Consider the following 57,671-nt stretch of genomic DNA (forward strand, 5'->3'; position numbering starts at 1 on the left):
ACGAGTGCCGCGAGATGCTGCATGAGCGCGAGGTCGATATTGGCCTCTACCCCGCCGCCAAAGAGGAGAAAGGGATATCTCGCCTCTCCTATCACAGCCATTGTCTAACTGCCGTGGTGCCTCATAATCACGAGCTAGCCAATTTACCTACCGTCAGTGTGCAGCAGTTGGCGGACTACCCTCTTATCTACTCACGCTCGAATGCTTATACCCAGTATCTCGTCGATAAAGCATTTACCGGTTGCGATGTAGAACCCAAACACCATATCCATATGGACTCACGCTATGACACCTGCGAAGCCGTTGTGTATGGCTTGGGGATCGGCTTTGCGCTTGAGAACGATGTTCGCCCCGATCCACGATATCGCATGGTGCGCGTCGCAGAATCAGATGAGGAGGTGGTCGAGCATGTGGTTTGGTTGAAGTCACGCAGTGCGATGCCGGGTATTCGAAATTTTGTTGATGTGGCCATTCAAACGCGCAGCAGCGCCCTCTCTGGATAATCCGCACTCAGTTACAGTTGCCTATACTGGTTATTGCACGCAGGAAATGATCCTTTTATCGTGAAAGATGGTTTTATGCTGCAGAGATGGAACAGACTGCGCGATAATAGGGTCCTAATAGCGCCTCTGCCACGGATAAAAAGAGCGACCACATGCCTATGAAATTACTCACAAAAACACTAATTAGTCTTGCTATCGCATCTATTATCAGTGGTTGTGATACCCAGAAAACCGACGTCGAGTATCTCGAATCTGCAAAAAACTATGCCTCTCAAGGGGATGAAAAAGCGTTTATCATCGACCTTAAAAGCGCACTCCAAGCCAACCCTTCCAACCAAGAAGCGCGGCTCTTGCTCGGCAACTACTATCTAAACCGGCAGCAAGGCGCATTGGCAGAGAAAGAGTTTAAGCGCGCTATTGATGCTGGCGCTGCTGCACAACTGCTCGCAGCAGAGCTTGCGCAGGCGCAGCTATACCAATATCAGTTTGAAGAGATACTCGACATCGACACCGAGTCTTTGGACAAGGATGAACAAACCCTGGTGTACTTTTATCAAGGATTGGCTGCCATCTCTCTGCATCAGTCTAGTGAAGCGAAGGCGAACTTCGCAGCCGCAGCCAACGGCTCAGGTACATACAGCAAACTGGCAAGCGCTTATGGCGCTGCGTTAGAACGCAACTTTGATCAAGCAACCGAGCAGCTGCAACGCTTATTGGCACAGGAGCCAAATAACGCTGAGGCGCTGATTCTCTCTAGCCGCCTGCTTTCTGCACAGCAGAAGCATATTGAAGCGGGCGATACACTGGCACGAGTGCTAGAGCTGCAACCTAACCGTCGCCACCTAAATCTGATTGCCGCGCAAGCCTACCTAGACGGAAAAGCCTTTGAGCAAGCCGAGCAGCATGTCGATACCGTGCTCAAATTTACACCCAACCACCTGCTGTCTAACCTGCTGAAGGCGAAGCTGCGCCTACAAGCCAAAGACTGGGAAGCGGCCAGTGCCGCCGCAGGTATCGTGCTCAACGGCAACAGTAATACGCCCGAGGCTCGCTTAGTAGCCGGCATCGCAGCTTTCAACTTGCAGAAATGGGAGCAAGCCCATACCCACCTACGGACCTTAAAAGACACGCTTAAGCCCGGCGACAGTGCACTGCAAATGTTGCATTACACAGCCTCCAAACTTGGCTTAGAAACCACTGCTGACGAAGTTATCAACAGCATAGGTTCCATTGACAAAGACAATAAAGCTCTCGTTTCCTTGTTCGGCAACAGTTTTTTACGTGCCGGTAGCAGCGATGAAGCTCTCAAGCTGTTTGAAGCCTACGCCGATGCCGACCCGGATAATACCAATATCCAAACCGGTATTGGTGCGTTGAAATTGGCCTCAGGTGATACAACCGGACTTGATGAGATTCAAGCGGTTCTCAAGAAAGATCCAGCCGCGTACCGCGCTCGCGTTGCGCTTATTCGCTACCACCTACAGCAACAGCAAACAGCGCAAGCACTCAAGGTGGCTAAGGACTACCTTCCGTTGAAGCCAAACGATCTGAATGGCTATCTGCTCGTGGCTGACATCCTGCGTCGTACGGGTGACCCAAGCCGAGCCAAAGAGGTGTTGAATAAAGCGTTAAGTATTGAGACACCAACGGGCAAAACGAGCGAGGTATTGGGCATGCTGACCAGCATCGCCCTGCAGGAGAACAACCTGAGCAATGCGGAGCGTTATCTTAACGAGATTCTCGAGATTGAGCCCGATAACCGCTCCGCGTTAATCGGTATGTATCGTCTGCAGAAACGCTTAGGAGATACTTCGCGCTTTGAGAGTCGCCTCACTCAGCTTCTCGAAAGCCAGAGCACGCCAGCGTTGCAGCTTATCGCCGCTCAAATCGCAGCTGATCAAGCTGAATATACACGCAGCCTAGCACTCTTGGAGCAAATTCCAGACGATGCGCCCCAACATGAAGATGCGCTGGCAGTACAGGGGCAAATTCATCTTGCCCAGCAACAGTTTTCGCAAGCTGCCAGCGTCTACGAACAGTGGCAAAACGAATACCCCAGCAGCGAGCAGGCTTTATTTGGTGAGGTCTATTCACTGGCACTCAGCGGCCAAACCGATGCTGCATTGTTTAAAGCACGCCAAAGCTTAGAGAAAAAACCGAATCAACAGCTGGCGATCGCGGAGATTCTGATCCTGTTAGAAAACGACCGCCAAGAGCAAGCTCGACAACAAACGACGCGTTTTTTACAAACTTACCAAGCAACACCGGGCTTCTACTGGGCATTGGGAAAACACTATGCCAGTACAAAAGACTATTCAGAGTCAGCAAAGCAGTTTGCTCAAATGCACCAACTCGCGCAAAGCAGCCAATCTCTGATGTTATATGCTGAGTCTTTGACTCAAGCCAAGCAGGTACAGCAAGCCGACAAGCTTATTGCAGACTGGTTAGCCGAACATCCTAACGACAAAGATGTGCTGTTATATGCCACCAACCGCGATATCGTAAACAACGATATTGACCACTCAAAATCGATCCAGCGTTACCGAGCAATATTGAAGCAAGACCCGAGCAACTATATCGTCATGAACAACCTTGCTTGGCTGTTAGGCGAACAAGGGCAGGTGCAACAAGCGCTTAAGTATGCTCGTGCAGCACAAGCTGAAAAGCCTGGTTCTGCTAACGTTCTCGATACCTTGGGCCACCTGTTACTGAAAGCGGGCGATCATGCGCAAGCGGTAGACACGTTAGCCAAGGCTTATCAACTGGCACCTCAGAACCCATCGTTAGGCTATCGTTACGCACTGGCTTTGAGCGAATCAGAGCAACCCGGCAAAGCCAAAGAGGTATTAGAGCCTTTATTAGATAAGCAGTTTCCAGAACTTGCTCAGGCCAAAACACTGATGAAAAACCTTTAAACTCAGTGGGCCCCGCCTATTCAGGCTGGGGCCTACTGAAGCGAATAGCAAACACAAACACCCCAACCCAATGTAAAGAAAGCTGACGCAGCCCCAGAAAAGTGTCAGAAAAGTTTACAAACCGTTTTTACAGCTCACCAAAAAAAATAAAAATTCAATAAAAAACAAATACTTAAAAAAAATGGCACAGATACTGTATATAAGAAAATACAGCAACCAATTTTGTGAGCAGGTATACAACATGAAAACTCTAACGACTACTTTTGCCGCGACAGCGCTGGCGCTAGGACTAAGCTCAGCAGCTAACGCCAATATGATGTATCTGGACCTGTCATCTTTTGGTGGCAACGATGCAGATACTGCACGTTTTATCGGTGCTCCAGATGCTAACACTCAGACAGGTTCTTTCTCTGAGTTTGGCTTCAGCCAAATGCTGGCAACATCTATCTATGACTTCTCTGATGGCAGCCTGTTAGGGGATTTCTACGACACTAACATCGCATCTGAACTGAATGCAGCAGGCGTTCCAACGTCAGGTACAGCAATTGACGGCGTAACACCTGTTAACCTTGCGATGCCAAACTGCCCAGCAGGTCAGTGTGATATCGACGCTCTAAGCCCACTGGTTCCGCCACTGGCTTCTGATAACGAAGGCTTCCTGCAGTCTTGGGACTTGCAAGTTGAGTACCACTTCGACGGTACGCTGACACCAGCGGGTCCTGTTTACACAGGCGGTTATGTAAACGTTTACTTCAATGACCTAGTACTAGGCGATGGCGATAGCAGCGGCCTAGCGTTCTCTGCAGACCTTACAGGTTCTAACATCCAAGCAGCGAACCTAGACCTGTTCTTTGATATCACGTTCGCAGCGGATGACTTCCTGAACATTTGGAACGGTTCTGCTTGGGTAGACGCAGCCGATGCAATTGCTAGCGGTAACAACCCAACATTGACACTAGATACAAACGTAAACCCACCGATCCCAGGTGCAGACGAGCTACTATTGGTAGACGGTAACCTTATCCGTCAGTCAACTCTAGACGGCTCTATCACTGGTAAAGTACCAGCACCAGGTTCAATCGCACTGTTCGGTCTTGGTTTGCTAGGTCTTGGTCTAGCTGGCCGCCGCAAAAAAGCAGCGTAATAGCTTAATTTAGTTCCCCAAAAAAAGCCTCTGTAGTTTCGGCTACAGAGGCTTTTTTGTGTGTGCGGTAATATTTGTAAAAGATACTGACACATATCACTGCAATGCTGTTAGTTATACGCAACACTCGTTAAGATGTTCATATGCTATAGTCCAATACTACCTAAAACAGGAATGTTTGATGTACAACTACGAAGCCTCGATTTCGCGTAATATCGGCTGGGTCACTCACGAAGAGCAGCAAACGCTACGTAGCAAAAAAGTAGCAATAGCAGGTTTAGGTGGCGTTGGTGGGGCGCATTTACTCACGTTGTCACGCTTAGGTATTGCTAACTTTAGCATCTCAGATTTTGATGAATTTGAAGTTCACAACTTCAACCGCCAAGCCGGCGCCTTTGTCAGCACGCTAAACGAACCCAAGCTCGATGTCATGCAGCGGATGGCACTGGATGTAAACCCTGAAGCCAAGATAGAAACGTTCCCTGAAGGCATTAATGAAACCAACATCGACGCTTTTCTCGACGGGGTCGACCTTTATGTTGATAGTTTAGATTTCTTTGCCTTAGATGCACGGAAACTCGTCTTCAAAAAGTGCAAAGAGAAGGGCATCCCCGCTATCACAGCTGCACCACTGGGCATGGGCTGCTCGTTTCTGGCCTTCTTGCCAGGTCATATGAGCTTCGAGGATTACTTCAAGTTAGAAGGCTACACCACCGAAGAGCAGCTAGTCCGTTTTTTGATCGGCTTGTCACCCGCGATGCTCCAAGTGAAGTACCTAGTGGATAAATCAGCTGCCGATTTTAAAGCGCAGAAAGGCCCATCTACCCCGATGTCTGTTGATATGTGCGCAGGTATCGCTGGGACCAATGCGCTAAAAATTCTTCTAGGGCGCGGCGAGGTTATTACAGCGCCCCACGGTCTCCACTTCGATGCGTATCGCAACAAACTTAGCAAGACGTGGCGACCGGGTGGTAACAACCATCCTCTACAGCAAGTCGCATTTAAAGTGGCAAAAAAGCTTCTACTATAAATGGTATACCAACGCTGGCAGCCGTGGTTAAGGCGCTGGAACAGCCGCTAGGCGGACTCCCCAATTAAGGAGGTTGAGTTATGAGCAGTTTACTCGCAGATAGTTTTCAAACTTATTTTTCTGTGGACCTTGCCACATCAGAAGAGTTAAAGAAGCAGGTTTATCAAGTTCGATACCGCGTCTATTGCGAGGAGTTTCAGTACGAACCAACCTCTGATGATGACGACGGCGAAGAGCGTGATGATTTCGATGACTACTCGCTACACTGCATCATCCGCCATAAGCCAAGTGGCTACCCCGCAGGCTGCGTAAGACTGGTACCCGGTGCCACCGATGGGCACGACGCACTGCTACCGCTAGAGCGTTTCTGCCCAGATAGCCTAGATAATGCCCTGCTCAATGAGTTACAGCTGCCCCGCAGCCAAATGTGCGAAGTCTCACGCCTTGCTGTTGATGGCTCATTCAGACGCCGTCATAACGAGCACCGTGACCGCTTCGGTAGCGCAGCCGCATTGACGTTTGGTGAGGAAGAGCAGCGCGTCTTCCCATTGATAGCGGTCTCTGCATTCTTAGCCGCAACATCAATGAGCATTATCACAAACAAGACCCACGCCTTCGCTATGATGGAGCCCTTTTTGCCTAAGTTACTCAAACGCTCAGGTATTAACTTCACACGGGCGGGTGAAGATGTGGATTATCATGGCATTCGTGCGCCTTATTACATCACCGCGCAAGAAGCGATAGATAACATGAAGCCAGAACTGCGCTCCTTGTACGACGATATTCACGCCATTCTGGTAGAGGAGTTCCAGCAGGCTCGGTAATGACCCAGCCTGCTGTTTAATGGCTAACGCGCGTTTGTGGACTCAAAAATTTTGTCCGCATTCGCTTCAACAAAGCCTTGATAGACCACCCCTTCAGCATCCGCATAGCGTTTGGCGAACTCGTAAAAACAGGTAGGTATCCGCTGCTCATTGCCACCAGCAAACGTAAATACCTCTTGATCAGCCATGGTTGAGCCTTGCTCCAGCAGAGCCTGCGGAGAGCCTTTCACCTCACCACCCACGCTATTTACAGCGTAACCTGCTGCCTTCACACGCGTAAGCACTGCTTCAATACTGTCCACCGACGTTAAGGCATTTACACTCACCGTGAAGTGGTTAACACGCACGCCAATCGCTAGTAACCAAGCGCCATACTCTGATTCAGCCATCACCGCTTGGTAGTCTTCCCAACTGGGCATCTCCCAATGACGTCCAGACCAAAATACAGACGGTGCCAGCGTCTGTACTTGAATCTGTGCGGTGTAGCGCTGAATAATCGCCTGTACGTCATCGCTAAGTTCCTCCACTAAAAGCTCCGAGCAGAAGATCTTCGGTTGCTCAGGGTCGGGATGGATAAAACTATGCGCGCGTAAAGACTTCGATACAAAGCGGTAGCTATCTTGGCGCTCATAGCCCAACGACAAGATGATCGGTTCTAGGTTATCCAAACAGATGGGGGTACCCGCAAAGGTACGAAAAGCCACATGATCGTTGATCACAGTGCCATCGCTCTCTTTAAAGAGATCGTGAATCACCTGCGCTTGGGGTGTGATTTGGGTGTAGTCTTTCCAAAGCTGTGCGAAAAACTCGGTAACAGATAGTGCGGTTGACATGAGTAATTGCTCCCATTTTTTTGCTCAGTGTGCGTGAGTTAAATTTAGGGAGCAAACAATAATATTTACCTATTTAGGTAAATTTTTCTTAACTTACTTAAAGGGTCATTGGTGCACAATCACGCTTGATATAGCGTGACCACCGCGGCACCGCCTAACCCTAAGTTATGCTGCAGCGCCACTCGAGCACCAGCGACTTGCCGTGCCCCCGCATCACCACGTAGATGCCACACCAGCTCAGCACACTGAGCTAAGCCCGTCGCACCGATAGGATGCCCTTTAGACATGAGCCCCCCTGAAGGGTTAACCACAAAACGGCCACCGTAGGTATGATCACCGGCACGAACGAAGCGCTCCGCCTCCCCTGCTTCGCATAGCCCCAAGCCCTCATAAGTGATCACTTCATTGGGGGTAAAGCAGTCGTGTAACTCAACAACATCCACATCCGCCAGATCAACACCGGCTTCATTCAACGCTTGGTTGGCGGCTAGCTTTGTCATTTGAGCACCGATCAAGTCGATCGGATTATCCCAGCTATCAGCTGTATCGGTCGTCATGCTCTGCCCAGCAATACAGACCGGCTTTCGAATACCATGTCGCTTGGCAAACGCATCACTGCAAATAATCGCCGCGGCAGCGCCACACGTTGGTGGGCACGCCATAAGACGTGTCATATAGCCATCGTAGATGGTTGGCGAGCTAAGCACCTCCTCTACCGTCAGTGGCTTATTAAAAAGAGAGCGAGGGTTGTTCAGCGCATGAGCTCTGGTTTTTACAGCAACCTCAGCAAACAAGGAGGCGGGAGCTGAGTAACGCTCCATATAGGCACGTCCTGCTGCGCCAAACATTTGCAGCGCTAAAGGCCCTGCTGGTGTATGCGGAGCGATCTCCTTTAAACGCCCCAGCATCGGATCGAAAGGAGATTCACGGTCCTCCCAATGAGACGCCAACGCTCCGGGCTGCATCTCCTCAAAGCCAAATGCAAGTACACACTCCGCAGCCCCACTTGCCACCGCTTGGCGCGCAAGAAACAGCGCCGTGGAGCCAGAGGAGCAATTGTTGTTCACATTGATAATCGGAATACCTGTCATGCCAACGGAATAGAGGGCATTTTGTCCACAGGTGCTATCACCATAGATATACGCACCAAAAGCTTGCTGAACCGCGCCGTATGGGATCCCAGCGTCTTGTAACGCAGCCTCAACAGCTTCTTTCACCATCACACGATAAGGTTGATGTTGGCCAGGTTTATAGAAGCGTGTCATACCAACGCCTGCAACATATGCAACTGTCATCACTCTCTCCTAGCGCTGCGGTGGATTAATTAAGCTGCGGGCGATCATCTCTTTCATGATTTCAGAGGTGCCGGCATAAATGGTTTGGACACGCGCGTCCACATAGAAACGCGAGATAGGATATTCCAGCGTATAACCGTAGCCACCGAATAGCTGTAAGCATTGATCAGCAACCTTACACTGCATCTCGGTTGCCGTGAGCTTCAGAATAGAAGCCTCTTCGGTGGTCATCTGACCATCGTTATAGCGTTGTATGCACTGACCAAGATACGCTTTGCATAGCTCGAGCTGAGCTTTAAGTTCGGCGAGCTTAAAGCGCGTATTCTGAAAGTCTGCAATCCGCTGGCCAAACGCTTGGCGCTGCTGCACATAATCTAATGTCAAATCTAATGCGCCCTGTGCAGAGCCCACGGCCTGTACCGCAACACCAATGCGCTCACGCGGTAGCTCCTGCATCAAATAGGCAAAACCTTGGTTCTCCTCACCCAGTAAAGCACTAGCGGGTACGCGCAGGTCATCGAAAAAGAGTTCAGCCGTGTCACTAGCGTGCTGGCCAATCTTTTTAATACCGGCACCACGGGAAAAGCCGACCAGCGTACTATCGACCAGAAAGAGCGAGACCCCTTTCGCACCGGCATTAAGGTCTGTTTTTGCACACACGATCACCAGATCGGCATGACAGCCGTTGGTAATAAAAATTTTTGCTCCATTGATGACCCACTCTTCGCCATCGCGCACCGCTCGCGTACGCAGTGCGGCAAGGTCGGAGCCTGTGCTTGGCTCCGTCATTGCAATCGCTGCAACTTTATCGCCACGAATAAGCGCGGGCAGCCACTGCTCCTTTTGAGCACGGCTACCGTACGTCGCAATGTACGGAATCACGATATTGGCATGTATGTTGTAGCTGCTGGCCAGCCCGCCAAAGCCTTGTCGTGCGATCTCATCCACAACCAGTTGCGCTACCTCAAAGCTCGCACCTGCTGCGCCATACTCCTCTGGCATATCAACACCTAAGAGCCCTGCCGACCCCAATGTTTGCCATAACGCTTTCGGCAAAGCCCCAGTGCGCTCCCAGTCGTCGTAAAAAGGCGCGACCTCAGCCTCTAAAGCACGTTTAACCATGTCCCGATAGATTGTTAGCTCTTCATTCATGCTCACCTCCTAACGCGGTTCCATGCGGATAGCCGCATCAAGACGGATCACTTCGCCATTGAGATAGCGGTTTTCGATAATATGCTGACATAGCGCCGCAAACTCAGCCGGATCACCAAACCGCTGCGGGGATTGCACCATCGTGATCAGCGGCTCGCGCACGCTCTCGGGTAAAGACTGCATCATGGGTGTATCGAATAGCCCCGGAGCAATCGTCATCACGCGGATGTTGCTTGCGGCTAGGTCACGCGCTAACGGTAGCGTCATGCCGACAATACCCGCTTTACTCGCGCTATAGGCCGCTTGGCCGGTTTGCCCATCAAATGCTGCCACAGACGCGGTGTTGATGATGACGCCACGATCATCATCTGCACGCTCATTAGTAGCCATCTTCTCAGCAGCAACACACAGAACATTGAACACGCCCACCAGATTGATATCGATCGCTTTGCGAAAGGGTGCGAGGGGTGCAGCATGACCATCTCGGTCTAACGCTTTCCCCGCTGCCACGATACCCGCGCAGTTAACACAGATATCCAGCTGGCCAAATTGATCAACACCCGTTTCGATACTGCTGCGCACATTTGCCTCACAGGTGACATCAGTGGGTGCAAAAAAGACCTGCTGTGGAAAACGTGCCGCTAATGCATCACCGGCAGCCTTATTTAGATCAAGCACAATAACTCGCGCGCCCAGGTTTAACAGATGCTCACAGGTTGCCAGCCCTAACCCCGATGCTCCACCGCTCACAACGGCAACTTTTCCTTCTACTTTCATCTCATATGCCCACTGATCGAAAAGCTTGAGTATTCCGCTGCTCGCGTATTGGGGCTATGATCGTTCCTGACGTTCTATTTAACCAAAACGTCCATATTCGTTTCGTACCCACAATAAAATTCAACCCGTACGCAATATGAAGAAGAAACCGGTTTCCAATCACTACATCGAAGCGGCGATACGTGGTGCTGTGGCTCAAGGGGTCTCAGTGGAGCAGTTGCTCTCACAAGCGGAGATCCCCCTGCAAGCTTATCGCCAACCGCAGGAGCGCATCTGTGAAGAGCAACTAGCCGGATTGATAAAGGCCGTTTGGCGTGAAACCGGCGACGAGTTTATGGGGCTTACCGCCTCACCTTGTAAGAATGGCGTGTTCGCACTGATGGCAGAGTCGGTGCTCCATACACGAACACTTGGCGGGATGCTGCAACAAAGTGCGCGCTTTTACAGCTGTGTCCATTCCGACCTCGATCTTGCACTCACACAACGCGACGACCTTGCTGATTTCAAGCTCACCCTGAAAACAAAGGACCTCGATGCCGATCATTTCTTCCAAGAGTTTTTGCTGCTCATGTGGCAGCGCTTTAGCTGCTGGCTAGTCAACGAACAGCTAGCGTTCCAGTCCACCTACTTTAACTATCCTCAGCCTTCGCATGTCGCAGAGTACCCACCCATGTTTCCAGGAGCGCTCGTGTTTAACAGCACCGCCTCTGGCTTTACTCTGCCCGCGCGCCTACTGGCAGCTCCTATTGTACGTAAGCCCCATGAGCTTGCTGGCTTCCTGCGTTCATCGCCACTCGAAGTGCTGCGCCGAGTTGGTCAAGATACCTCTATTGCTACGCGTGTTAAGCGCCACCTAGTGCAGTGCGGAGTCGCGCAGCTGCCCACGCTAGAAAGCGTGGCGCAGTCACTCAATATGACCTCTCGAACGTTGCGCAGAAAACTCAAGGAGGAGGATGTCAGCTTTCAGCGCTTAAAAGACCAGTTACGCCGAGATACCGCCATCCGACTGCTGCTAGACGAGTCGCTCAGCATTGCCGATATCAGCCTACTCACCGGCTTTACCGAACAAGCAGCGTTCTGCCGCGCATTCAAAAGCTGGACCGGCGTTCCTCCAAGTAGTTATCACACAGCGCAAACCCGCTGACCGTTTCGGTTAAATGGTATGGACAGTTAGATCATTGCGTGCAGCCCACGACTCCAAGAGACTCAATAGCATCGCAAAAGAATAATAAAAGTGAGGACACGCCATGTCTGTCGAGATGCTACCTGAAGTTAGCTGTTCCACCGCCAATACCATTGGCAGCGGTCTAGACCGCGCCGTAAGGCGCTACGCCACCCGCGAAGCGATTGTTTTTAATGAGCGCAGGTGGAGCTACCAAGCACTGAGTGATGCCGTTAACCGTGTTGCAAATGCGCTACTCGATCTTGGTCTGAGCAAGGGTGATCGCGTTGCCGCTTACGGCAAAAACTCCGATGCCTACCTCATCCTCTGGTTAGCCTGTGCACGCTCAGGCCTTGTGCATGTGCCGATTAACTTTGCCCTCGTCAGCGAAGAGCTGAGCTATCTTTTATCCCAGTCAGGCGCACGAGCCCTATTTTGCGACGATGCTCTACTCGCCAACGCAGAAGCGATTCTAGACACCACCGATGTGAAGCTTTGCGGCACTTTGCGCAGCAGCGCAACTCAAGCGCTTGATATACTCGCTTACGCACAGAGCGAACAACCCACAACACCTCCTAAGGTCACAGTGCAAGACACTGACCTTGTTCAGATTCTCTATACCTCGGGCACCACTTCTCACCCCAAAGGCGCGATGCATACACACCGCTCCTTTATGACTGAATACATGAGCTGCATCCAGTTGCTGGAATTAAAAACATCCGACCGCTCGCTTGCGGCGCTGCCGCTCTATCATTCAGCACAAATGCACGTATTCACGATGCCCGCTCTGATGATCGGCGCATTAAGCTACATAATGGAAGCGCCGGTTGCGCAGCATGTTTTTGAGGCGATCAGCCAAGAGAAGATCAATTCACTATTTGCGCCACCCACAGTATGGATCGGTTTGCTACGCGACAGCGGCTTCGATGCACATGACCTGAGCACCTTAAAGAACATCTATTATGGTGCCTCGATTATGCCAGAGCCCATTGTGGTGGAACTCGGCGAGCGCCTACCCGGGTCGCGACTCTTTAACTGCTACGGCCAGAGCGAGATGGCGCCGTTAGCGACCGTCTTGAGTCCAGATGATATTAATGGGCGGCTGGCATCGGTCGGTAAACCGGCTATGTCCGTGGAGACGCGTATCGTCAACCCCGTCACAATGGAGGATTGCCAACCCGGAGAGCGAGGTGAAATTATCCACCGCTCGCCCCATTTAATGGTGGGCTACTGGAACAAACCCGATGAAACAGCAGAAGCGTTTAGCGGCGGCTGGTTCCACTCAGGTGATCTTGGCTACGTCGATGACGACGGCTTTATCTACATTGTTGATCGCATTAAAGACGTGGTGAACACCGGCGGTGTCTTAGTTGCAAGCCGTGATGTAGAGGAAGCACTCTACCTACATCCGGCTGTTGCTGAGGTCGCGGTAATTGGTACGCCCCATGATAAGTGGATCGAGGCGATCACCGCCGTTGTGATTCTCAAAGAGGGAGCTGAGGCGGATGAAGCGGCCCTCATTGCCCACTGCCACAATCACTTAGCGCCCTTCAAGGTGCCTAAAGCGATCGCTTTCCAAGCTCAACTGCCGAAAAACACTGCGGGTAAGCTGCTTAAACGCGCGCTACGCGACCAATACGCAGAACAGTTTTCATAAGTCCGTCATCACAAAGGCGATACTCAGTTAAGGGTTAGCTGGGTATCGCTAAGGTTTCAGTTAGCCAGCTTTCAAACATGGCAGCGATCTCCAACTGGCGGCAGTGGGTCGGTATCACCAGCCAGTAACCCGGCACCAGCGACGGATTAATCTCACTTAGTGCGCGATCACCTAATGGCATCACCATCTCACCTGCAGCTACCCCCTGCTGCGCGACATTGTCGCTAACAAGCGCAACACCTAGCCCCTGCTTTGTCGCTTCCACCTGACTGGCGATACTATCAACGATCAAGAACTGCCGTTCGCGTAACAGGTCAATGCCCAATGTTCTTGCATAACGCTGCCAAAGCTCAATCGACAGGGGCGTGCAGATAATACGCTGGTGCTGCAGGTCTTCCGGCTTCGATAGCACAGAGCGGGCTTTCAAAGCCGGGGCACAGACAAGGTACTTGTCATCGCGCTGTAAAAGGCGCTTGTGCTCGGCGGGCCATTCACCAAAGCCCCACTGGATCGCAAGATCAATCGAACGCCAGTCGCTATCGCTCATCGCAACCTGAGTACCAATAAACAGCTCAACATCGGACAACCTTGACTCAAATGTTTCCAACAGCGGTAACACCCGATGCACCGCAAACCAAGGCGATATATTGATGCGAAAGTGCGTTTTCTGTGTACACTTTGCCAACGTGACACCTTGATCCAGCAAAGCTAACCCGCGCTCAACATACTCCGCTAACAGCTCGCCCGCTGGAGTTAGCACCACACCTGATGCATGACGAGAGAACAGCGCTACTCCAAGTTGCTGCTCTAGCGCTTTCATTTGAATACTAATCGCCTGTGGGGTCACACATAGCTTATCTGCAGCGCGTTTAAAGCTTCCAACCTGAGCGACAACCGCAAAGTAAGACAGCGCTTTGAGCGGTAAAGATTGATGGTGCTCACTCAACAATAGCTCCTCCTGATAAATAGGATAAAGACCTATATACATTAACTTAATTAATAGTAGGCTAAGCGTCCTTTTGAGACATAAATTAAAGGAGTAATCTATGCGTCTCTGCGCTTCATTGCTATTGCTGGCAGCCAGCTCAAGTGCGTTTGCTACTGGCAGTTTGGAAAACCCGCAACCTAACGCCGTTGAATCAGGCATTGGGGTCATCTCTGGCTGGGACTGCTCCGCACAACAGGTAGAAGTATTTATCGATGGCCGCTCAATTGGTAACGCCGGCACCGGCACCTTACGTGGCGACACGACCAACATTTGCGGCCATGCAGAAACTGGATTCTCTTTGCTGCTCAACTACAGCGCCCTGACCGAGGGCGCCCACACGATTGAAGTTTATACGGACGGCCAACTGCTAACACGCCGAGACTTTCGGTCGGTCAAGTCGGGTGGGAGTGAGTATCTAGCTGGAAAAACGAAAGCTGTCACGGTTGAAAACTTCCCTAGCGCTGGAACAACCTCAATGCTGGAGTGGAGCCAATCTAAGCAATCGTTTGTCGTCACAGGAAAGGTGGATCAAAACCTTACGGGGACTTACACGCTAGCTCGCATGACCATTCATTTACAAAACGATCTGGTACTGGACTCTGAGGGCGGTGAGTTCAGTGTGTCTGGTACGATGAACGTCACTCAAAGCCAAGTTGACTACAGTTTAGTCATGGTCGTTAACGGTGAAAGCACGCCTATAGCCGACTCATATTCGTACCGAGATTATGGTTACTATCTCTACGATAGTAACCATCGAAAAAATATGGCTATCGTGGAAAGAGGCTCAAAATTTGTGGCTTCAAGTTTAAGCTACACAGCTGACTTGGGCTGGTTCAACATGATCGAGTATTGGGAAAAAACCAACTCCGTAACATCTAGTGGTTCAGTTGTTACAAGGTCCGATTTCACTAAACCAGAAATTTTTCAAGAAAAAACCAACTAGCACCTCACCTCTCAGTTAGGCAGCGACGCCCTCGTTGTTGCCTAACACTGTCCAACAACCAAACGTAGATCGCGCTCTCGTTTCTTGCCGCCCCTACCTCTTCTTAAAGTAAAGCAGCCTAACTAGAGTCAAAAAAAGGTTCTCGCTCTTTAAAACAGGAAAAAACGCTTTTTGCCTTTGCTGAAATATTCCTAGATAGCGCGTACCCATACACTCACGCACACATTGAAATGTATTCACTTAGAGACGAATGTCAGCATTCTTTACAAACACTAGGCGAACACCCATACCCAATGGGGCAGATAATTGACCTGAATCTTAATAAGCGTTCACTTAAGCAGTAAAAGTGCTTGAAACTAAACCGGAAGTGAACCAAACCGAACCGCTTAGTTTGATTTAACCGGATTCCTATTTTTGAACGTCAGCTAATTTTACAAGGCTCGCTTTTTGTCCACACAGTGCAGAAAATTCATACTAAGACCGCACACAAAACATCAGAAAACCTTAATAAATGTCTGCAATAAATTACAAAACCACTAGAAAGGTTAAAAATAAGACACTAAAAAGCGACATAATAAATTTTTTTAAACTTTTTTATAACCAAAATAAAAAGTTGGCACACCACATGCTAAATACTTCGTGCTTACAAATTGAAACCCTTTGCACTGGCGCAAACGGAACACGGAGATTATGAAAATGGCATTCGCTAAAAAAGCTTTGGCAGCAGCAGTTCTTACAGTAGCAGCAACATCTGCATCAGCAGCACTTGAGCTGGTTCAAACTCAAACAGGTAGCCACGGTTACGCAGCAACTATCTGGACTCAGACACTTTCATTCGATCTATTCAACCCAGCTAACTTCGACGGCCGTTCTTTGCAACGTGTTGAGCTTGAACTAACTGGTTCGTCTCGTACAACTTACTCTTTCACTCCAACAAGCAGCAGCATCATTGCAGCAGATGGTAAGTTCGGTGCTTTGATCAATGCTGACGTTACTATTGGTTCTAACGACTTGGACATCTTGATTCGTCCAGGTAAAACAGATGCAATTACTGCACCTGTTGCACAAGGCACTACATACGATTTTGGCCTGCAAGAAGGTTCTGGTGCTGACAGCAAGCAAGCAACTGATGCTGCAAACTTGGCTGCATTTACTGGCTCAAGCACTTTCGACGTTAACCTAGCGTCTTACGCAGACATCAGCTTTAACGCTGTTGGCGGTAACTACACATCTGAGCAAACAGCTGAAGCTCTAGCTCAGTTCACAGTTAAATACTACGTAGAAGAGCTACCACCAGCTGCTTCCGTTCCTGCTCCAGCATCTTTGGCGCTATTCGGCCTAGGCTTGCTAGCGATGTCTCGTAAGCGTAAAGCTGCGTAAGGCTGATATTCTGCCCTCCTAATGGAGGGCAGTTTTCACAGTGTGGTGCTTCAAGTTGTTACCAACATAGCAACACCTTGGAAGCAGTACACTAGGGATTCGATAGCAATGCGCAAATATCGATTAGGTTGAACATGGAGATTAAGATGACTTTCGCAAAGCAACTGATAACGGCCACTGCGTTCAGTTTAGTGGCAGGAACAGCATCCGCTGCACTCGTACAAGCTGGCCCAACGCAGATCCAAACCGTTGAGCGTACCGCTACAACTTGGGATCGAACTTTTACTTTTAATCTATACAACGCCGCTGACTTTGGCGGACGTGAGCTACAGAAAGTTGAGCTAACACTAGAAGGCTTGTCTTTCACAACATTTGAGATAACACCTACTAGCTTCGTATTGAGCGCAGAGGGTGAGTTCGGTGCAAATATCTACTCAACGGTCAGTGTTGGAGGCCCAACTCTCGATATCGATGTATCGCCGAAAAAAGAAGCGAATGCATATAACTTAGTAGCTGGCCAAACTCATTCCTTTGGCGATTTAGAAGGTCAGGATTTCGACTCTGCAGAGGTAACCGAAGCAAGTCAGGTCGCTAATTTTGCAGGCAATGGTACCTTTACAGTTGATTTAGACGCTACTGCGCGTATCAGCTTGCAAGTTATTGGTGGCAACTATCGCTCAGAGCAAGCATCTTTTGCTTCTGCAACATACACTGTGAAATACTTCATTGAAGAAGCCGCTAACGACCCTGCACAGGTTCCTGCACCGGGTTCTCTAGCACTGCTAGGTGCTGGCTTACTCGCATTTTCTGCGCGCAAGAAAAAAGCGAAGTAACCAACAGCGAAAGTCTTCCTGCAAAAGCCCGCTTAATTGCGGGTTTTTGTCGTTGTTGTGTCGTTGTTGATCTGCTGAAAGCGCCAAACACGAGATATAAAAAACCAGCCGAGCGGCTGGTTTTTTATATTAGGAGCACAAACAGTTAGCGGCTTTTTTGCCAGAACACTTCGCAGGCACCATCCTCGTTTGCAAGGCTGCGCGCATACACGAACAGGTAGTCAGACAAACGGTTTAGAAAGCGCATCGCCTCGGGATTAATCGCTTCGCTTTCTTGCAAAGCAACAAATAAGCGCTCAGCACGGCGGCAGATCGCTCGCGCCATATGACAATGCGCAGCGGCGATGTTCCCACCAGGAAGAATAAACTCTTTCAACGGTGGCAACTGCTCATTGAGCTGATCTAACTCGCACTCCAACGCCTCAACCATCGCCGCTTGGATAACAACATACTCGCTGTCGGCTACGGCAAGCTCACCACCAATATCAAATAAGCGATTCTGAATCTCACGCACGAACGGGTGTACAACCTTCCGTTCGTAACGCAAGTGCGCATCTAAAACGCCCAATGCGCTGTTAAGCTCATCAACAGCGCCGAGCACTTCTACCCGAAGACTCGCTTTAGAAACCCGGTTGCCATTCGCAAGCGAAGTTTCCCCTTTATCTCCACCGCGCGTGTAAATACGCGTTAGCCTGTTCGACACTCTCATCACCTCTGAAAGTTAGTTGGGTCGGTATACGATCGAAACCAGCCCACCAAAGCCTTGCGTGTTATAGCCCGCAACCTGCTCGTAGTCGTTATCGAAGAGGTTGAGCACCTTACCCTCTACCACCCATGCAGCTGCTAGCTGATACCGTAGTGTCGCATTGACGATACCGTAACCTGCGATATCTGCGCCAAAGTCACGTTTATCGCTCTGTGCAATGAACTCAAAGCCATAACCCAGACGTCCTAAATCGTGATAGATACGGCTCGTCAGTGAGCGCTGAGCTCGTCGCAGCAAGCGTGCGCCCGTATCGCGATTCTTGGCGCTTTGTAGTGCTACGGACGTTTGCCAGCTCACCGCCCCCCAAGTAGCTTCGTGCGTTAACTCAACGCCTTGCGTACGAGCCCGCGCTACGTTGCGGCCCTGATAAACAAACGGCTCAACCTCAACGAACTCAACGAGATTGTCGATATCATTATGGAAGGCAGTTGCTGTCACTGCTTGATCGGAACTAATACGGTATTTAATACCTAGTTCGATGTTACGTGCATCTTCCGCTTTCAGATCTGGGTTACCGCCGTAGCCATAAAGATCTGGCGCACTGGGCGCCCGAAATGCTGTTGCTGCACTGGCAAAAACATTCAGGTGTTCATTAAACGCATATCCGTAACTCGCTTCCCAAGTCGCTTTTGTACCAAAGTTTTCATGATCCGTATAACGACCTGCGAAAAGCAGAGAGTGAGCACCGAACGCGATACTATCCTGCAGAAAGATGGCCTTAGTCGTAATTGACTCATCAAAACCACTGCCAAACGAAAGAGACTGTATGTTCTCTTCTTGAAGGGAAACGCCCGCTGTTAAAAGATGCGCATCAAGCTCGAAATCATTTTCCCAATCCAGTTGAAAACGCTCTGTCTCAACAAAGTCTGGAGATTGATTCTGTATTAGCTCATCAAAGAAGTACCCTGCCTGTACACGCGTCACCCAACGCTCTGACACTTCATTCTCAGCACTCACACTGATCAAGTGCTGTGTAAAATCCTGATCCACTGGCTTTAATGCAACTTCAGGAAAGTTACTGTAATCCTGTGCAGAGTATTCAGTATTACCACGGCGTGATTGCACACTCAGGTTAACGTCAGTCTCGTTAAATGTATGACGTGCACCTAAGTGAAAGGACAAGTTATCGTGTCCGCTATCATGATCGGCGTCACGGTACGTCGGAAAGCCACCCGTTTCAGTTTTAACAGCACCCCATGAAACCTGTGTTCCTTGCTCAAGGGCTGTGTAACCGTTAACCGATACTTCTTGAAGACTATCGGTTCCCACTGTTACTGCACCTGAAAAAGCCGGTCCACTTTGGCGCGTAAAGATATGAATAACACCACCAATCGCCTCTGAGCCATACAACGCAGAGCGAGGCCCTTTGACCACCTCGATCTTCTCGATAATATCAGGGTGGATAACGCTCAAATTTGCTGAGCCCAATGTGCCTGGGTTAACTTTGACCCCATCAACAAGCACCAATGTATGATCGCTTTCAGTACCGCGTGTAAAAATAGAAGTAATCTGGCCAGCACCACCGCTGCGTACCACTTCCACACCAGCAACGTGGCTGATCACTTCGGCTAAGTCTCGCGCCTGCATTTTTTCGATCTGTTCTCGTGTGATTACCGATACATTAGCAAGCGTTTGATCTACCCTTTCCGCTTGTCGAGTTGCTGTTACCGCCACCGCATCTAGCGTTGTAATGTCTGCTACCGCAGTCGATGCCACGAACGTAGCACCCAGAAAAGTCAGTGTTTTCATTTGATCACCTTGAAACGCGCCCACCGCGCAGGGGTTAAAGAACATCAGGCCGGTATCCGGGCTCATGACGCGTGCTAGCACAGCTTTTTTACCTTCCCGGCGTCAGCCAGTGGCCACTAAAAAGCATTAACATCAATTACCGTTGCGGGGGCAGCGCTGGATTTGCGAAAGCGCACCAGCTTCCCGTTTACCCCAAAAAGGGCACCTGAAGAGAGTGTGCGGGGAGTGTACAGGGTGTCGCGAGGTTGTTCAATTTGAACCCCTGGCTGATCGCCAGGGGGAGTCAGTGACCGCTTATCTGTCGTAGTGTTCAGCGAAACTACGAATATCATGTGCGAGTACTTCCACCTTATCAGCGGCTTTTTCAAGCTCTTCTAGTACTGCAGTGCTCATCGCTGATTCAACGATCAGCTCGAGCGCACCGAAGTTTTCTTCACCGATCTGCGCCACAACGTCAGCTGACAGTTTGCTTTTAAACGAAGCAACAACTTGTTTTGAATGCTGATTTTGGTTCTGAGACATATAACAGCTCCTTATTAACTATTCGGCAACAAAATATGTTCGTCTTGTTCGTGGATATCGCTGGCAGTGCCGACGATCAGTGGGTCCGGTTCCAGCAGTATGTCGGCATTTTTATTGGGGTATGGCAGCGAATGAAGTACGTGACGCATCGCATTAATACGGGCGCGCTTTTTATCGTCAGACTTGATCACAGTCCAAGGCGCATCTGCCGTATCGGTGTAAAAGAACATCGCCTCCTTCGCTTCGGTGTATGCGTCCCACTTGTCGAGAGAAGCAAGATCGATCGGTGATAGCTTCCATTGCTTAAGAGGATCAACTTTACGCGCTTGGAAGCGGCGGAACTGCTCATCACGGCTCACTGAAAACCAGAACTTGAATAGGCGAATACCACTGCGAACCAACATACGCTCAAAGTCCGGCGTTTGGCGCATAAACTCAAGGTACTCAGCAGGTGAACAGAAGTTCATAACACGCTCTACGCCCGCTCGGTTGTACCATGAGCGGTCAAACATAACGATTTCACCTTGAGTTGGCAGGTGCTGAATGTAGCGCTGATAATACCACTGCCCTTTTTCCACCTCGGTTGGCTTTTCCAACGCCACTACCTTAGCTTCCCGCGGGTTCATATGTTCCATAAAGCGCTTAATCGTGCCACCTTTGCCTGCCGCATCGCGGCCCTCAAACAAGATCACGATTCGCTCACCTGAATCGCGTACCCAGCTTTGCATCTTGAGTAGCTCAATTTGAAGCTCTTTTTTCATCGCTTCGTAATCTTTGCGAGACAGCTTCTCTTTATAGGGATATTCCTCAGGAAGACCGGTTGGCAACCCCATCATCGATGATGCGGTATCGTTCGTGCTAGCTTCATTCACCTCCATGGGTACCGCACTTGCCTGGTTCATGTTTGCCTCCTTTTAACAGTTGTTGTTTTCTATCTTCCTCCTCTTGTGAACTGCACACCTTGACCCACGTCAGACGCGCTCTCTAAACATTTAACCTGTTGATATAAGTACTGGTTTACCGGCACTTCTAGGCCTAAATCATCTGCTTTTCGACATAAGAAACCGGTCATATATTCGATTTCGGTCTGACGCTTATGATGGATATCTTGATGCATCGATGAGTAGTTCTGAGCTGTTGCTTGCGCCACAGCACAAGCACGTGCGAACAGGCCTTCACGGAAAAGCGGCTGTGCTAAAGCCGCCGCTATTTTCTCAACCTCTTCGCAAACAGCTGCCATTTTTTGACGCAGCTCCGCACGCCGAACTAGATCTCCGTTTCGGCAATCATGTAACGCGGTCAACGGGTTAATGGCCGCGTTAATCGCAACCTTGCACCACAGCTGTTGAAGAATATTATCAACGACCGCGACATCTGGAATATCTTCAAAGAGGCGCTCATCCGAAGTACCCGAGAAACGCCCTATCAATGTTTCACCCACACCCGCCCACACCACGCGCGCTGCTGCCTCTTTAAAAGCTCCATCGGTGGTAGTTACAGCGTAGACAGTCTGCTGCTTACACAGTTGCGCAACCTCCTCGTGCTGTCCCATTCCGTTTTGTAACAAGACAACATGCGCCCCCTCTTCGAGGCATGACTGAATCTGCTGTATGGCAGCAACAGACTGGTAAGACTTCGTTGTCACCAGCAGATGGGATATTGTCTCAGCTTGGCTCGGCGCTACGTAGCGTAGCTGAGTTAGCGTCTTTTTGGCCTTCGCACTGATGATGTGCAACCCGTTTGCACGTAACTGTTCACGTGCACTGTGATCTCTGACGATGACCGTCACCTGATGGCCCGCCTGAGACAGCTTAAACGCCCATAGCAGCCCGATAGCTCCACCACCTAAAATATGCCAGTTCATGAAAAACCTTCTGTAATTGTACACTTTGCCTATGGCTCACCGCTTAAAAGCCTCTTGACCTTGCGGTAAACTATCGGAAAAACAGGAGATTATCGACTATGCCATCATTCGACATCGTTTCGGAGCTAGATAAGCACGAAGTGACAAATGCGGTTGATCAAGCCAACCGAGAATTACAGACTCGCTACGACTTTAAGGGTGTAAGCGCCTCTTTTACGCAAAACGAAGACAGTGTTTCACTGGAAGCAGAAGTTGACTTTCAACTGCGCCAGATGATCGAAGTCCTGCGTGCAAAAATGATCGCACGTAATATCGATATCAAATGCATCGAAGAGAAGGACCCTGAACTATCAGGCGTAAAAGCGCGACAAGAGCTTATTCTCAAGCAGGGCTTAGATCAGCCTATGTGCAAAAAAATCACCAAGACGATTAAAGAGAGTAAGCTAAAAGTCCAGACACAGATTCAGGGCGAGAAAGTTCGCGTCACGGGTAAGAAGCGTGATGACCTCCAGCAGACCATTGCGTTACTCAAAGACGCTGATATTGAACTACCTTTGCAGTTCAACAACTTTAGAGACTAATGGTTGAGCAATAAAAAGGGCGACCTTAAATCGCCCTTTTTTGTATCTAGTTTACTTTGCTTTTTTGAGAAGCTTCTTCAACTTCTTCAGCTTACCTTCGTGCTTAGCAATTTTTGCTTCGCGTGCTTTGATGTTCTTTTTGATCGATTTCGCTGTTAGCTTCTTCTTAGCCATTGTTAACTCCATATAACGTTTCTATTGGATTCAGTCACCGCCCTTTTCAGACTGCTCTTTTAGGAACTGTCTAATAAAACGACGAATCTCACGCGCTGCGCTCGTATCCAGCTCATCACAAAGCTCAACAAATTCATCACGTTCAGCTTTGTTTATACGAATAACCAGTTGGCTATCTTTCGGCTTTTTCTTGGCTCCCATCGGAACCCCTCTAAGTTATCAGAATGACGCGAGCACACTGCATATATTTAGTATATACAAAGTAGTGCACTAGATATTTAAAGTAAAGTCCATATTATTATATTTTTATTAAATATAAAAAAAGCCGCTTGATGCGGCTTTTTTTACTAAAGAAGGCTTATTGGCCTTGCGACTTTTGCGCTTTGAAAAGCTCAAACAACGTCCCTTGATCTGGAAGACGCGTCGCTACCAAACCTTTTGATTCTTGGAACTTGCCCAATGCGTCTTTTGTTCCATCACCGTAGACACCGTCAACACTGCCGCCCAAGAAACCAAGATCCGCCAGCGCTTGCTGAATAATCTTGATCATCTGTGCTTGCAGAATAATAGGCTTCTCTTTTGTGCCTAAATTCTTAAACTCACCACCTGATGACAAACGGTCACTATCCAGTGTTTGGGTAATACTGCTGACTATTTGGTGGAACTGCATATCCGGGCGCTTAGCACAAAAAGACTCAGCAATTTTCAACATAAGAGCGGTGCTCTGCCACGGTGAGATATCGAAAGTATCCGCTTGGTGACGATTCATTGCTGTCAGGTAGCCTTCTACCCAACCACCGTAAACGTAATACAAGTTATCCTGTGCTTTTACAGACTCCAAAAACTTCGCACAGCTACCTAAACCCGCTCCTTTAACTGCGTAGGAGCCATTGCTATCAGACGCCTGTACGTTGCTGCCCAATAGGCATGCAGCCATCGCTGTAGCCAGAATTTTTCCTTTCATGCTCTCTACCTCGTATCCTAATAAAATAACTAGTCTAACCTTTCGGTGTTAACTTTTCTTGAACGATGCGATCAACAATAGACGGCGCTGCGCCACCGATTAGATCCATAATTGTTTCAAAGCCAGCCCGCGTACCAAAGTACGGGTCTGGTAGGTCTGCATGCTCATTGTTCCCAGCAAACGTCAGGAACAGAGACAGCACTGCATGCGCATTAGCAGGCTTTATAGCGATTAGCTTATTTAAAACCGGCTGATCTGCTGCCAAGATGTAATCATAATCAAAAAAATCTTCTGTACTGATTTTTCTGGATCGAACCTTACGAATATCAATATTCCACGTCTGCGATACGCTTACTGCGCGGACATCAGGCAAGGAGCGTGGCGCCGATACAATAACGCCGGCGGACTCTACTTTAACCCGAGTACCAACCCCCGCCAGTTCAAGCTGCCTTTTTAGAGCACCTTCAGCCATCGGGGAACGACAAATGTTCTCCATGCAGACCACCAGCACTTTACTTTCTGGCTCGCTCTTAAGCACCTTTTCAAATATTCGGCGTAACATGCAAACTCCCTAGGGCGATATCGATGACAGCAATCGGCGCACATAGTTAACAGGTATCGCGTAGGTAATCCCAGTGGGTGAAGAGAGGGCCGACTCTTTCGTGCCTTTAACATACACACTATTGACCACACCAATCACCGTGCCCGACTCTGCCAAATACACGGCACTGCCACTATTGCCGGGATAAGCAATTGCATCAAGCTGATAAACCTCGAACGGTGCACGAATACGCTTAATCTGCTGGGCTGTGAGTTTTTTACTGTTGTAGGCGGGCGTTACAATCGGCGTGATGGCGGAAATGATCCCCTGATGAGTCACAGGATACAATCCCAACACCATACCCACAGGAAACCCCGTAAGTGCTATACTCTCGCCGCTACGACGCCACTCCGAGTTACCTAGTTTCACACTCGGCAACGCAGGGCCTTCAAATCTTAAAATCGCTAGGTCGTGCGCCTTATCAACTGCGACGATCTCAGCCAAACGCCCCTTGGCGTTCTTACCTCGGCCACTAAAAACAGCTAAACGCTCACCTTTGGCATCATCAAGTTTTTGCTCACCCACCACGTGATAATTAGTCACAGCAAGATTACCAGAGCCTACAACAAACCCCGTTCCGCCATAAATCGCAGCTGGGCGACCCGTAGCAAGCCTCTTATTGGGGGTGACCGAACCCACGGCTACCACGCTTTTCTCGATGGCTGCGATAACATCAGGAAGAGGTGCTGCAATACTATTTGAGCACCATAAAAATAAGCCGATAAAACAGGCCAAGATCCGCTTGAAATTCAAAGACATTCAGCCTCCCTTTGGGTTCACTTTATTAAACTACATATACAGGTTTTCTCAAATCGCTATAATAGTTTTTTGACAGATTTTCCCCGTAATTTATGGCCTAAGGACGCGAACATGCCGGAATTAGTAGGCGATCTGATACATTACAAGGCAAGCCAAACCCCTGCAGCACCCGCACTACAATTTAAAGACACCACCTATACCTATGCTGAACTCGCTGAAGAGGTTAGCCGCTTCAGTGCGCAGCTGCTCGAAGACGGCCTGCAAAAAGGGGAACGCATCGCGATCTACCTGCCTAAAATACCGCAGGCGGTCGTTGCCATGTTTGGTGCTTCGCGCGCAGGAGCCGTATTTGTTCCTATCAACCCACTTTTAAAACCTAACCAAGTCGCGTACATACTCAAAGACTGCAACGTCAGAGTACTCATCACAGCGACAGATCGCTTCAAGCTGCTGCGTGAAGAGCTTGAACATTGTCACGACCTACGCACAGTCACATTGACTGATGACAAACCACTGCCGGATGAAACACACCACCTTGCAGTGCAGCGTTTTGCACAAGAAATATCAACGCAAAAGAGCCTGCCTAACGTTATTGATGCCGATGTAGCCGCGATTATGTACACCTCTGGCAGTACCGGTAACCCAAAGGGCGTTGTACTCTCGCATCGCAATATGATTGCAGGCGCTAATAGCGTAGCGACGTATCTTGTTAACACACCCACTGATAAGTTGCTTGCGGTACTCCCCTTTAGCTTTGACTATGGTTTGAGCCAACTGACAACCGCGTTCTCTGTTGGTGCGCAAGTTGTATTAATGGAGTACCTGTTACCCCGTGATGTGATCAAAGCTGTTGCCCGCTATGGCATTACCGGCTTAGCTGCGGTACCGCCCCTTTGGAACCAGCTTGCTGACCTATCATGGCCAGATGAAGCAGCACAATGCTTGCGCTATATCACCAACAGCGGTGGAGCGATGCCCATTGCCACGACACAAAAGCTGCAAGCCTCATTACCAAACACTGACTTCTACTTAATGTATGGGCTTACTGAAGCGTTTCGCTCGACCTACTTACCGCCGGACCAAGTAAATATCCGTCCCGAGTCGATGGGTAAAGCGATTCCCAATGCCGAAGTTATGGTTGTTCGCGAAGATGGCACTGAATGCGCTCCGGGCGAGGTCGGTGAACTCGTTCATCGCGGGTCTCTCGTTTCACTCGGCTATTGGAATGACCCCGCAAAAACAGCAGAGCGCTTTAAGCCAGCGCCAGCAAAAGCCACAGAGCTCACACTTCCTGAGCTTGCCGTTTGGTCGGGAGATCAAGTTAAACGGGATGAAGAGGGCTACCTCTACTTTGTCGGCCGCAAGGACGAGATGATCAAGACATCCGGCTACCGAGTTAGCCCAACGGAGATCGAGGAGGTGCTCTACAGCAGCGGGCTAATAAAAGAAGCTGTTGCGCTTGGCATTCCTCACCCTCAACTGGGACAAGCAGTTGTCCTTGTGATGACGCATGAGCAGCCCATAGAAGAGCGAGATATCCTTTCCGCCATGCAAAAAGAGCTGCCCAACTTCATGCTGCCAAAAGCGATCTACTTTGTAGAAGCACTGGCGCGTAACCAGAACGGAAAAATTGACCGTAAAACGCTATATACGACCTACGCTAATATTTTTGAGGAGTCAGAGCAGTGAAAAAGGAAGCCCCAAAGCATGTTGAAATGAAATACTTTTCAACGGCAGATAATCAGCTGCTCATTGGTGGTCAAACAGCGGAGCGGCTGGCTGCGCGTATTGGGCAAACCCCCTTTTACGCATATGACCGCAGTATCATGACGCAAAAAGTGCAAGAGCTGCGCAACCTTTTCCCTGAGCAGCTTCATTTACATTACGCCATGAAAGCCAACCCCATGCCTGCTGTTGTGCACCACATGGCAGGCTTGACCGAAGGTATCGATGTCGCATCAATGGCCGAAATGCAAGTTGCGCTGGATACGGGTATCTCCCCAGACACGATTAGCTTCGCAGGCCCAGGAAAAACCGATAAAGAACTCACTGCGGCGATCGCAGCAGGCATCATGATCAACATGGAGTCTGAAGGCGAGATGGAGCGCATTGCCGTTCTTGCAAAGACTTTACAACTCACACCTATCGTTTCCATTCGTGTGAACCCAGACTTCGAGCTCAAGTCATCAGGTATGAAAATGGGCGGTGGACCGAAAGCGTTCGGAGTTGATGCCGAACGCGTACCCGCGATGCTAGCACGCTGCGCAGAGTTAGAGCTGGACTTTAGAGGCTTCCATATATTCAGCGGCTCGCAAAACCTGAAAGCCGAGTCTCTTATTGAAGCTCACACCAAAACGTTTGAGCTGGCTTACCGCCTTGCACAAGCCGCTCCCGCACCGTTGCAGTGGCTCAATATCGGCGGCGGCTTAGGCATCCCCTACTTCCCTGGCGAGCAATACTTGCCTCTTGATGAAGTGGCTGCGAATCTGCAGGTGCTCATGCAGGAAGCTGCCACGCGCCTGCCGGGCGCTGAGATAGTGATGGAGCTTGGGCGCTTTTTCGTCGGAGAATCTGGGGTTTATATCTGCCGAATTACCGACATAAAAGAGTCTCGCGGAGAAACATTCGCAGTGACAGACGGCGGCTTACACCACCACTTATCTGCATCGGGTAATTTTGGACAGATCATTCGCAAAAACTACCCGGTATGTGTTGCGAACCGCATGACAAGTGATATGCCAGAGAAAGTTAATATTGTTGGCCCACTCTGTACACCACTCGATATTATTTCAGATAAGACGCCCCTTCCGCCTGTGAGCATTGGTGATTACATCGCCGTCTTTCAGTCAGGAGCTTATGGGTTTACAGCAAGCCCACGCGACTTTTTAAGCCACCCAGAGCCAAAACAAATCCTGCTTTAACAGCTAAACCCCAGAGATCAGCCTCTGGGGTTTACTTTTCGCTTAATACCACTATTTCATACAACGGCTGAAGAGTGCCGCTAAGTCACCAGTGAGCGATTGGCGCGAGTATTGGCCAACGACTTCAGGGTTCGCAATATACGCCTCGTTACACTCCACTTCATCGAAGAACTTTGCTAGACCTGTATATATCTCGTCTTCATCATCCAACGGATAAATCGCTTGGTAGCCTGCTTCTTTTAGCAAGGTTGCAGTATCGCCAGCTGGATCAGTCAGTGCGCAGATAGGACGTCGCGCCCTAAAGTACTCGTATACTTTTGCAGGAATTTGATGATTACAGTTAGCTGCTTGGAAGATAAGCAAACCATCAGCCTCCATCATTTCAGCTAACGCCAGTCGATAGTCAACCGATGGCGCCAAGGTAATGATGTCATCGATATCGAGTGATTCAATCATCGGCGCAAACAGCTCATCATGCCCCGTCGCACGCAGCACAATCTCTGTATCATCGGCGCTGATAACCTGCTCGCGCTTCAGTTTCGCAATCGCTTTGAAAAAGCACTGCGGGTCACGCTCAGAAGGATATAAAACACCACTGTGTACGTAACGGCGTTTTGATGAAGTGCCAGCAGAGCTCGATAGCTGCTCTTCTACTTGTTTAATGATGGCCTCATTGTAGCCATTAGGTAGCAACACAAACTGCTCTGCCGGAAGGTGCGGATAGCGCTCTTGGTACATCTTCACAGCGCTAGGTGTTGTGAACACAGCGTATGTACAACGGTTAATAACCCACTGTTCGATACGCAAAAACCAGCGACGTTTCGGTCCAGGAGCTGGGTACGTTTCTTCAGTCATTGAGTCACGGAAGTCAGCAACCCAAGGTAAACCCGTTAATTTGCTGAGAGCCAAACCTATTAGGTGAGCTGTCGCTATTGGGTAAGTTGACCAAATAACACTTGGCTTATCACGCCAAATACGCCAAAGCCCGGCAACCACTGCAAACGGCAGCCAACTAATCCAACGATCAGGCAGCGCCATGACTTCAAGGTATCGTCCCTTAAACGACAAGTGACGTCGCGTATCAAAACCAAGTGCTCGGGTCACTTTCAAAGACGCAGGGATATCCTTTAATTGATCCGCACTGGTTTGCTCATATGCACAAGGCGCAGCGCTCAGGACAGAGCAGTCCCATCCGTGGTCAGACAAATAGGTTGAGAATGCAAGTGAACGCTGTAAGCCACTGCTCACTTTGACAGGAGGATAGTGATAGGCAACGAGTAAAGCTTTCCCAGCGGCAGGTTTCCTTTGCAAAAAGCCACTCGTCCAATTTTGAACCTGAGCACGCCAAGCTTGACTAGAAAATGTATGATCAGCACTGGCCAATTTTTGCCGCATAAACTGCGGTTTACTTAGCAGCGTTCGAAACGATCCAGATGAATCCACTGCCGCTTCAAACTCTTTTGCGGTTAAGTCATTACCACTGCAAACAATCAAAGTGTTCTGTGTCGCCTGATCTAAAGCTTGCTCGAGGCGCACTGCCAATGGCGCCGCATCGGTCTGCACTTGCGGCTCCTGATCAGAAGCGCCGCTAACGTCCGACCTTTTAGATACACTGCGAACCTTTTGCATTAGTGACTTGATCGAAGCGCCAACCTTCACATCGCCAGACAGCAGCTTTTGCCAAAAATCCTTCGATGTAAAGCGCTGAAGATAATAGTGCTTCAGGTAAGCTTGCGCTTCACCCGCTTCACTACGAACCCAAGGGTTCAGCATGATTAGGCCATCAACACGGTCATCTTTAGGCGCATAAAATGCCGCAGCCGTTGCAGCATCACATAGCCCCCAAAGTGCTACTTTCTTAAGCGTTGGACACGCTTCCATGAAGCTATCGATCGCTGCGGCAATATCATCTTCGATATATTCAAAACCGCGCAGCTCTCCCGCCGCATCTCCCATGCCGCGATAATCAAAACGCATCACAGGAATGCCAGCCGCAGTCAAATCTCGTGCCAGCAGCACAAATTGACGATGGCTCCCAACACGATATTGAGGTCCGCCTACCACAACGACGACACCCTGTTCAGCAGGTACCGAAGGCGTGTGGATAACCCCAACCAAACGCTGACCGGCACAATCAAACGTTAAAGGTCGCTCTTGCTCATTATTCGCTACATTGACCGGCATAGCATCGAGAAGCGCACTTTCCGATGTACCAAACTCTACACAGGTGCGTTCAATTAACGCTTCGGCCGTTACTAACTCTTGTGCCGCCCAAAACGGTTCACCGACCACCGCATCAGCCTTGACGCTCTCCTGAGTAGAGGTCCAGTTTTCAATAACTTTCTTTGAAGGTAACAACAAACCCTTTTCAGCGCTGGAAACAACCTCAAACCAGCCAATATGAGTACTGTGTGGCAGCTCCATTGTGCTCAGCTTCATCTCATCAAGCTGGCTCAAGAACGCTTTCGGTACACGATAGCCAGCTACCTCAACCTCTTTATCCTCGAGGATCGCGGCACGCAGCTCTTTTACTGTTTCTTTCTGATCACTCAACATATTCGCAGCAACGCGAATACGCAGAAATTGTGTCATCAGCTGCTCACCGGAAAGCGCCGGTTGCCAGAGGACAATGCGTTTTACAAGATCAGGAAAAGACATAGCCAGCGGTGGCGCTAACAGCGCTCCCATTCTGACAGCCAAGATGTCGACCTGCTTGACACCATTCACTTTCAGAGCGGTGATTAGCGCTTTCAGATCATCTTGCCACTGCTGAATTGAGCTATTAGAAAAGTCACCTACGCTGTCTCCTGTTCCCTGCAAATCAGGAATAAGCACGCTGTAGCCCTGCTGGGACAAACGTTCTGCTTGGTCGCGGATGATCTTGCGAGACTTGTTCATCTCTTCAGCAAATGGAGGCAAGCATATAACCCAATGATCGGTGCATGTTGCCTGCTGGGGCGTGAAAATCGTTGCAAAGATCTGTCCGGAGGGAACATCTAGAAAAAGCGGTGTTTGGGTGACCATCGTCCGTATACTCAATATAAAGAATTAACTATCGACTTTCTCTGATACGAACTGTTGTAGCGCACCAACCGTTTCGAACACTTCCGCGCTGACTTCATCATCGTCGACAGTAATACCGTAGTTTTCTTCCAGTGCGGTAATAACCATAACTACCGCCATCGAGTCGAACTCAGGGACGCTACCCAATAGCATGGTGGATTCATCAAACTCATCCACTCGATCGCCTATTTGAAGAACTTCGCCAACAATTTGCTTAATCTCATCTAATGCAACCACGTTGCTTCCTCTTTACTCTAACTTCAGTACAAATGGGCTCGTATACTAACATTGAGCTTAGGGCCGACCAATGCTCTTATATGCCAATAATTGGCTAATCATCCCGCCATATAACGACAATGAAATGAAACAGCGATAAACTCTTCGTTAATCTCCGCTCCCATACAATTGTGGGTTTTAACCTTGCCATTATTGAGAACGAATATGCTAGGGAATGCCATCTGCACATCCGCTGAACGTAACACCCAAGATACAGTCTCCCCCCTGAAAACTCAGATGTTTGCTGGCCAGTGCGGTGCGAGCACTCCAATTAACGGGAGCGAGATTGCTGCTCAGCTGCGCAGCACCCTGCCCTTTAACCTAGCGGACGCGAGCCAAAGCCAACTGCTTGCTACAACAGACATTTTGCAAGACGGTCATATTCTGGCAACGGTTATAGGAGCACCTCGTTGGAAGTCGGACGATCTAAAACAGCAATCATTAGTAAAAGGGCATGCCAGCGCGCTGCTAACAGCCTATCGCGCGCATGGAGATAAACTGCACTCAGAGCTGAACGGTCACTATGCTTTTGCGATCATCGATGATGAGTCGGGCCGGGTTTTACTCTCCACTGACCGCATCGCTAGCATTCCTGTTTTTTATCACATTGAAGATAAAACGGTGGTTTTTGGTACATCGGCACATGCAGTATTGACGGCAAGCGACTCTTCCAACACAGCGATGACACACCAAGGTATTTACGACTATACCTATTTTCATATGGTGCCGAGCCCGGTGTCAGTGTATTCCAGCATCAGAAAGCTCATGATGGCAGAACTGGTGGTTATCGAGCAGGGGAGTGTGAGCCGCACCCATCATTGGCTGCCACAGTTTAAAAACACCAATCGCAACAGCTTTGATGCCTGCACCCAGAAACTGCGCGATGAGCTTCGTGAGTCCGTGCGCGATGCGGCGCGTAGCGATAAAAATGTTGCTTGTTTTTTGAGTGGCGGGTTAGACAGTTCAACCGTCGCAGGGATGCTGTCTGAGGTCTCTGATGGAAAAGCTCACGCCTACTCCATTGGCTTCTCTGCCGAAGGTTACGATGAGATGGCCTATGCGCGCATTACTGCACAACATTTTGGTGTTGAGCTACACGAGTACTACGTCACACCTGAAGATGTTGTTGAAGCATTGCCTAAAGTTGCGACCAGCTACGACGAACCCTTTGGTAACTCTTCGGCGCTTCCTGCCTATTTTTGTGCCAAAGTGGCAAAGGAAAACGGCGTAGAGTTATTGCTCGCAGGTGATGGCGGCGATGAGTTATTTGCTGGGAACGAGCGCTACGCTAAGCAGAAGGTGTTCGAAGCTTACCAACGTGTACCAGAGTTACTGCGCTCCACCATACTAGAGCCTGTTATCAACCGCATTCCCGGAGCTGTACCCTACAGCGATAAAGCACGCAGTTACGTCGCGCAAGCTAATGTTCCGCTACCTGACCGTCTACAAACATACAACTTCCTCAACCGCCACCAACCTGAGGAGATATTCACCGACGCATTTATCGCACAAGTATCAACAAGCTACCCATCAGAGCTACAGCGCGAAATCTACCAACGCCCGCAAGATGCGAGCAGCCTCAGCCGTATGCTCTATCTAGATTGGCAGATTACCTTGGCCGACAACGACCTACGTAAAGTCAGCCAAATGTGCTCCTTAGCAGGGGTCGAGGTGGCGTATCCGATGCTAGATGATCGTCTTTTCGAGCTAGCCTGTGAGCTGCCCGATGATTGGAAGCTTAAAGGGCAAACGCTGCGCCATTTCTACAAGGAATCACTGCGCGGCTGGTTGCCTGATGCAACGATTAACAAGAGTAAGCAAGGCTTTGGCCTGCCGTTCGGTGTCTGGATGCAAACCCATGCACCACTCAGAGAGATGGCGTACGATTCACTATTAAAAATCAAAACGCGCGGCTATTTCCGCCCAGAGTTTATCGAACATCTCGTGCAGCTTCACCGTGATGGCCATGCTGCATACTACGGTGAGCTTATCTGGATTCTTACTGTGCTTGAACTATGGCTCGCGCACAATGACACGCCAGAGATTTAGTGCACAAAGAAGCGAGACGTAAGAGATGTATTGGCTCGGAAAACTCATCACAGGCTACCTCGTACTAGCCGGTATACTGCTACACGTCATTGTTGCGGCAGGTGCTGTTTATCGGCCAGACCTCGTCAAACAAGCCGAGCAGTTTGCCGATAAAGCCATGAACAAGATACGCCAGTCCCATACTGGCGTATCGAATAATCATGGTTCACCACAGCCAAAATGGTCCATAAACGTAGAGATCCGTCACAACTTCGAGCCCTGGCAACCTCTTAAAAATATATATCCCAAAGCACGTCAGCCCTTTATCAATTCGCCTGATAATGTTTTTAAGACTCTGAACGACGCTATCTTCCACCTAAAACCAGGAGACAAACTTTATATTCCTCCTGGGATTTATCGCCAAGGGATTGCTATAACCCAACCGAACATCTCGTTAATTGGCCTTGGCCGTGTGATTATCGAAAACACAGCCATTCAAAACAAAGGCGCCATCATTACCCAAGCCGATAACACGCTGATTCGCAATATCGAGTGCCGTGGTATTTTTGTTGCCCACAAAAATGGGGCCTGCGTACGCCACGAAGCAAATAACTTAACGCTTGAACATGTGTACTTTCATTCCAGCCAAGAGGGCGTGCTTTCTGGCAACGTATCTGGCCATGTTAAGATCGTTGATAGCCGCTTTGAAAATCTGGACACGCCAGGGGCTAGGGCGCACGGTATCTATATCGGCAGCGGTACACTAGAGATCGATAACAGCATCTTTTTAGCCTCGCTTAGCCAAGGGCACGAGATCAAATCACGCGCAGCCAGCACCATTATTCGCAATAGCGTTATCGCATCTCTTTCAGCGAATGATAGCCGCCTCATTGACATCCCAAACGGTGGAAAGCTACTTATTGAGAACTCCGTTCTTCAACAAGGTGCGCGCTCAGCTAACCAAGATATGATCGGGTATGGTCTAGAGCTTCGCTCTTACCGAGAAAATCAGGTTGAGTTAATCAATAATACGATATTAATGGAGCGCCCCGGAGCTAATGTGCTTTTCAATGGCCACCATGCCCTGCCCGAGCCTATTATCGAGAATAATAGAATTTTAGCGAAGCGCATTACTAACCTTCCGGGTAAAAATACTCTTTTCAAGAGTCGAGAGGCTATGGGACTACCCCCGTATCCAGCTCTTCCAGCGCGGAATACCGCAATCCGGTAATAAGCCAAGTTATACCTTAGGAACTACCATGAACGCAGAAGCTCGTCACAATGCTCGTTACCCGAATGCCATCGTTCCGATGTCTCCTGTGCTGTCGTCAGCAACGCTAAGCTTGACACGGGACAAGCGTCAGACATCGATTTTATCCTGTCAGTACTCGAGAGAGGTTACGAGCGGGCGAGCAGCGATCGCGCTCGCGCTTGAAAATAGCGGCGTTCAAAAAGGCGATGAGGTACTCATCCCTGCCTTTCACTGTGAATCGATGATTTCACCGGCGCGTTGGCGCGAGGCGACACCCGTTTTTTTCCGTGTCACCCCTAAGGCAGAAATAGATCTTGACGACATTACACGCAAGATCACACCGCGTACAAAAGCGATCATCGTCACTCACTACTTTGGATTTCTGCAGGACCTTTCCGGCATCCGCACCCTATGTGATGAGAAAGGCATTGTGCTGATAGAGGATTGTGCGCACGCATTTTTCGGAACAAGAGACGGCAAACCTGTTGGCTCCATTGGTGATTACGCCATTGCAAGCAGCATGAAGTTCTTTCCCTGCTACGATGGCGGAATATTGGCCTCCAATTCAGTGCCTTTAAATACAATTAATTTGACCGGTTTCTCGACGCTATTTCACTTAAAGTCGTTCTTTAACATCATTGAGCGAGCCATCTCATTTGGTCGTTTAGGTTGGTTTGGCCGGGCACTAAAAGCACTAATCAGTTTTAAACAACTGATATGGGGTTATATTAAAAAGAAGCGGCCTCAACACGTTTCTCAAGGCCCCTCCGCTTCCGATGGTGGCTATGGATTTGAGAGTAGCTGGGTACATAGCAGCACATCTAAACCGTCGAGCTTTATTGTTAACAACGCTGATCAAAAACGGATTGTTGAGGCTCGCCGAAAAAACTACCTGCGCTACTTGGAAGCGCTAAAAGGCCTCCAAGGTGCCACTCCGCTGTTTGACAACCTTCCCGAGGGGTATGTCCCTTTGGTATTCCCGCTCTACGTAAAAAACCCTGTTCAGCCGTTTGAATCACTCAAGCAGAAGGCAGTTCCTATTTGGCGCTTCGGTGAATATCTAGACCCAGCAGTAGACGAAACACTAGACCCCAATAGCGTCGACTTTTCCAATCATGTATTTCAGTTCCCGTGCCATCAGGAGCTAAAAGAGGAAGAGATTGATTGGATCATCCAGCAAATCAAAGAGACTATTCAGTAACGAGCAGATAATGAGCAAATCAATGTGGACTATATTACCGGCAACGGACTTCCCAAAATATAAATTACAATGGGATGAGCTAAATGAGCGCTCCTTCAACTCTATTTTGCTCAGCAGCTTATTCATTGCTCCTCTGCTAGAAGTATTCACGCAAGGCAACGAAAAGCTAGTCATTCACGACAGCCCTGAGGCGCCTACAGCGATGGGCATTATGGCACCAACGAGCTTTGGTGTTTGGGAAACGTTTCAGCCCTCGCAGGCGCCACTAGGTTGCTGGTTGCAAGCCGAAGCAACACAAGCCGAAGCGCTAACCAAGTCGTTACTTAAAGCACTACCTGGCGTTGGCTTTGCGCTGGGCTTAACACAACAAGACCCACTGCTGGTATCGCAGCCCGCGGATAGTAAGTCTCTGCAAACCCTCGCGTATATTCAAACGGCTCATGTACCCGTCGTTGGTACGTTCGACGAGTATTGGCAAAAGCGCGGTAAAAACCTGCGTCAAAACCTACGCAAGCAGCGTAACCGATTGGAGCGTGAAGGTGTCACAACTCGTCTAGAAAAGCTCACAAGCCCAGAGGCGATGAAAGGTGCTGTTACTGCCTATGGCCAACTGGAAAGCTCAGGCTGGAAGTCCGAGCAAAATACTGCTGTTGATATTAACAACGATCAGGGCCAATTCTATTCCAAGATGCTCAGCGGGTTTGCCGAACAAGGTAAAGCAGTAGTCTATCAGTACTTCTATAACGATGACCTGGTCGCAACAGACCTGTGCATTTTCGATGCTCGCATGATTGTGATTTTAAAAACGACCTATGATGAGACAATCAAAATTTCGTCACCTGCAATGCTGATGCGCCAAGATGCATTCGAGGTGCTATTCGCTGAAAAGCCTGTCGAACGCATCGAGTTCTATGGAAAAGTGATGGAGTGGCACACGAAGTGGAGTGAAGATATTCGCACTCTATTCCATGCGACACATTACTCCGCACTTGGTAAGTTTGTAAAAGCCATCAAACCCTAACGTAAAATCCTAATTTGGGCGCCACTGTGCTATGAGTTTTTTTACCCTACGTAAAGCCGATCTTTCCATACGTACCGCCGACGAACTAGCTGATTATTTTCATCATGCAGGTATCAAACGCGTATCAACAGAACTGCTAAAAGGTTATGAATTAACTATTTTTTCTGATCTGGCAGGCAACGCTCCAGAGCGTTATGTAGGCAATAATGGCGACTTCATCGTGCAATTTGGCAGCCTGATTTATCGAAAGATGGTGGGCCACAAAGCGCTGCAAAGCGCGCTGGAATCGTTCGATCAGGAAGCATTTGATTGGGCTGACATGCTGGGTAGCTATACGCTCCTGATCTATAAATCGGGTGATTTTTATGTTGTGAATGATGGCTTGGGTACAGCCAAACTCTATTTCGATGATGCCGAACACGTAATAAGCAACTCCTTTTTGGCTTGCTGTCTTAGTACGCCCATCTCCCATCTCAACACCGCAGCCTGCTATGAGTACGTTATCAATGGCGCCTTATTCGGGACCGACACTCTCGTAGAGGGTGTTAACAGCTACCCAGCTAATACCATCATCCGCGCAAGCGCTGGCACCATCCACTCCATTGTAAAGCCCTCTCCTATTCAACAAAGTGACGAAGTCGCTGCTCTATCCTTAGATGAAGCCGCAACATTGCATTGCCAACAGCTTCGCAACGTATTCGAGCCTATCGCTAATGGCTATGCGGACCGTCTACGTGTGTCGTTTTCCGGCGGCTTTGATTCGCGCCTGATGCTCGCCATGTTACTTGAGCAAGACATAAAGCCAGCGCTCTTCGTCTATGGCTCTGATCATGACGCTGACGTTTTAATCGCTCGCCATGTTGCCAAAGCAGAAGGCTTGGAGCTGGTGCACGTAAATAAAGCGGCCACTCCGATACCAAACCTAGATGAATTTGAAGCAATTAGCCGTCGCAATCTAATCGCATTTGATGGCTGGAAGGTTGAATATGGACTCCTAGATCATGGCGAAGATGTAACCGACCGGCTATCACGCCATGACCAGAATGCAGTGCCATTGAACGGTTCACTTGGCGAAATCTATCGTAACTTTCACTACATTCCAGACGGGCGATCCTCAACAGGCGCTGTGACGTCAACATTTTATTCCCAGTATGACACCCAGGCATTTTCAGCCCAGTTTTCTGAGAAGGATTATCGTCAGCGCTTTAGTAACAATATGCTCGCCGCGCTTCATAGTGAGCACGAAAGGCTAGAAAGATATCAAGTTGAAGAGCTATACCCTCTCTTTAGAGGGCGATTTTGGACAGGACGAGATACGCAGCTGAATCAGCGTTTCGGAACCATGTTCTTCCCCTACATGGAACCCAAGGCTATCGATAATACTGCCAAAGTCGCTATCAAGCATAAGGATTTAGGTTACTTGCAGGGCAAGATGATTGCCCAAACGAATCCTCGACTCGCCAGCTACCCAAGCGACTACGGATTTCCATTTGATGGGCCAAGACCGCTCGCTTACCGTGCAAAAACATGGTTAGGAACACAACGGCCAGCATGGTTGAGAAAGCAATCATTTAAACTCACCAACCGGAATCCTTTTGACAAAGACGGTGTATTTAGCGAAGCGTACTTACAGCAAGTAATCGACCCTACTTTCCCCCGCGTTGGCAGCCTATTCGAACTGGCATCTGTATATTCCCAAAAGCAGTTTGGGCTTATTGCAACGCTGGAGTTTTTGGCGACGGAGCTGGACCTATCCGTTAAGCTAAAGCTTTAGCTGTGCTGATTCGCACTCGCCCAACACGCTGACCGTGTTTATGTAATACTTGGGTAGACAATGTAAAGCTACGAAAATACGATACTGATGACAGCCAAACGAGTGCCTCATGCCTATCTCATTTCAAACGTCACATTAGGCTACGGCTCGCCAAAATACGTCTACTTTCTGAAAGCACTAGAGAGCCGTGGCTACCGTACACACACAATTGAGCCATTTGAGAGTATCCGCCCCAGTTACCCAATCGACGGGCTGAAGTCTGAAAGGCGTATTGTAGGCCGCTCGATTTTAGATTCTTGGCTAGGTAGAAAACTACAAAAAAGCTTCAAGCTGAATAAATATATCTTTTTGCCCCTTAGAAAACTCCTTTTAGATGTGGCAACGCTTCATGCTGTGTGCGTATCGTATCGAAAGCAAATTGTGGTAGTTACAACCTACGATAACCCTCTTTTCGCTCTTTTCAGTCGCCAAACGGTTATCGTACAAAATTTCTCAGAGATTTGGCCAAAGCCAGTAAAAGGCCTCGCCCGTCGACGCTTGCAAAGCTATTGGGACAACGTTGAAATCTGTATCTCACCCCAAGTTGACCGCATCGCGATTGCGAAGTCACGCTACCGAAACGCTGAACATTTTCTCGTACACAATACTCCTCCGCTCGGAAAACCTAGCTCCCAGCCAAGCAAGTACGAGCGCATAGAAGTTCTTTATCAGGGCCGCTTAGGGAGAGAAAACTACCCGCTGGAATTTATCGCACTGATAGAGAATTTAGCACCACATATCCACCTGCATATAGCCGGCATTATAGAGGAGCAATGGATTGAGCAATTGAAAGCCTTAGAGGAAAAGAGCCACAACGTCACACTGCACGGCTACCTAAGCGCCCCAGCGTTAGCAACACTCCGTCACCGCTGTAATGTTGGCATTATTGCATGGGACAACAACTCTGATAACACCAAATACGCCGCGCCCAATAAGCTCTATGAGCACCTACAAAACGGCGATCTTATCGTAATGTTCCCAAACCACGCATTACGCCAGTTGAATGAAGAGTTCGCATTTGGCAAGGAAGTGAGCACCGGCCTAGATATGGCGGCCTATCTGAACCAGGTAACACCTGAGAAGCTAAAAGCGCAAGGAGAGCATAATTATGCTCTTCACCAATCAACGCTCAATTTCGAGCATCAGATAGCACCTGTCATATCGTATCTAGCAGAGAAACTTACAGACTGAGGCGCTCTAGTGTGCGCTCCGTTGCGCCCGTCAGGCGAGCTAGCGAGAGTTTCACATCCTCAACGGAATCACCAAAGTGGTGCATCCAGTGTTGGGAAATATCGTCTGAAGAGTGACTCACGAGCAATAGTCCCTGCTCAGATAGAACCTCAAATACCGGATAACTAGGATAAGTCGTGTTCCAATTTGAGAAGACGGCAACCGGCTTACCAAACGCAAGAGGCTCAAGCACGTTGTGATCGACGCCCACGTAACAGATATCCGCCACTGCATAATAAGCTCGCAGCTCCCCAATCGTATCCAGCACTAAGACTTGGGAAAGACAATCACCATGCGAAAGCTCAGATTTTTTAGTAGCCCTAAAACTCGCTTTCGCCAATTGGGCCATTAAGGCCTCAAGTTGTTCAGGCTTTTCCGGGTGCCTTGGAGCAATTATGAAAAGTGCATCAGGGTGGCTCGTTAGAAACTGTGACATCGCATCCACCACAATCTCATATTCCCAGATATCAGTCACACAGCCTGCCACAACGACAGGCTTTTCAGTGCTGCCATAGCTCTTCAAAAGACTACGGCTAATCTGACACGGCAAATAGGGTGCTTCTGCGGACATGTTGTCGAACTTCATATTTCCGACGACCTCCACTTTGCCATGAGACGCCCCTTTATCAAGCAGATACTCTTTCACTTCATCCGTTTGAACGAGGAACTGATCAAACAAACCAATATAGTCTTGTTCAAACCATCTACTTTGCAGCGCATCTTGGCGGCAACTCGGCTCATATTGATACACCCAACCATTTACAAGATAGATCGGTACATGGCTACCCCTCTTAATCCGGTAAAGCGTTTCGTAAGAAAAACGGCAAGGTGCGTCACTAGGTAAGCACGGCATTTCACAAACAACAAGATACTGAGGAGGCATCTCAACAAGGGGTTGGCGAAAGTCAGCTGTATCATTGATTTCCATGACAGCGGCTTCAGGGTAGCGATCAAGAAAGCTCGAGGCATAAAAGATGCGATCTGTTAAAAATACGAGGTTGTAGGATTCAGAGAGGTGCTTTATAAAGCCCTCGCATGCGTTTAACTCTCCGATCGTTGATACGAATAACCAGACATACGGCTGATCTGAGTTTGCTTCGGTCTGGCGCAAAACCGACGGCGTCCAAGTTATCCCTTTGCCATAAACAAAGCGTTTTGCCGTCACTAAAGCTCGGTACGCGAACCATCGCAATTCATGACAAAACCGAACAAAAAGTTGCACACATGCCCCCATACAAGCTCACAACAAATTACATTGAATATCATTAACGGCTAACTTACTCTATTAATCCAGTATAAAACTTAAATCTCGTATTATGCTCCCTTTCTAAAAAATAACTGCAGGTACCGTAATTTATGCGCCTCGCTAGAACACTTCAACTCTTAACTATCTGTGTCGCAGCTTGCTCCTCATACCAATCGGCATATGCCAACACTGGGAAGGGAAAATGGGTCGGTGAAGACTTCCGTGGCATCCCTTGCACGGGGACTGGAGTTGGGTACGGTCCGTATGACTATCGTGAACGCGGCAGGTACTGGCAAGAATTGTCGCTGGTTGAAGGGGCTCACTTCAACGAAAACGTAGAGCGCTTAATTGGTGGGGCAAAACAGAAGCACAATATGACAGGCGATATCGACTACACATTACGTGCTTTCCCTAACCACCATAGAGCTCTCAATACACTCATCAGATATCGTGTAGAGCGTGGAAGCAAGGGAGAAGAAGAGCCATTAAGTAAAACCGAGTGCTACTTCCAACGAGCTATACACTTCGCTCCGGACGATGGGACTATTTACTTACTCTATGCGATTCTGCTGCACAAGCTAGACAAGTTCGATGCGTCTTTGAAGTTCTATCGACATGCAGAAAAACTACAGCCTAAGAATGTGGAAGTAAAATATAACCTAGGTCTACTTCTCGTTGATATGAACCGCTATGACGAGGCTGTTAAATATGCCCGAGAAGCGTATGCAAAACGCTTCCCTCTACAAGGTCTAAAAAACAAGCTGAAACGAAAGGGTTATAAACTATAACCCTAGTCAGCTTGGCGAGTATTGAGTAACAAGCGGACAAAGAACTTAAACGGTTTATTGTCCCAAGGTGTAAAGCGACGCAGTTGGTACTGGTCGCTTGATGCGGTGGTAACACCCCAGTCCGTAGAGACAGCACCGTCAAACCCGAGCTCTTCAATAAGTGAGCGGTGCGTTAAGTCGTAATCAACCCCACGCTTACCATTCGGGTACGCAAACCACTGAACAGACTTACCTAGGATACCTTCAAGCTGCTGCTTACCTTCCAAAATCTCATAACGAGCCTGATCAGGGTCTAACTCTGTCAAAATAGGGTGATTAATCGTATGGGCACCAATCTCAATACCCTCACTTTCCACCCATCTCACTTGATCTGACGTCATCATTAAATCAGTGGGCAGACGGTCTGAAACTTGACTCTCGATACACGCTAGAATATCGACTCTTTTTTCGAGGGGCTGATACTTGATCGACTTGAGCAACTCACCTAGCGCTTGCAGCTTTTGATCTTCCGCACTTAGTTCGAAAACGCCTAAATCAACGGCGGTTAAATCAAGCTGATCGCTGACACGAACAGCCTCTATTACGGTGTCATTCCACATTCGGCCGCCATCAAGGAAGCCTGTTGAAACGAAAATAGTGGCAGGGATACCGTGCTTTTTCAGTATAGGGAGCGCCAACGTCGCATTATCGGCATAGCCATCGTCGAAAGTTACGCAAACCGCATTCTTGGGTAATACTCCCGCTTTCAGCTTAGCTAGCGCATCGCTCAAGCTCAGAGGCTGGAAGTAACGCTTCAAAAGACCCATCTGCCAATCAAATGACGCCACAGTTGGCTCACTCGCACGCAGAAAGTCCGGTCGCTCTAGTACTCGATGGTAGATAAGAATGGAGAGCTTCGAGCCCCTATTGTCACGCGAGCAAACAGAGAAGGCTTGGCTAATAAACTTACCGAAAGGAATCACGTATATACTCCTCTACGCGCTAGTCCGGGTTGCGAAGTAGGATCTTCGCGAACAACTTTTTCGACAAACTGCTTCAAAAGCAAGGTGATAACGATCAAATGCCAAGGCAGATCAAAATACGAAAGGCTCAAAAAGGCACCGCCGGTGAAGTAGGCAATGAAACTAACCTGTAGCATCCGTGCCAATAAATTCTGGTCAGTTAAGTCAACGTTATTGTTCGTTAAGTTCAGGACCTTACTTAAGGATCGCCACGTGATAAACAGAATGGTTAGATAAAGTAATAAGCCGATCCAGCCATGGTCTGCTAGCACACTAAAGTAGATACTATGTGCCGCTGAGATACTCACTGCGTCAGGGCTAAACATCGCATAGGTGCTTTCACTCCATGAATCGAAGCCTGCGCCTGTAATGCGGCTATTCGCAGCATTAATCGAGTATATCCAAGCTCCAATTCGGCCCATAGCTGACGCATCCTCGTCGTATGTCTGAATCGTTGACATACGCTCATGCCATGACTCAGGCATAAACGTAAAGCCCACCATGCCAAGAATCACAATCAGCGTACCGGTCAGAACTTTACTCTTAGATTTCAACCAGAAAAAGCCGGCAACAGAAATAGTCGCCAATAGCGCTCCCCGAGACTGTGAGCCGATAGCGGAGGCGAGGCTCAGAGGAATCCCCATCAATAGTCCGCGTTTTATCCACTTATGCTTCTCGGTTGCGTAAAGATAGTACATCAGCGGTACCATCATCAGTGTCGCTAACGCGAGTGAGTTGTTCTCCTCGATGAACGAACCGGGAGGCCCCCAAACACGGTGCGCCCCGCCAGAAAGAATCGTAAATATCCCACCTTTAACACTGAAAAATGCCAGCGACAAAACAATTATCCAGATCAGCATTTTCATCTTTTCATAACTATTGATTAGGATAATAGTTAAGAACGTAAGAAACTGAATCTTTAAAACTTTAACGTATTGGATCTTTGCAGCTGCGGAATCTAGAGCGAAAAGGCTCGTCAATCCCATCCAAATCAAGAAAAAGACCCACGTGATAACTAACCCATTAACTGGGATCTTCTGTCGGTCTTTAGTCATGACGAGGGCAATGATCAATACTAACGCCACAATTTGAGCAAATGGCATATTGTATGCGAAACCATAGGCTAAGCGATGCGGGTTCATATAGCTCAGCCAAGCCCAGACGATAATGCCAAGATACGGCCGCTTAAAAATAAAAGGTAAGCTACCAAAAACCAGAAACAGAACAACCAAGTCACGCATGTTTGGTTACACCCTTATACAATTCGACTTGTTTCGTAACCACTTCGTCCCAGCCATAATTCTGTGCATAGTCACTCGCAGCTTCAGGCGCAAAGCCCTTTTGGCAAACTTCTTCAATTGCCTTTGCGATCGCAGTTGCTGAACGCTCATCAATAACGAGACCTGCAACGGAGTCAGTGATTGCTTCTTTAGCGCCGCCGACATTGGTTGCCACAACAGGCACGCCGCAAGCTAACGCCTCCAGTATTACATTTGCCCACCCTTCGCGGGATGATGCTAATACCATTAAATCAGAACGAGAGTAGATCTCTACTAGCTCGTGCTGCAGTACGTTACTTACAAAACTGACGCGCTCCTCCAGTTCCAATTCACGCGCGAGCTGACGCAATGCTGCTTCTTGAGGGCCTGAACCAACTACCGTTAGTTTAACGCTATCTGGTAGCTGCGCTAACGCTTCAATCACTAAGTGGTGACCTTTCAGCTCTACGAGATTTCCAACGCTCAACAACGCCAACGAATCTGATGAGTTCGCGTTAGTTTGAGAGGAGCTACGTTTAAAGAAGCCCGTATCGACGCCATTTCTGAGCGTATATGTCCGCTCTGGCGGTATGCCGAGACCGAGTATCTTTTTTCTTAAGGTTTCAGAAACCGCAACCACAGCATTGGCCCGCCGACCTGCCCACTGAATTAGCTTACGCGGCCCCCAGTAGCACGGCAGTACATTCACGTCACTGCCTCGAGCAGAGATCACCAATGGAAGCCTTACAAATAGCGATACCAACGCAGCCGCAACACCATCTGGATAAAAATAGTGCGCATCGATAAGATCAAACTTATTACCCTGACGCGCTAACTTCAGCGTTGTAAGCAAGAGAGTGACTGCCAAAAAGAACGGTGTTATGTACATGCCGATCTTAGGCAGTACGAGATAACGTGGATGGTGTACGGTAACTCCCTCGCGTTCTTCAACGCGAGGGACTTTTGCATAGGTCCCATACTGACCAAACCGTTCAGAGGCGATAGGGAACCAAGGTACCGGGGCTATGATAGTAGCGGATATGTCACCGCTTTTGCGAAGCTCTTTAAGGCGGGTTTCGATGAAAATCCCGTGCCTTGGCTGCTCTGAGTTCGGATACAGTGTTGTTAAAACGAGCAGGTTGATCATGTAGCTCACACAAGGTTCGGGTAAACGTTGCGATAATTACCAACGCTAACTTCCCAGTTTCTCACCTCTTCTACATAGCGGCGTCCTGCGTCACGGTAACCATCCCAAGCGTCTTCCTGGGAGAAGAAATCCACGACAACACGTGCCAGATCATCGCTCTCTCCGGCCTTAAACAGCCTTCCCGTCTCACCATCGTTAATTAACTCGAGGTGTCCGCCAACATCCGAAGCAACTACCAACTTACCTTGCGCCATAGCCTCGAGTGGCTTTAAAGGTGTCACAAGATCCGTAAGACGCATGGCAAGGCGTGGATAAACAAATATATCGACCAAACTGTAGTAGGCCTGTACTTCGGTATGAGGCACTCGCCCCGTCATAACCACATAGTCGTGAAGATTAAGTGCCGCGACTTTTTCTTTAATAAGCGCTTCTTGTGGGCCACCGCCGACCAAGAGAAGACGCAGATCCGGCATTTGCTTTACGATACTTGGCAAAGCATCAAGCAACAACAGCAGGCCCTCGTACGCATAGAATGAGCCAATAAAACCAATGACTTTCTTATCGGATAAGCCTAGCTTATCAGCGAGCGCATGATCAGCCGCTTCAATCAGCGGGAAGTGCTCGATATCAACAGCATTCGGTATGACAGTGATCTTTTGCTCAGGAATGCCACGCGCCACAATATCCTTGCGCAGCCCCTCACAAATCGTCGTTACTGCATCCGCATTTTTAAAGACATGGGTTTCCATAGCACGCGTCAATTTATAACGCAGATCACCCTCTTTACAGGTACCATGGTCAACCGCCGCATCCTCCCAAAAGCCTCGGCATTCGTAAACCACTGGAATACCGTACTTACGCTTCATTTTCAGCGCAGCCATACCCGTCAAAGCTGGAGAGTGCGCATGCAGCACATCCGGTTTCACTTCTTGAATCACTTCATCAAGGCGCTCAGCGAGCTCAGAGACAACAGCCCACTGGTTTAAGACGGGCAAATCCGAATACCAACGACGACCGGATTGCGTGCGGAAAAAGCGTAGATCCTCGACCATCTCTTGTGGCTCAGATTCGGCCGTATGCTTACCTGATGTTACGTGTTCAGTTTGCCAACCGAACTCGCGTTGCTTACGCAAAATAGAGCGTGTTCTAAACGTATAGCCGCTATGTAACGGAATAGAATGATCGAGTATGTGTAGAATTTTCATGAGTATTTCCGCTTATGCCGCTTTAGCTTGCATTTCTCGTTCGAGAAAAGCGCTAAACATGAGTAATGTCCAAATAATAACACTGTAGTCGCGCAAACCACTTTGATGGTGCTTTACGACCTCTTCGACATACTCGAGATTAAACAATCCGCTATCTCGGATAATAGGCCCCATCAGCGCTTCCTGAACACGCTCTTTTAATGGTCCACGGAACCACTTAGCGAGTGGCACGCCGAAGCCCATCTTAGGGCGGTATAGAACATCGTGTGGCAAACTCGGCTCTAAAGACTTCTTGAGAATATATTTCCCTTCTTGGCCCTTTAGCTTTTGCTCTGCTGGCAAACCAGATACCCATTCAACGAACTTATGATCAAGCAGAGGTACGCGCACCTCCAATGCATGAGCCATACTCGCACGATCAACTTTAGTTAAAATATCGCCAACCAGATATGTTTTCATATCCAAGTATTGAATAAGTGACAGAGGATCTTGTGTCGGCGATTTCTTTACGTAGTAATCGAAGGTTTCAATTGACTTGTAGCCTTTTAATGCCGCTTTAAGCTCTGCACTAAACAGTCGATCACGCTGCTCATCCGTCAATAGGGATACTGTCTGCAAATAGGCTTCTACTGATGAGCGAGCCAGCGCTTGGAACGTTGTTTTCGCTCGGAAGACACGCGGTGCCCAATCCGCCTTCGGATAGAGTTTGCCTAACGTCCCAAAAAGCGGTTTACGGATACTCAGAGGTAACGTAGAACGAAGTTTTTCCTCGTTCATGTGCCATTTGTACCGTCGATAACCTGCAAAATGCTCATCCCCACCATCGCCAGACAGCGCCACTGTCACACGCTTTTTCGCTAGCTGGCAGACTCGGTAAGTTGGTATAGCTGAGCTATCTGCATATGGCTCATCATAAAGATCAGCAAGCGTATCCAGTAAAGCAAAGTCATCGCTACCAACGAGTTCTTCAAAGTGGTTAGTTTTGTATTGCTCAGCTACTTTCTTTGCGTATTCCGTTTCATCAAACTGCTTTACATCAAAGCCAATCGCACAAGTATTGACTGGGTCGCTTTGCTCTTTCGCCATCATCGCTACAACAGCACTAGAGTCGACACCACCCGATAAGAACGCTCCAAGCGGTACTTCCGCCACCATGCGGACGCGCACTGCCTCGCGCATACGCTCAACAAGCTCTTTTTCCGTTAATTCAGGTGATGACAGTTCAACAGGTTTGAAAGGGATATCCCAGTACTCTTTTTGCACAACATCGGTGCTACCTTTCTTGAGCAGAATGGTGTGGCCCGGTCTTAACTTTTGTACGCCCTGATAGATAGTTTTTGGCTCTGGGATATAACCAAACGTAAAGTAATCTTCGATGGCAGTAACGTCGATATCACGAGGTAGGTTATCCAGCGTCTTTAATGCTTTAAGCTCAGAGCTAAAAGCAAAGCTACCATCAGGCAACACAGCATAAAATAACGGTTTGATACCGAGTCGGTCACGTGCAACAAATAGTGACTGCTGATTGCGATCCCAGATCGCAAAGGCAAACATGCCTCGAAATCTGTCAACACAACGCTCGCCCCACTCCTCCCAAGCATGAACAATAACTTCCGTATCACAGTGCGTACGAAAGATATGGCCTTTTTCTGTCAGTTCTTCAGACAGCTCCGGAAAATTGTAGATCTCGCCGTTATATGTAACGACAACCGTATGATCTTCATTAAAAAGCGGCTGCTGACCGCTGGATAAGTCGATGATAGATAAGCGACGATGACCAAAGGCAACGCCCGGCTCAATGTGTAACCCACCTTCATCAGGGCCACGGTGAAACTGAGTTTCGTTCATTTGCGAAACGAGATCACGGCTGTACTCACGGTGCCCTGAAAGATCATAAACGCCAACAATGCCACACATTTTTAACTGATTCCCTTAAAAGTCTTGCTAGCGCCTAGCACTCAGCTCTTCGTAGATAGATAAATAGCGATCAACCGTTCGATTCCAGCAGAACTCGCTTGTCACTCGCGCTAGGCTCTCTGCAGCCAAGCGCTCTCGTTGTTGATCATCTTTTACTAAGGTCACAATAGCGTTTGCCAACCGCTCGCTATCGTCAACGGGCACGAGAATACCATTAGTTTCATTAACTAATTCTGGATTTCCACCGACATTTGTTGCAATGATGGGTAAGCGACAAGACATAGCCTCAAGGATGGTATTGGAGATACCTTCTCCCAGAGATGGTAAAACAAAAATATCGAAGTTCTTTAGTAACTCGGGGATATCATTGCGGTTACCTGCCAACCAAACAGAGTCCTGAAGTTGGGCATCCGCTACCTTAGCTTCCAAACTTTTAAATTCAGGCCCATCACCGACGATAATAAGCCGGAGGCGCTCGGCGAGTAGCGGCTCACTTTTCATGATGAGCTCAAATGCTTCGAGTAAACTGATCTGGTTTTTAACCGCAGCGGCGCGCCCGACTGTACCGATGATAATAAGGTCATCACCACCAAACTCTTCAGGGAGTCCACAGACCTCAGCTACAGAAGAACTCGATGAGAAGCGTGCATGATCAACGCCATTATAGATCTGCACGACTTTCTTTGGCGAAACCGCAACAGTATCCAATAACCACTGCTCTAAATCTTGGCTTACCGCGATATAACGATGCACAAAAAAGCGCATGACCTTTCTTAAGGCATTGTATTTGCGGTTGCTACCATCCAAATCATAAATATCACGCCCATGTTCACCATGAACCCTTTTAGCTCCCGGTACTAAGAACGCGATTGCCTGCATCTCTAACGCGGATAAATTCCGTGTGTGGACAACATCCGGCTTTAACGTCCAAAGTAGCTTGAGTAAACGGTAGTAAAGGCCAAAGTCTTGCCCTTCTCGCTTATTCAGCTCAAATACTTTTACATCATCCGACTCGATTCGCTGAGAAAACTCCGTAGCATGCGTCAAGCATATGATGACATGCCGGACGCGATCTCGTGGAGTGCGGTTGATTATGTTGATCAAGCCATTCTCTAGTCCGCCAGTGCCTAACTCGTGGATGATATGAACAACTAAAGGAATGGAGTCATCGGATACTCGCGGCACGATCAAGCTCCTGCTCTATAGTTGTTACAGCCTTGGTGGAGAACTCTTCAAGTAAGCGCACCTCATCACTTGCGAAGTTGCGGTCTTCAACCGAAATCGAGGTTACAATCCAAGCCGCATCCAATCTTTGAAACGTCACTTTCGCTATCATTTCAAGCAACTTAGCCTTTAACCGGCTGGTAGTATACGTATCACCTACTCGATACCAAGACAAAACAATTAACGTTTCTGTTGCGCCTGAAATCTCAGTGCGAGTCACGTCAGTTGGTGTGCCATTGAGGCCAATAGACGCCTTGGACTGAGATAACGTTCGCCAAGCATCATTTTCAGTAGACAATAACGTGTTGTTCCAACTGATTAGCTCCTCACCCTGTCGCTGGCTCGCAAAGTGTTGAACTACCACACCAATAGTTTTTCCCTCATACCGGTAGCCCTGCTTAGTGATACCACCACCCACCATATTCGGCTGCCACGCCCATGGATACGCTATCTGAATTACGCCCGTATCAACGAGCACTGGGAGCTCCGCCAATTGCTTCCCTGTCGCGCGATTATCGGAAAAGTACGCTAGAGCTGGGCCAGAGAGTGTAACCATCATCAAGATAGCAAAAACGCCACCGAGCCTGTGAGTTGCAGGAGAATAGGTATTTCTGACAGATTCAGAACCCTCAGAGTCCTCCGAAACATCATCGCTGAACCGGTTACCTACGGTCACAAGCACGAAGATTACAAGACCAAAAAAGACCCATCCGTATACGAGGTGATCCACACCGGTCGCTACCGTCATATCACTTAAGTGCCCTAACATCACAATGATATAGGCTCTAAACCCATTTGCGATGATCGGCACCAAGATCGAAGCAAGTATGAAAAGCACCTTCTTATATGGCTTTCGGTAAGTAAGGTGCGCGTACAAGAAACCGAGTGTCGTAGAAGCAATGAGATACCTGACACCGCTACAGGCTTCAACAACGGACCAGTTGCCCGTAGGTAACGAAAAGTAGAGACCTTCACGGAAAACAGGAATTCCGGATAGGCGCACCATAGCCACCGTAAAGTCTGCGGTAAACTCCATCATCCCCGGCACCAACTCTTCACCCATCGGCACCATAAATAGTAGAAAGCCAAGCGGAAACAGGAGTAGTTTTGCAGCCTCATTACCGATCAGGGCCCAAATTCCTCCGATCAGCACAATGACCACACCTAGCTGCTGTAGCAAGAGAGTGTCGACTAAGCTGCCTGCTAACCAAATCAGAGTACCTATGCCTGCTAAAACCACACCGAGTAACGAGTGGCGTGGAGCTATATCAGCAAGCGCTTCGCGTTTACCCCAGACAAGCCATAGCGAAATTGGCAAGATTAAAAATGCATGTGTAAAGGTGTCAGAGCGTGACCAGACGCTAACCATTGAAGCTATCGTGTCGAAGAAAGTGACCGCCAAGACGACCAAGAAACAACTCAGCCAAACGGCATGCTGCTGCCACGGGTTCGCGAACGAGTAACTCTTTGTCGGGGTAGAGGAGACGGTCATTTAAGATACCACTGCAGCACTATCAAGCAGAGTTTTAACGGTAGGCAAGCTCGATTCCCAACTAAAGTCCGCGATGACTCTGCTTCTCGCGGCTTTACCCATGTCAGTGTGTTTTGTCTCAACGATACGCACTACTGCATCAATCACTTCTTGAGCCGTATTAGCTAGCAAAACCTCTTGCTCTGGTATTGCAGAGATTCCCTCTAGCCCCATATCCGAAACAACAACGGGGGTCTCCATTGCCATGGCTTCGAGTACTTTATTCTGAATTCCACGGGCTATACGCATAGGAGCAACAGAAACCGCAGCTTGCGCAATATATGGACGGATATCGTCAACGCGCCCAGTGACTTTGACACCAGGAAGCGCGTCTAATTGTTTAACTGACGATGCGGGGTTGCTACCCACGATATAAAAGGTCAACGCCTCAAATCGAGCCTTGAGTGTTGGCAGCACCTCTTCAACAAACCAAGTCACCGCATCAATATTAGGCCAATAATCCATAGCTCCCGTAAAAACAACGGCAACTTCACCTTTACCATAAACGCTTGGGTAGTCATCTCTAGGGCGGAAAAATTCAGAATCGACACCATTATTGTAGAAGCCTATTTTATCGGCATAAGCTGGCAACATTTCCCGAAAGAGCTGCGCCTCAGTTGAAGATACAAATAAGCTTGCGTCAAAGCTCTTAGCGATCCACTCTTCGTAGTTGAACAGGTATTTAGCTTCGCGCCGATACACCCAACTCATAGGCCAGGATTTCTTTTCAGCATACTGCGCCCACTTATCTGAATCGATATCAACCAAATCCAGTACTGTTTTCTCAAAAGAAACAGCATCGCCATCTAAAAACTGAGCCATGGGCGAAGAGAACGCTACAGCTTTAGTGACGCCCTTGCGCTGGTTAATGTCGACAACCCAACGAGACAGCTCTTGGTTAGCATAGTAGGGAACGGATAAAGCTTGCCCGGTTAGTAACCCTCTGAGGCTACGCACCTTCGCCACCGTGGGGTTAATACCGATGAAAAGACACTCTTCACACATCGCCTCCAACTCTTCGGTGTACGCCCAATCCTGCTCATCGTCGATAAAGCATCCTAAATAAACACGGTAATGCTTCACGAGGTATTTGAGCAGATTAAACGCCCGAATCTTATCGCCTTTATTGGGAGGAAAAGGAATACGGTGGCACAACAACAAGAGTGATGGTTTCATTAACCGAGACTCCGAGAAAGCAGAGGTCCGAGGCGATTAGCTACCGGTAGTGGAAGCTTTTTCCACATATCGATAAACAGCTTATATTTAGGGTTGTTCGGGTTTACTTCTGGAATGGAGTCCGACTCTACAAGGAAAAACTCATAGTTGAGCAGCTCTGGCTCAAACCCCCACCCCTTTTTAAAGAGGTAAGGCCCAGTATCTTTTTTGCTACGACCAAAATCAAATACTCGATAGCCTTCATCAACAGAGCGGCGCATGAGTTCCCAATACATAAAATCATGTGCTTTTAGATGTTTAGCACTATCAAAACTACCCGCGTAGTATGGCAAAACTTGGTCTTTGAAATAGAAGCTCATCAAACCAGCAACATCTTTACCTTCATGCGTAATCATCAGTACGCGGCAATCTTTACCAAACTCTTCTCGCAAGCAGCGAAATAACTTATGGGAAAAAACAGGCGTGCCTAAGTTTCTTACACTTTCTGCATACGTTGCGAAAAAGCGCTCCCAACCAGAATCCTCTTCACTCTGAAGGTTCGCTTTAATACCACCTCGAATCATTGCGCGACGCTTTCGAGGTATCGCCAACATGTTTTCTTCATTGTCCTCAGAAAGCGATTTTCGAAACGTGTAATAAAGCTCTTTTGTTGGCCAGCCACTACTGGTCTGCTCGATATTACGCATCTCAAGCGCCGAGACTTTAAGTTCTTTAGCAAGCTCACATGCTCGCATGCGCAGCTCAGCTTCCGCTTGCTCATTCAGAGCGACAATGCCTCCATAAACACAGAACGGTGTTGACGTAAGCGCACTACCAAACAGCCGACTTTTAATGTGCACCAACGGTAGCACACCGACAATAGCGCCATCGTCCTCGGCATAAAGGAAGTATGTACGATGTTTAAAAGCGCGTTCAATAACGCGCTTCCAACCTGCTCGATGAAAGAAAGTGGCGGAATCCGCTTGCGCAACAAACGCGTCCCATTGCTCAAACTTTGATTCAGATAATTCCAGTATCTGAAGACTCATGTCACTCTCCAAAAAAATAGTTAAATCATGCAGGACAAACAGCTTTGCGCGCTGCTGCTATCTCTTGTGCAAACACTTCATCCATACGCCCCCAAGCGAAGTCACCTAAGAGCTGATCTAAACGAGGTTCCATACGTGCCAAGTTGATGTAGTGCCTAAACTTGGTTTTTATCGGAATATCCCCGACACGAGGCTGTTCAGGGTCAACTTCCCATGGATGAAAATAAAAGTTACATGCTTGCTGCTCTTTCACATTCACTTGCTGCAAAGCCCATCGCGTCAAAGCATAAGGAAAGAAACGGAACCAACCGCCCCCGCCGAAATTAATGTTTTTTCCCATCACAGGATAAGTGGTCACAGGGATCTCGGCTAACTTTCCATCCGCTACCGAAAATGCAAAGCGTGATGCGCTCTGCATACCGTAGTGGTCATGCTGGATTGGCACGACACTTGAGCTGTACACATGACCACTTTCAACTAACGTTTCAAACGCCCATAGGTTATCTTCACAAATAGAGTAGCTCGGAGCACGATACCCGGAAATTTCTACGCCACCCACATCTTCGAGAACCGCTTTCGTTCTGGACACATCTTGAAAAAATGCCTCCGGTGTAAAACCCGTCACTCTCTGATGATCCCAGCCATGACTAGCTAACTCATGCCCCTCTTCTACAATGCGGCGCACCATATTAGGGTACTTTTCAGCAAGCCAGCCCAATGTAAAGAATGTTGCCTTGACGCTATGTGAATCAAACAGCGCTAATATGCGATCCATATTGCGCTCAACTCGGCATTCTTTATCTCCCCAAGCGTCGCGATCAATGTGAGACTCAAAAGCAGAGACCTGGAAGTAATCTTCCACATCGACTGTCATAGCGTTAATAATGGGCTGATGACTCACTCAGAAGACTCCTGAGTAAACTGTTGTCGACACCAGCCTTCGGTAATTTCAACAATACGCTCGGCCGCTTTGCCATCCCAATACTCAGGACGAGAAGAGCCTTTGGCAGTACCAAGCATAACTGTGTTGAAAGCAGCCCGAATAGCCTCTGGGTCTGTACCAACAATCGTGTTAGTACCCTCATCGACAGTAATTGGGCGCTCAGTATTTTCTCGCAGCGTCAAACAAGGTGTACCTAAAGCCGTTGTTTCTTCTTGAATACCCCCAGAGTCTGTCAATACAACAGAGGCCCGATCCATCAAGCCGAGCATTTCCAAATAACCCATTGGTGGGAGCATGTGGATATTGGCATCAGACAGTAATTTATCGAAACCACCCTGCTCTATTTTTGCCTTAGTACGCGGGTGCACTGGGAAGACAAGTGGCAACTCGTTGCTAATCGAAACCAGTGTATTAAGCAACCTTTCTAACACGATGGGGTCGTCAACATTCGAGGGACGATGCAGCGTTAGAAGTCCAAACGTTTGCGCCAAAGAAGATGCGTGATCGGTTTCTAGATGTTGTTTAAACGTCTGTGCAGGCTCAATTGCTCTTGGCAAGTTATATAGCAGCGTATCAATCATTACATTGCCAACAAAGTGAACTTTCTCTGCAGCAATACCTTCCGCCGTCAAGTTCCCCTCAGCCGAGCGCTCAGTCGTAAACAGAAGGTCTGATAGTTGATCGGTCAAGATTCTGTTGATCTCTTCTGGCATAGCGCGATCGCCGCTTCTTAACCCAGATTCAACATGAATAACGTTGATACCTTTCTTCACGGCAACTAACGCGCACGCAATCGTCGAATTAACATCACCGACTACAAGCACCAAATGTGGATTCACGCGATCCATGACTGGCTCAAACGCTGTCATAATATTCGCCGTTTGCACCGCATGTGAGCCCGAACCAACACCAAGATCAACATCTGGCTCAGGTATTCCAAGCTGTTCGAAAAAAGACTCTTTCATCGCCTTGTCATAGTGTTGCCCCGTATGAACCAGCGTCGCTTCAAAGCGGTCGTTTGCTTCCAAAGCTCGCATGATCGGAGCAATCTTCATGAAATTCGGGCGCGCGCCCACAATACAGATAACTCTATATTTTTCGAAATTAAGCATAAAAATCTCTTATTTAAAGGCGAGTAGTAAAACGCAACTGAATTCGATTTTCCTGATACGAGTCACCAACATTGGCATCTCGATCTATGAACTGGTAAAGAAAGCCCACGCTTGTGTCATCATCTAAACGACGATCCCAACCCAAACGAAGTTCATACTCATCAGCTTCCTCAGTGCCCCGGGACGACCGAGTACCGATAAGACCTACATTAAGAGTAGATACCCGTGAGATCTGTCGCGAAAATGAAAGCCCAAGCTCACTCACTTCCTCATCATCACGTCCATCTTCATAATCTAGATTGGAATACGAGATATCTAACCCAAACTTAGATCGGCGACCACTGACAGACCAGCCCAATTTCAGCTTCTCGTTAATAAAAGCGCCCTCTGTCACACTATTGGCACTAAGTTGCTGGACTAATTGCGTAAAAGGATCGACCGGATCACCTGCAGCGTCTCTATCGCTGAATGTAGACTGCCCTTCAATAAGGGAGTTAGAGTCAGATAGGTCTCGACTATAACTTAAAGTCAACACACTACGTTTTAACTTGTGCGACAGCTCAAGAGTCGGGGTTGAGCCGAAAAATCTATCAACGTACCCAACGTTTAGGCGCGTTCTCGACGATGGAGTCCATACCGCTCCAACTTTCCATATACGGCCATCATTTGTATCGCGAACAGTTTCAAAATCGTTGTTTTCTCGACCAATTGTACCAGTCAAAGCAAAGTGTTCCGTAAACTGGTATCCGAGGCCGGCCTGAATAGTAGAGAAGCTCGACGCGCTATTATCAGTGTCTGTATCTCGGTAATCTGCACTCAGAGACACCGTAGCTTTACTGCCTGCGAGCTCGCGGGCCACCTCGAACTCCGCCCCAGAAGTATCTGCTCCACTCACGCTGTCGTCAGAGCTTTCTTGACCCTGAAAAAATGTCGCCAGCTTAAAGCGATTGCCATTTTGATACGTTTTCTGAAGATACGGCTCTATGCGGTATGTATAAGTCTCGGTACGGTTGCTATTCCTATTGAGAGGATCATCACCATTAGTGGGTCCTAACGCATCAATCGAGCGCTGCGAAACCTGGAGATTCGTATCCAGATAAGCAAAATTCTCGATCAGCTCTGTATCAAAACTCGAACTAATTCTCGGCGAGAAGCGATCAACATCTTCACCGCCAGCCGTTAGTTCAGCACTACCAATAAAACTAAATCTAGCGCGACCACCATCTCTCTTGATCAAAAGGTTTGGCGAAACTTTCGTAACAAATTCAGACGAACCACTCTCGTCATCACTGCTGCCATTATCCGAGTAAATACTCGACACAGAAAACCCTGCTTCCGTTTTCCAGTCTCTCGCTTGCGCTTGCGTTACACTGAATGCAACGCAAGCCGACAAACCACAGACCACCAAACGGCAATGGTCTTTTCTACGTACGCCCGCCATAACCATACCCATATCCGTATCCATACCTCGCTGAAGCTTTGATATTTGAACGGTTCAACACCATACCTACGACCGTATCATTGCCGATATACTGAAGCGCGTCAGTAACGGCCTCGTGAGAAGTTTTTCCCGCAGCGACAACAAATACAATTTGACCCATAAAGTTTGCAAGCACGCGCGCTTCAGTGGTCAACAATAGTGGTGGCGAATCAAACACGATAATCCGATCAGGGTAGCGCTGCGAAAGCTCTAACATAAAGCTCTTCATATCATCACTTGCCAGCAACTCCGTAGCGCGCTGATGCAACTTGCCAGACGGCAAAATTCGCAAATTAGGAATATTCGTTTTCAGGACGACATCTCTAAAACCTAGCGTTTTATCTTCAAGCAAGTCGATCAGACCAACACTATCCTTTGGAACCCCTAACAACG

At 48.6% G+C, this 57,671-nt stretch carries 51 protein-coding genes and 1 riboswitch (2 of these 52 running past the window's edge); of the genes, 20 read left to right on the top strand and 31 right to left on the bottom strand.

Annotated elements, in window-relative coordinates:
- The 5 genes from EOE65_RS10430 to EOE65_RS10450 form a co-directional block, all read left to right on the top strand.
- Window positions 1-503, top strand: partial view of a LysR substrate-binding domain-containing protein gene (locus tag EOE65_RS10430; protein WP_127694256.1) — the 3' portion only. It extends 382 nt beyond the left edge of the window; 503 of the gene's 885 nt are visible here — the last part of the coding sequence; the start codon falls outside the window, past its left edge; the stop codon is at window positions 501-503.
- A gap of 158 nt (window positions 504-661) precedes the next feature.
- On the top strand, window positions 662-3,418 hold the full coding sequence (gene prsT / locus EOE65_RS10435) for an XrtA/PEP-CTERM system TPR-repeat protein PrsT (RefSeq protein WP_164847079.1): 2,757 nt from the start codon (window positions 662-664) through the stop codon (window positions 3,416-3,418).
- Window positions 3,419-3,659: 241 nt separating this feature from the next.
- Window positions 3,660-4,562 (top strand): PEP-CTERM sorting domain-containing protein, encoded by a 903-nt coding sequence (locus EOE65_RS10440; protein ID WP_164847080.1) that lies wholly within the window; start codon window positions 3,660-3,662, stop codon window positions 4,560-4,562.
- A gap of 181 nt (window positions 4,563-4,743) precedes the next feature.
- On the top strand, window positions 4,744-5,592 hold the full coding sequence (locus EOE65_RS10445; protein WP_127694259.1) for a ThiF family adenylyltransferase: 849 nt from the start codon (window positions 4,744-4,746) through the stop codon (window positions 5,590-5,592).
- Between the two features lie 80 nt (window positions 5,593-5,672).
- The gene (locus EOE65_RS10450) at window positions 5,673-6,416 is read left to right on the top strand and encodes a PEP-CTERM/exosortase system-associated acyltransferase (protein WP_127694260.1); all 744 of its coding nucleotides are present in this window, start codon (window positions 5,673-5,675) and stop codon (window positions 6,414-6,416) included.
- 23 nt (window positions 6,417-6,439) lie between these two features.
- Here the strand turns inward: EOE65_RS10450 and EOE65_RS10455 are convergent, their stop codons facing one another.
- The 4 genes from EOE65_RS10455 to EOE65_RS18130 form a co-directional block, all read right to left on the bottom strand.
- Window positions 6,440-7,249 (bottom strand): DUF1338 domain-containing protein, encoded by an 810-nt coding sequence (locus EOE65_RS10455; protein ID WP_127694261.1) that lies wholly within the window; start codon window positions 7,247-7,249, stop codon window positions 6,440-6,442.
- Window positions 7,250-7,368: 119 nt separating this feature from the next.
- Window positions 7,369-8,544 carry a lipid-transfer protein gene (locus tag EOE65_RS10460; RefSeq protein ID WP_206052658.1) on the bottom strand — a complete coding sequence of 392 codons (1,176 nt, stop codon included), beginning with the start codon at window positions 8,542-8,544 and terminating at the stop codon, window positions 7,369-7,371.
- Between the two features lie 9 nt (window positions 8,545-8,553).
- Window positions 8,554-9,696, bottom strand: a complete 1,143-nt coding sequence (locus EOE65_RS18125) for an acyl-CoA dehydrogenase family protein (protein ID WP_206052659.1) — start codon at window positions 9,694-9,696, stop codon at window positions 8,554-8,556.
- Window positions 9,697-9,705: 9 nt separating this feature from the next.
- Entirely contained in the window at window positions 9,706-10,473 is a 768-nt protein-coding gene (locus EOE65_RS18130) for an SDR family NAD(P)-dependent oxidoreductase (protein WP_206052660.1), read from the bottom strand.
- 136 nt (window positions 10,474-10,609) lie between these two features.
- Here EOE65_RS18130 and EOE65_RS10470 point away from each other — a divergent pair, with 136 nt between their 5' ends.
- Window positions 10,610-11,617: an AraC family transcriptional regulator gene (locus EOE65_RS10470; protein ID WP_127694263.1), complete on the top strand. Its 1,008-nt coding sequence runs from the start codon at window positions 10,610-10,612 to the stop codon at window positions 11,615-11,617.
- A 103-nt stretch (window positions 11,618-11,720) separates the two neighbouring features.
- Window positions 11,721-13,292 carry a fatty acyl-CoA synthetase gene (locus EOE65_RS10475; RefSeq protein ID WP_127694264.1) on the top strand — a complete coding sequence of 524 codons (1,572 nt, stop codon included), beginning with the start codon at window positions 11,721-11,723 and terminating at the stop codon, window positions 13,290-13,292.
- A gap of 34 nt (window positions 13,293-13,326) precedes the next feature.
- Here the strand turns inward: EOE65_RS10475 and EOE65_RS10480 are convergent, their stop codons facing one another.
- The gene (locus EOE65_RS10480) at window positions 13,327-14,238 is read right to left on the bottom strand and encodes a LysR family transcriptional regulator (protein WP_164847081.1); all 912 of its coding nucleotides are present in this window, start codon (window positions 14,236-14,238) and stop codon (window positions 13,327-13,329) included.
- 100 nt (window positions 14,239-14,338) lie between these two features.
- Here EOE65_RS10480 and EOE65_RS10485 point away from each other — a divergent pair, with 100 nt between their 5' ends.
- The 3 genes from EOE65_RS10485 to EOE65_RS10495 all read left to right on the top strand — a co-directional run bounded on the left by EOE65_RS10485 (window position 14,339) and on the right by EOE65_RS10495 (window position 17,436).
- The gene (locus tag EOE65_RS10485; protein WP_164847082.1) at window positions 14,339-15,223 is read left to right on the top strand and encodes a hypothetical protein; all 885 of its coding nucleotides are present in this window, start codon (window positions 14,339-14,341) and stop codon (window positions 15,221-15,223) included.
- Between the two features lie 696 nt (window positions 15,224-15,919).
- Window positions 15,920-16,603 carry a choice-of-anchor E domain-containing protein gene (locus EOE65_RS10490; protein ID WP_164847083.1) on the top strand — a complete coding sequence of 228 codons (684 nt, stop codon included), beginning with the start codon at window positions 15,920-15,922 and terminating at the stop codon, window positions 16,601-16,603.
- A 146-nt stretch (window positions 16,604-16,749) separates the two neighbouring features.
- Window positions 16,750-17,436, top strand: coding sequence for a choice-of-anchor E domain-containing protein (locus tag EOE65_RS10495; protein WP_164847084.1), 687 nt, complete (start codon window positions 16,750-16,752; stop codon window positions 17,434-17,436).
- A 145-nt stretch (window positions 17,437-17,581) separates the two neighbouring features.
- Here EOE65_RS10495 and EOE65_RS10500 read toward each other — a convergent pair whose 3' ends face one another.
- From EOE65_RS10500 to EOE65_RS10520, 5 genes are all read right to left on the bottom strand, one after another.
- Window positions 17,582-18,145: a cob(I)yrinic acid a,c-diamide adenosyltransferase gene (locus tag EOE65_RS10500; RefSeq protein WP_338067674.1), complete on the bottom strand. Its 564-nt coding sequence runs from the start codon at window positions 18,143-18,145 to the stop codon at window positions 17,582-17,584.
- A gap of 12 nt (window positions 18,146-18,157) precedes the next feature.
- Window positions 18,158-19,951: a TonB-dependent receptor domain-containing protein gene (locus EOE65_RS10505; protein ID WP_127694270.1), complete on the bottom strand. Its 1,794-nt coding sequence runs from the start codon at window positions 19,949-19,951 to the stop codon at window positions 18,158-18,160.
- Between the two features lie 30 nt (window positions 19,952-19,981).
- Window positions 19,982-20,175: riboswitch (cobalamin riboswitch) on the bottom strand.
- Between the two features lie 70 nt (window positions 20,176-20,245).
- Entirely contained in the window at window positions 20,246-20,473 is a 228-nt protein-coding gene (locus EOE65_RS10510) for a phosphatase (protein ID WP_127694271.1), read from the bottom strand.
- A gap of 14 nt (window positions 20,474-20,487) precedes the next feature.
- Entirely contained in the window at window positions 20,488-21,375 is an 888-nt protein-coding gene (ppk2, locus tag EOE65_RS10515) for a polyphosphate kinase 2 (RefSeq protein WP_206052661.1), read from the bottom strand.
- Window positions 21,376-21,404: 29 nt separating this feature from the next.
- Entirely contained in the window at window positions 21,405-22,337 is a 933-nt protein-coding gene (locus EOE65_RS10520; protein WP_127694272.1) for a ketopantoate reductase family protein, read from the bottom strand.
- Between the two features lie 98 nt (window positions 22,338-22,435).
- On the opposite strand from EOE65_RS10520, the gene EOE65_RS10525 reads away from it, so the two are divergent.
- A complete protein-coding gene (locus tag EOE65_RS10525) occupies window positions 22,436-22,918 on the top strand; it encodes a YajQ family cyclic di-GMP-binding protein (RefSeq protein ID WP_127694273.1) in 483 nt (160 codons plus the stop codon).
- A 51-nt stretch (window positions 22,919-22,969) separates the two neighbouring features.
- On the opposite strand, the gene EOE65_RS18330 is transcribed toward EOE65_RS10525, so the two are convergent.
- The 5 genes from EOE65_RS18330 to EOE65_RS10540 all read right to left on the bottom strand — a co-directional run bounded on the left by EOE65_RS18330 (window position 22,970) and on the right by EOE65_RS10540 (window position 25,416).
- Complete coding sequence (locus EOE65_RS18330) at window positions 22,970-23,092, bottom strand: hypothetical protein (RefSeq protein WP_276317515.1); 123 nt, start codon at window positions 23,090-23,092, stop codon at window positions 22,970-22,972.
- Between the two features lie 30 nt (window positions 23,093-23,122).
- The gene (locus EOE65_RS18045) at window positions 23,123-23,293 is read right to left on the bottom strand and encodes a hypothetical protein (RefSeq protein WP_164847085.1); all 171 of its coding nucleotides are present in this window, start codon (window positions 23,291-23,293) and stop codon (window positions 23,123-23,125) included.
- Window positions 23,294-23,450: 157 nt separating this feature from the next.
- Complete coding sequence (locus EOE65_RS10530; protein WP_127694274.1) at window positions 23,451-24,056, bottom strand: peptidoglycan-binding domain-containing protein; 606 nt, start codon at window positions 24,054-24,056, stop codon at window positions 23,451-23,453.
- A 34-nt stretch (window positions 24,057-24,090) separates the two neighbouring features.
- On the bottom strand, window positions 24,091-24,618 hold the full coding sequence (locus tag EOE65_RS10535; protein ID WP_127694275.1) for a low molecular weight protein-tyrosine-phosphatase: 528 nt from the start codon (window positions 24,616-24,618) through the stop codon (window positions 24,091-24,093).
- Between the two features lie 9 nt (window positions 24,619-24,627).
- Entirely contained in the window at window positions 24,628-25,416 is a 789-nt protein-coding gene (locus EOE65_RS10540) for a S1 family peptidase (RefSeq protein WP_127694276.1), read from the bottom strand.
- Between the two features lie 111 nt (window positions 25,417-25,527).
- On the opposite strand from EOE65_RS10540, the gene EOE65_RS10545 reads away from it, so the two are divergent.
- Together EOE65_RS10545 and EOE65_RS10550 are read left to right on the top strand one after the other, a co-directional pair.
- The gene (locus EOE65_RS10545; protein ID WP_127694277.1) at window positions 25,528-27,105 is read left to right on the top strand and encodes an acyl-CoA ligase (AMP-forming), exosortase A system-associated; all 1,578 of its coding nucleotides are present in this window, start codon (window positions 25,528-25,530) and stop codon (window positions 27,103-27,105) included.
- Entirely contained in the window at window positions 27,102-28,337 is a 1,236-nt protein-coding gene (locus EOE65_RS10550; protein ID WP_240656970.1) for a pyridoxal-dependent decarboxylase, exosortase A system-associated, read from the top strand. The genes EOE65_RS10545 and EOE65_RS10550 overlap by 4 nt, the downstream gene beginning before the upstream one ends.
- A gap of 51 nt (window positions 28,338-28,388) precedes the next feature.
- Here the strand turns inward: EOE65_RS10550 and EOE65_RS10555 are convergent, their stop codons facing one another.
- Window positions 28,389-31,361: a hydrolase 1, exosortase A system-associated gene (locus EOE65_RS10555; RefSeq protein WP_127694278.1), complete on the bottom strand. Its 2,973-nt coding sequence runs from the start codon at window positions 31,359-31,361 to the stop codon at window positions 28,389-28,391.
- A 24-nt stretch (window positions 31,362-31,385) separates the two neighbouring features.
- Window positions 31,386-31,637 carry an acyl carrier protein gene (locus EOE65_RS10560; protein ID WP_127694279.1) on the bottom strand — a complete coding sequence of 84 codons (252 nt, stop codon included), beginning with the start codon at window positions 31,635-31,637 and terminating at the stop codon, window positions 31,386-31,388.
- A 204-nt stretch (window positions 31,638-31,841) separates the two neighbouring features.
- On the opposite strand from EOE65_RS10560, the gene EOE65_RS10565 reads away from it, so the two are divergent.
- The 6 genes from EOE65_RS10565 to EOE65_RS10590 all read left to right on the top strand — a co-directional run bounded on the left by EOE65_RS10565 (window position 31,842) and on the right by EOE65_RS10590 (window position 40,182).
- Entirely contained in the window at window positions 31,842-33,725 is a 1,884-nt protein-coding gene (locus tag EOE65_RS10565; RefSeq protein ID WP_206052662.1) for an asparagine synthetase B family protein, read from the top strand.
- Window positions 33,726-33,750: 25 nt separating this feature from the next.
- A complete protein-coding gene (locus EOE65_RS10570) occupies window positions 33,751-34,935 on the top strand; it encodes a right-handed parallel beta-helix repeat-containing protein (RefSeq protein WP_127694280.1) in 1,185 nt (394 codons plus the stop codon).
- A gap of 28 nt (window positions 34,936-34,963) precedes the next feature.
- Window positions 34,964-36,157 (top strand): aminotransferase class I/II-fold pyridoxal phosphate-dependent enzyme, encoded by a 1,194-nt coding sequence (locus tag EOE65_RS10575; RefSeq protein WP_127694281.1) that lies wholly within the window; start codon window positions 34,964-34,966, stop codon window positions 36,155-36,157.
- Between the two features lie 10 nt (window positions 36,158-36,167).
- Window positions 36,168-37,178 (top strand): GNAT family N-acetyltransferase, encoded by a 1,011-nt coding sequence (locus EOE65_RS10580; protein WP_127694282.1) that lies wholly within the window; start codon window positions 36,168-36,170, stop codon window positions 37,176-37,178.
- Between the two features lie 31 nt (window positions 37,179-37,209).
- Window positions 37,210-38,952, top strand: coding sequence for a hypothetical protein (locus tag EOE65_RS10585; protein ID WP_127694283.1), 1,743 nt, complete (start codon window positions 37,210-37,212; stop codon window positions 38,950-38,952).
- Between the two features lie 87 nt (window positions 38,953-39,039).
- The gene (locus tag EOE65_RS10590; RefSeq protein WP_127694284.1) at window positions 39,040-40,182 is read left to right on the top strand and encodes a glycosyltransferase family protein; all 1,143 of its coding nucleotides are present in this window, start codon (window positions 39,040-39,042) and stop codon (window positions 40,180-40,182) included.
- Here the strand turns inward: EOE65_RS10590 and EOE65_RS10595 are convergent.
- Window positions 40,172-41,386 carry a 3-deoxy-D-manno-octulosonic acid transferase gene (locus EOE65_RS10595; protein WP_164847086.1) on the bottom strand — a complete coding sequence of 405 codons (1,215 nt, stop codon included), beginning with the start codon at window positions 41,384-41,386 and terminating at the stop codon, window positions 40,172-40,174. The genes EOE65_RS10590 and EOE65_RS10595 overlap by 11 nt on opposite strands.
- 191 nt (window positions 41,387-41,577) lie before the next feature.
- On the opposite strand from EOE65_RS10595, the gene EOE65_RS10600 reads away from it, so the two are divergent.
- A complete protein-coding gene (locus tag EOE65_RS10600) occupies window positions 41,578-42,255 on the top strand; it encodes a hypothetical protein (RefSeq protein WP_127694286.1) in 678 nt (225 codons plus the stop codon).
- Window positions 42,256-42,257: 2 nt separating this feature from the next.
- Here the strand turns inward: EOE65_RS10600 and EOE65_RS10605 are convergent, their stop codons facing one another.
- The 13 genes in view from EOE65_RS10605 to EOE65_RS10665 are tightly spaced (at most 27 nt apart) and all read right to left on the bottom strand, a layout consistent with a single transcriptional unit that may run on beyond the window.
- Complete coding sequence (locus EOE65_RS10605) at window positions 42,258-43,217, bottom strand: polysaccharide deacetylase family protein (protein ID WP_127694287.1); 960 nt, start codon at window positions 43,215-43,217, stop codon at window positions 42,258-42,260.
- Window positions 43,214-44,497 (bottom strand): putative O-glycosylation ligase, exosortase A system-associated, encoded by a 1,284-nt coding sequence (locus tag EOE65_RS10610; protein WP_127694288.1) that lies wholly within the window; start codon window positions 44,495-44,497, stop codon window positions 43,214-43,216. Before EOE65_RS10610 ends, EOE65_RS10605 begins: the two co-directional genes overlap by 4 nt.
- Window positions 44,490-45,662, bottom strand: a complete 1,173-nt coding sequence (locus tag EOE65_RS10615; protein WP_164847087.1) for a glycosyltransferase family 4 protein — start codon at window positions 45,660-45,662, stop codon at window positions 44,490-44,492. Before EOE65_RS10615 ends, EOE65_RS10610 begins: the two co-directional genes overlap by 8 nt.
- A gap of 5 nt (window positions 45,663-45,667) precedes the next feature.
- Window positions 45,668-46,867, bottom strand: coding sequence for a TIGR04063 family PEP-CTERM/XrtA system glycosyltransferase (locus EOE65_RS10620; RefSeq protein ID WP_127694290.1), 1,200 nt, complete (start codon window positions 46,865-46,867; stop codon window positions 45,668-45,670).
- 12 nt (window positions 46,868-46,879) lie between these two features.
- Window positions 46,880-48,784, bottom strand: coding sequence for an XrtA/PEP-CTERM system amidotransferase (locus EOE65_RS10625; protein ID WP_127694291.1), 1,905 nt, complete (start codon window positions 48,782-48,784; stop codon window positions 46,880-46,882).
- Window positions 48,785-48,811: 27 nt separating this feature from the next.
- Window positions 48,812-49,969, bottom strand: coding sequence for a TIGR03088 family PEP-CTERM/XrtA system glycosyltransferase (locus EOE65_RS10630; RefSeq protein WP_164847088.1), 1,158 nt, complete (start codon window positions 49,967-49,969; stop codon window positions 48,812-48,814).
- Window positions 49,950-51,500 carry an exosortase A gene (gene xrtA / locus EOE65_RS10635; RefSeq protein ID WP_127694293.1) on the bottom strand — a complete coding sequence of 517 codons (1,551 nt, stop codon included), beginning with the start codon at window positions 51,498-51,500 and terminating at the stop codon, window positions 49,950-49,952. Before xrtA ends, EOE65_RS10630 begins: the two co-directional genes overlap by 20 nt.
- The gene (locus EOE65_RS10640; protein WP_127694294.1) at window positions 51,501-52,715 is read right to left on the bottom strand and encodes a TIGR03087 family PEP-CTERM/XrtA system glycosyltransferase; all 1,215 of its coding nucleotides are present in this window, start codon (window positions 52,713-52,715) and stop codon (window positions 51,501-51,503) included.
- A complete protein-coding gene (locus EOE65_RS10645; protein ID WP_127694295.1) occupies window positions 52,715-53,743 on the bottom strand; it encodes a FemAB family XrtA/PEP-CTERM system-associated protein in 1,029 nt (342 codons plus the stop codon). The genes EOE65_RS10640 and EOE65_RS10645 overlap by 1 nt, the downstream gene beginning before the upstream one ends.
- Window positions 53,744-53,768: 25 nt before the next feature.
- Window positions 53,769-54,644 (bottom strand): XrtA system polysaccharide deacetylase, encoded by an 876-nt coding sequence (locus tag EOE65_RS10650; protein WP_240656971.1) that lies wholly within the window; start codon window positions 54,642-54,644, stop codon window positions 53,769-53,771.
- Window positions 54,641-55,798, bottom strand: coding sequence for a non-hydrolyzing UDP-N-acetylglucosamine 2-epimerase (wecB, locus tag EOE65_RS10655; RefSeq protein ID WP_127694296.1), 1,158 nt, complete (start codon window positions 55,796-55,798; stop codon window positions 54,641-54,643). The genes EOE65_RS10650 and wecB overlap by 4 nt, the downstream gene beginning before the upstream one ends.
- A gap of 13 nt (window positions 55,799-55,811) precedes the next feature.
- Window positions 55,812-57,251, bottom strand: a complete 1,440-nt coding sequence (locus EOE65_RS10660; protein WP_164847089.1) for a TIGR03016 family PEP-CTERM system-associated outer membrane protein — start codon at window positions 57,249-57,251, stop codon at window positions 55,812-55,814.
- On the bottom strand, window positions 57,223-57,671 hold the end of the coding sequence (locus tag EOE65_RS10665) for an XrtA-associated tyrosine autokinase (protein ID WP_127694298.1). The gene runs 463 nt beyond the window's last position; only the last 449 of its 912 coding nucleotides appear in the window; its start codon lies beyond the right edge, outside the window; it ends in the stop codon at window positions 57,223-57,225. Before EOE65_RS10665 ends, EOE65_RS10660 begins: the two co-directional genes overlap by 29 nt.

Source organism: Neptunomonas marina (assembly GCF_004005935.1).
Lineage (GTDB): Bacteria > Pseudomonadota > Gammaproteobacteria > Pseudomonadales > Balneatricaceae > Neptunomonas > Neptunomonas marina.

Bases quoted from the DNA above. Each gene is read 5' to 3' on its own strand.
- EOE65_RS10495 (WP_164847084.1), top strand. From the start codon at position 16,750: ATGACTTTCGCAAAGCAACTGATAACGGCCACTGCGTTCAGTTTAGTG.
- EOE65_RS10565 (WP_206052662.1), top strand. From the start codon at position 31,842: ATGCTAGGGAATGCCATCTGCACATCCGCTGAACGTAACACCCAAGAT.
- EOE65_RS18130 (WP_206052660.1), bottom strand. From the start codon at position 10,473: ATGAAAGTAGAAGGAAAAGTTGCCGTTGTGAGCGGTGGAGCATCGGGG.
- EOE65_RS10455 (WP_127694261.1), bottom strand. From the start codon at position 7,249: ATGTCAACCGCACTATCTGTTACCGAGTTTTTCGCACAGCTTTGGAAA.
- xrtA (WP_127694293.1), bottom strand. From the start codon at position 51,500: ATGACCGTCTCCTCTACCCCGACAAAGAGTTACTCGTTCGCGAACCCG.
- EOE65_RS10460 (WP_206052658.1), bottom strand. From the start codon at position 8,544: ATGACAGTTGCATATGTTGCAGGCGTTGGTATGACACGCTTCTATAAA.
- prsT (WP_164847079.1), top strand. From the start codon at position 662: ATGAAATTACTCACAAAAACACTAATTAGTCTTGCTATCGCATCTATT.
- EOE65_RS10590 (WP_127694284.1), top strand. From the start codon at position 39,040: ATGACAGCCAAACGAGTGCCTCATGCCTATCTCATTTCAAACGTCACA.
- EOE65_RS10525 (WP_127694273.1), top strand. From the start codon at position 22,436: ATGCCATCATTCGACATCGTTTCGGAGCTAGATAAGCACGAAGTGACA.
- EOE65_RS10620 (WP_127694290.1), bottom strand. From the start codon at position 46,867: ATGAAAATTCTACACATACTCGATCATTCTATTCCGTTACATAGCGGC.
- EOE65_RS10530 (WP_127694274.1), bottom strand. From the start codon at position 24,056: ATGAAAGGAAAAATTCTGGCTACAGCGATGGCTGCATGCCTATTGGGC.
- EOE65_RS18330 (WP_276317515.1), bottom strand. From the start codon at position 23,092: ATGGCTAAGAAGAAGCTAACAGCGAAATCGATCAAAAAGAACATCAAA.
- EOE65_RS10660 (WP_164847089.1), bottom strand. From the start codon at position 57,251: ATGGGTATGGTTATGGCGGGCGTACGTAGAAAAGACCATTGCCGTTTG.
- ppk2 (WP_206052661.1), bottom strand. From the start codon at position 21,375: ATGAACCAGGCAAGTGCGGTACCCATGGAGGTGAATGAAGCTAGCACG.
- EOE65_RS10580 (WP_127694282.1), top strand. From the start codon at position 36,168: ATGAGCAAATCAATGTGGACTATATTACCGGCAACGGACTTCCCAAAA.
- EOE65_RS10600 (WP_127694286.1), top strand. From the start codon at position 41,578: ATGCGCCTCGCTAGAACACTTCAACTCTTAACTATCTGTGTCGCAGCT.
- EOE65_RS10575 (WP_127694281.1), top strand. From the start codon at position 34,964: ATGAACGCAGAAGCTCGTCACAATGCTCGTTACCCGAATGCCATCGTT.
- EOE65_RS10505 (WP_127694270.1), bottom strand. From the start codon at position 19,951: ATGAAAACACTGACTTTTCTGGGTGCTACGTTCGTGGCATCGACTGCG.
- EOE65_RS10570 (WP_127694280.1), top strand. From the start codon at position 33,751: ATGTATTGGCTCGGAAAACTCATCACAGGCTACCTCGTACTAGCCGGT.
- EOE65_RS10490 (WP_164847083.1), top strand. From the start codon at position 15,920: ATGGCATTCGCTAAAAAAGCTTTGGCAGCAGCAGTTCTTACAGTAGCA.
- EOE65_RS10540 (WP_127694276.1), bottom strand. From the start codon at position 25,416: ATGTCTTTGAATTTCAAGCGGATCTTGGCCTGTTTTATCGGCTTATTT.
- EOE65_RS10555 (WP_127694278.1), bottom strand. From the start codon at position 31,361: ATGGTCACCCAAACACCGCTTTTTCTAGATGTTCCCTCCGGACAGATC.
- EOE65_RS10625 (WP_127694291.1), bottom strand. From the start codon at position 48,784: ATGTGTGGCATTGTTGGCGTTTATGATCTTTCAGGGCACCGTGAGTAC.
- wecB (WP_127694296.1), bottom strand. From the start codon at position 55,798: ATGCTTAATTTCGAAAAATATAGAGTTATCTGTATTGTGGGCGCGCGC.
- EOE65_RS10450 (WP_127694260.1), top strand. From the start codon at position 5,673: ATGAGCAGTTTACTCGCAGATAGTTTTCAAACTTATTTTTCTGTGGAC.
- EOE65_RS18125 (WP_206052659.1), bottom strand. From the start codon at position 9,696: ATGAATGAAGAGCTAACAATCTATCGGGACATGGTTAAACGTGCTTTA.
- EOE65_RS10445 (WP_127694259.1), top strand. From the start codon at position 4,744: ATGTACAACTACGAAGCCTCGATTTCGCGTAATATCGGCTGGGTCACT.
- EOE65_RS10485 (WP_164847082.1), top strand. From the start codon at position 14,339: ATGCGTCTCTGCGCTTCATTGCTATTGCTGGCAGCCAGCTCAAGTGCG.
- EOE65_RS10470 (WP_127694263.1), top strand. From the start codon at position 10,610: ATGAAGAAGAAACCGGTTTCCAATCACTACATCGAAGCGGCGATACGT.
- EOE65_RS10610 (WP_127694288.1), bottom strand. From the start codon at position 44,497: ATGCGTGACTTGGTTGTTCTGTTTCTGGTTTTTGGTAGCTTACCTTTT.
- EOE65_RS10645 (WP_127694295.1), bottom strand. From the start codon at position 53,743: ATGAGTCTTCAGATACTGGAATTATCTGAATCAAAGTTTGAGCAATGG.
- EOE65_RS10545 (WP_127694277.1), top strand. From the start codon at position 25,528: ATGCCGGAATTAGTAGGCGATCTGATACATTACAAGGCAAGCCAAACC.
- EOE65_RS10535 (WP_127694275.1), bottom strand. From the start codon at position 24,618: ATGTTACGCCGAATATTTGAAAAGGTGCTTAAGAGCGAGCCAGAAAGT.
- EOE65_RS10640 (WP_127694294.1), bottom strand. From the start codon at position 52,715: ATGAAACCATCACTCTTGTTGTTGTGCCACCGTATTCCTTTTCCTCCC.
- EOE65_RS10520 (WP_127694272.1), bottom strand. From the start codon at position 22,337: ATGAACTGGCATATTTTAGGTGGTGGAGCTATCGGGCTGCTATGGGCG.
- EOE65_RS18045 (WP_164847085.1), bottom strand. From the start codon at position 23,293: ATGGGAGCCAAGAAAAAGCCGAAAGATAGCCAACTGGTTATTCGTATA.
- EOE65_RS10500 (WP_338067674.1), bottom strand. From the start codon at position 18,145: ATGAGAGTGTCGAACAGGCTAACGCGTATTTACACGCGCGGTGGAGAT.
- EOE65_RS10475 (WP_127694264.1), top strand. From the start codon at position 11,721: ATGTCTGTCGAGATGCTACCTGAAGTTAGCTGTTCCACCGCCAATACC.
- EOE65_RS10440 (WP_164847080.1), top strand. From the start codon at position 3,660: ATGAAAACTCTAACGACTACTTTTGCCGCGACAGCGCTGGCGCTAGGA.
- EOE65_RS10615 (WP_164847087.1), bottom strand. From the start codon at position 45,662: ATGATCAACCTGCTCGTTTTAACAACACTGTATCCGAACTCAGAGCAG.
- EOE65_RS10585 (WP_127694283.1), top strand. From the start codon at position 37,210: ATGAGTTTTTTTACCCTACGTAAAGCCGATCTTTCCATACGTACCGCC.
- EOE65_RS10510 (WP_127694271.1), bottom strand. From the start codon at position 20,473: ATGTCTCAGAACCAAAATCAGCATTCAAAACAAGTTGTTGCTTCGTTT.